General features: G+C 42.9%; 33 protein-coding genes and 5 tRNA genes (1 of these 38 only partly in view). 29 read left to right on the plus strand and 9 right to left on the minus strand.

Annotated features, from left to right (window positions below; translation table 11 throughout):
* The 3 genes in view from betA to betI are tightly spaced (at most 34 nt apart) and all read right to left on the minus strand, a layout consistent with a single transcriptional unit that may run on beyond the window.
* Positions 1 to 1,133, minus strand: the 5' portion of a protein-coding gene (gene betA / locus AACX38_RS18475) for a choline dehydrogenase (protein WP_228863239.1). It extends 559 nt beyond the left edge of the window; the window shows 1,133 of its 1,692 coding nt (coding positions 1-1,133); the start codon lies at positions 1,131 to 1,133; its stop codon lies off the left edge, out of view.
* 27 nt (positions 1,134 to 1,160) lie between these two features.
* Positions 1,161 to 2,639, minus strand: coding sequence for a betaine-aldehyde dehydrogenase (gene betB, locus AACX38_RS18480; protein WP_228863240.1), 1,479 nt, complete (start codon positions 2,637 to 2,639; stop codon positions 1,161 to 1,163).
* A gap of 34 nt (positions 2,640 to 2,673) precedes the next feature.
* Complete coding sequence (gene betI / locus AACX38_RS18485) at positions 2,674 to 3,255, minus strand: transcriptional regulator BetI (protein WP_228863241.1); 582 nt, start codon at positions 3,253 to 3,255, stop codon at positions 2,674 to 2,676.
* A gap of 209 nt (positions 3,256 to 3,464) precedes the next feature.
* On the opposite strand from betI, the gene AACX38_RS18490 reads away from it, so the two are divergent.
* Positions 3,465 to 5,507: a choline transporter gene (locus AACX38_RS18490; protein ID WP_228863242.1), complete on the plus strand. Its 2,043-nt coding sequence runs from the start codon at positions 3,465 to 3,467 to the stop codon at positions 5,505 to 5,507.
* Between the two features lie 43 nt (positions 5,508 to 5,550).
* Here AACX38_RS18490 and AACX38_RS18495 read toward each other — a convergent pair whose 3' ends face one another.
* Positions 5,551 to 6,795 carry an MFS transporter gene (locus tag AACX38_RS18495; RefSeq protein ID WP_228863243.1) on the minus strand — a complete coding sequence of 415 codons (1,245 nt, stop codon included), beginning with the start codon at positions 6,793 to 6,795 and terminating at the stop codon, positions 5,551 to 5,553.
* A gap of 397 nt (positions 6,796 to 7,192) precedes the next feature.
* Here AACX38_RS18495 and dinB point away from each other — a divergent pair, with 397 nt between their 5' ends.
* Entirely contained in the window at positions 7,193 to 8,248 is a 1,056-nt protein-coding gene (gene dinB / locus AACX38_RS18500; RefSeq protein ID WP_228863244.1) for a DNA polymerase IV, read from the plus strand.
* Positions 8,249 to 8,352: 104 nt separating this feature from the next.
* Here dinB and pepD read toward each other — a convergent pair whose 3' ends face one another.
* The gene (pepD, locus tag AACX38_RS18505) at positions 8,353 to 9,813 is read right to left on the minus strand and encodes a beta-Ala-His dipeptidase (RefSeq protein ID WP_228863245.1); all 1,461 of its coding nucleotides are present in this window, start codon (positions 9,811 to 9,813) and stop codon (positions 8,353 to 8,355) included.
* 258 nt (positions 9,814 to 10,071) lie between these two features.
* On the opposite strand from pepD, the gene gpt reads away from it, so the two are divergent.
* From gpt to luxS, 19 genes are all read left to right on the plus strand, one after another.
* The gene (gpt, locus tag AACX38_RS18510) at positions 10,072 to 10,530 is read left to right on the plus strand and encodes a xanthine phosphoribosyltransferase (protein WP_099119900.1); all 459 of its coding nucleotides are present in this window, start codon (positions 10,072 to 10,074) and stop codon (positions 10,528 to 10,530) included.
* 240 nt (positions 10,531 to 10,770) lie between these two features.
* Positions 10,771 to 12,018, plus strand: coding sequence for an esterase FrsA (gene frsA, locus AACX38_RS18515; protein ID WP_228863246.1), 1,248 nt, complete (start codon positions 10,771 to 10,773; stop codon positions 12,016 to 12,018).
* Between the two features lie 73 nt (positions 12,019 to 12,091).
* A complete protein-coding gene (crl, locus tag AACX38_RS18520) occupies positions 12,092 to 12,481 on the plus strand; it encodes a sigma factor-binding protein Crl (RefSeq protein WP_099119902.1) in 390 nt (129 codons plus the stop codon).
* 326 nt (positions 12,482 to 12,807) lie between these two features.
* Positions 12,808 to 13,911: a glutamate 5-kinase gene (gene proB, locus AACX38_RS18525; protein WP_099120189.1), complete on the plus strand. Its 1,104-nt coding sequence runs from the start codon at positions 12,808 to 12,810 to the stop codon at positions 13,909 to 13,911.
* Between the two features lie 10 nt (positions 13,912 to 13,921).
* Positions 13,922 to 15,175, plus strand: coding sequence for a glutamate-5-semialdehyde dehydrogenase (gene proA / locus AACX38_RS18530; protein WP_228863247.1), 1,254 nt, complete (start codon positions 13,922 to 13,924; stop codon positions 15,173 to 15,175).
* Positions 15,176 to 15,339: 164 nt separating this feature from the next.
* Complete coding sequence (gene aroL, locus AACX38_RS18535; protein WP_228863248.1) at positions 15,340 to 15,870, plus strand: shikimate kinase AroL; 531 nt, start codon at positions 15,340 to 15,342, stop codon at positions 15,868 to 15,870.
* 147 nt (positions 15,871 to 16,017) lie between these two features.
* The gene (gene aas, locus AACX38_RS18540) at positions 16,018 to 18,165 is read left to right on the plus strand and encodes a bifunctional acyl-ACP--phospholipid O-acyltransferase/long-chain-fatty-acid--ACP ligase (RefSeq protein WP_228863263.1); all 2,148 of its coding nucleotides are present in this window, start codon (positions 16,018 to 16,020) and stop codon (positions 18,163 to 18,165) included.
* A gap of 3 nt (positions 18,166 to 18,168) precedes the next feature.
* Positions 18,169 to 19,365: a lysophospholipid transporter LplT gene (lplT, locus tag AACX38_RS18545; protein WP_099119905.1), complete on the plus strand. Its 1,197-nt coding sequence runs from the start codon at positions 18,169 to 18,171 to the stop codon at positions 19,363 to 19,365.
* 25 nt (positions 19,366 to 19,390) lie between these two features.
* Positions 19,391 to 19,894: a nicotinamide-nucleotide amidase gene (pncC, locus tag AACX38_RS18550; protein WP_099119906.1), complete on the plus strand. Its 504-nt coding sequence runs from the start codon at positions 19,391 to 19,393 to the stop codon at positions 19,892 to 19,894.
* A 234-nt stretch (positions 19,895 to 20,128) separates the two neighbouring features.
* Positions 20,129 to 21,205, plus strand: coding sequence for a recombinase RecA (gene recA / locus AACX38_RS18555; protein ID WP_099110751.1), 1,077 nt, complete (start codon positions 20,129 to 20,131; stop codon positions 21,203 to 21,205).
* A 314-nt stretch (positions 21,206 to 21,519) separates the two neighbouring features.
* The gene (gene alaS, locus AACX38_RS18560) at positions 21,520 to 24,147 is read left to right on the plus strand and encodes an alanine--tRNA ligase (RefSeq protein ID WP_228863249.1); all 2,628 of its coding nucleotides are present in this window, start codon (positions 21,520 to 21,522) and stop codon (positions 24,145 to 24,147) included.
* A 248-nt stretch (positions 24,148 to 24,395) separates the two neighbouring features.
* Positions 24,396 to 24,581 carry a carbon storage regulator CsrA gene (csrA, locus tag AACX38_RS18565; protein WP_010845367.1) on the plus strand — a complete coding sequence of 62 codons (186 nt, stop codon included), beginning with the start codon at positions 24,396 to 24,398 and terminating at the stop codon, positions 24,579 to 24,581.
* Positions 24,582 to 25,025: 444 nt separating this feature from the next.
* Positions 25,026 to 25,118 (plus strand) — tRNA-Ser (locus AACX38_RS18570).
* Positions 25,119 to 25,205: 87 nt separating this feature from the next.
* Positions 25,206 to 25,282, plus strand: a tRNA-Arg gene (locus AACX38_RS18575).
* 87 nt (positions 25,283 to 25,369) lie between these two features.
* Positions 25,370 to 25,446, plus strand: a tRNA-Arg gene (locus AACX38_RS18580).
* Positions 25,447 to 25,533: 87 nt separating this feature from the next.
* Positions 25,534 to 25,610 (plus strand) — tRNA-Arg (locus AACX38_RS18585).
* Between the two features lie 87 nt (positions 25,611 to 25,697).
* A tRNA-Arg gene (locus AACX38_RS18590) sits at positions 25,698 to 25,774 on the plus strand.
* Positions 25,775 to 25,970: 196 nt separating this feature from the next.
* Positions 25,971 to 27,530, plus strand: a complete 1,560-nt coding sequence (gene gshA, locus AACX38_RS18595; RefSeq protein WP_228863250.1) for a glutamate--cysteine ligase — start codon at positions 25,971 to 25,973, stop codon at positions 27,528 to 27,530.
* Between the two features lie 175 nt (positions 27,531 to 27,705).
* A complete protein-coding gene (luxS, locus tag AACX38_RS18600; protein ID WP_228863251.1) occupies positions 27,706 to 28,221 on the plus strand; it encodes an S-ribosylhomocysteine lyase in 516 nt (171 codons plus the stop codon).
* A gap of 87 nt (positions 28,222 to 28,308) precedes the next feature.
* Here luxS and AACX38_RS18605 read toward each other — a convergent pair whose 3' ends face one another.
* Positions 28,309 to 29,604 carry an HlyC/CorC family transporter gene (locus tag AACX38_RS18605; RefSeq protein WP_153043624.1) on the minus strand — a complete coding sequence of 432 codons (1,296 nt, stop codon included), beginning with the start codon at positions 29,602 to 29,604 and terminating at the stop codon, positions 28,309 to 28,311.
* A gap of 42 nt (positions 29,605 to 29,646) precedes the next feature.
* Entirely contained in the window at positions 29,647 to 30,438 is a 792-nt protein-coding gene (locus AACX38_RS18610) for a cytochrome C assembly family protein (RefSeq protein WP_228863252.1), read from the minus strand.
* 188 nt (positions 30,439 to 30,626) lie between these two features.
* Here AACX38_RS18610 and ffh point away from each other — a divergent pair, with 188 nt between their 5' ends.
* The 6 genes from ffh (at position 30,627) to AACX38_RS18640 (ending at position 35,037) form a co-directional block, all read left to right on the plus strand.
* A complete protein-coding gene (ffh, locus tag AACX38_RS18615; protein WP_099119911.1) occupies positions 30,627 to 31,988 on the plus strand; it encodes a signal recognition particle protein in 1,362 nt (453 codons plus the stop codon).
* 136 nt (positions 31,989 to 32,124) lie between these two features.
* Positions 32,125 to 32,373, plus strand: a complete 249-nt coding sequence (gene rpsP, locus AACX38_RS18620) for a 30S ribosomal protein S16 (RefSeq protein WP_010845359.1) — start codon at positions 32,125 to 32,127, stop codon at positions 32,371 to 32,373.
* A gap of 18 nt (positions 32,374 to 32,391) precedes the next feature.
* On the plus strand, positions 32,392 to 32,940 hold the full coding sequence (gene rimM / locus AACX38_RS18625) for a ribosome maturation factor RimM (RefSeq protein ID WP_228863253.1): 549 nt from the start codon (positions 32,392 to 32,394) through the stop codon (positions 32,938 to 32,940).
* Between the two features lie 34 nt (positions 32,941 to 32,974).
* Complete coding sequence (gene trmD / locus AACX38_RS18630) at positions 32,975 to 33,727, plus strand: tRNA (guanosine(37)-N1)-methyltransferase TrmD (protein ID WP_099110744.1); 753 nt, start codon at positions 32,975 to 32,977, stop codon at positions 33,725 to 33,727.
* Positions 33,728 to 33,791: 64 nt separating this feature from the next.
* Complete coding sequence (gene rplS, locus AACX38_RS18635; protein WP_099110743.1) at positions 33,792 to 34,145, plus strand: 50S ribosomal protein L19; 354 nt, start codon at positions 33,792 to 33,794, stop codon at positions 34,143 to 34,145.
* A 202-nt stretch (positions 34,146 to 34,347) separates the two neighbouring features.
* The gene (locus AACX38_RS18640) at positions 34,348 to 35,037 is read left to right on the plus strand and encodes a hypothetical protein (protein ID WP_228863254.1); all 690 of its coding nucleotides are present in this window, start codon (positions 34,348 to 34,350) and stop codon (positions 35,035 to 35,037) included.
* Between the two features lie 78 nt (positions 35,038 to 35,115).
* Here AACX38_RS18640 and AACX38_RS18645 read toward each other — a convergent pair whose 3' ends face one another.
* Positions 35,116 to 36,459 (minus strand): anaerobic C4-dicarboxylate transporter, encoded by a 1,344-nt coding sequence (locus AACX38_RS18645; RefSeq protein WP_228863255.1) that lies wholly within the window; start codon positions 36,457 to 36,459, stop codon positions 35,116 to 35,118.
* Between the two features lie 494 nt (positions 36,460 to 36,953).
* Between AACX38_RS18645 and AACX38_RS18650 the strand changes: the two genes are divergently transcribed.
* Together AACX38_RS18650 and tyrA are read left to right on the plus strand one after the other, a co-directional pair.
* Positions 36,954 to 38,048, plus strand: a complete 1,095-nt coding sequence (locus AACX38_RS18650) for a 3-deoxy-7-phosphoheptulonate synthase (protein ID WP_099119915.1) — start codon at positions 36,954 to 36,956, stop codon at positions 38,046 to 38,048.
* Between the two features lie 5 nt (positions 38,049 to 38,053).
* Complete coding sequence (gene tyrA, locus AACX38_RS18655) at positions 38,054 to 39,175, plus strand: bifunctional chorismate mutase/prephenate dehydrogenase (protein WP_228863256.1); 1,122 nt, start codon at positions 38,054 to 38,056, stop codon at positions 39,173 to 39,175.
* 52 nt (positions 39,176 to 39,227) lie between these two features.
* Here the strand turns inward: tyrA and pheA are convergent, their stop codons facing one another.
* On the minus strand, positions 39,228 to 40,382 hold the full coding sequence (gene pheA, locus AACX38_RS18660; RefSeq protein WP_228863257.1) for a bifunctional chorismate mutase/prephenate dehydratase: 1,155 nt from the start codon (positions 40,380 to 40,382) through the stop codon (positions 39,228 to 39,230).
* Between the last annotated feature and the right edge of the window lie 342 nt (positions 40,383 to 40,724).

Genomic DNA, 40,724 nt, shown 5'->3' on the forward strand with positions numbered 1-40,724 from the left:
TTGACTGCGTTGCTGCCGTTGTAGTTAATGGCTACCGGCAGGAAATGAAACTGAATATTGGGCCAGTCAAATTTTTCACTGGTACGGATAAAACCACCAGCTTCAAACTGATTGCTGGCACCCACTCCCGTTCCCTTAAATAACCATTCTGCACCAATCATGGGCTGGTTGTACCATTTGAGGGAAGGATAGAGCGAAACAGGTTTGAGACATTCGTATTGCAGATACATCTCAAGGTGATCCTGAAGATTTTGCCCGACTCCCGGCAGGATATGCACCGCAGGAATCGATAATTCTTGCAGAACTTCCTCAGGGCCAATCCCTGAACGCTGTAAAATCTGTGGGGAAGCTATTGCGCCGGCACAAAGTAACACTTCTTTTTGTGCTGTGGCCTGCGTTAGTGTGGAATTATTACCCTGATAAAAAGTAACACCAACCGCGGTTTTACCTTCAAATGTGATTGTATCCGTTAAAGCATGAGTAATGATGGTCAGGTTAGCCCTCTGTCTGGCCTGATCCAGATAACCACGGGCAGTACTGGAACGACGGCCTTTGGGCGTAACAGTCCGATCCATTGGGCCAAAGCCTTCCTGCTGGTAACCATTCAGATCATCCGTAGCCGGATAACCGGCCTGAATACCCGCTTCCACCATTGCATGGAAAAGTTCATTATTACCGGCTTTTGGCGTTGTCACGCTGACGGGGCCATCTCCGCCATGATAATCGTTCTGACCGATATCCCGTGATTCAGCCTTGCGGAAATAAGGCAGGCAATCAAGGTATGACCAGTCTTCCAGTCCCGGCTGTTTTGCCCAGTGATCAAAATCCAGCGCATTACCACGGATATAACACATGCCGTTGATCAGTGATGAGCCTCCTAACCCTTTGCCTCGTCCACATTCCATACGACGGTTATTCATATAGGGTTCAGGATCGGTTTCATACGCCCAGTTATAACGGGTTCCCTGCAAGGGATATGCCAGCGCTGCTGGCATTTGAGTGCGAAAATCAAATCGATAATCAGGCCCGCCAGCTTCCAGCAGCAGGACAGTGATATTCGGATCTTCCGTTAAACGAGTTGCAAGCACATTACCCGCTGAACCAGCACCGATAATAATGTAGTCAAATACCATTGTTATCTCCTCTGTTTCAGTCATTGTTTAAAATAGTGATTCAAAATTACCCAGTTCAACCTGTACAGATTTAGTCTGTGTGTAATGTTGCAGTGTGACCAATCCGTTTTCACGACCGACACCGGAATGTTTATAGCCGCCGACAGGCATAACAGCCGGTGATTCCCCCCAAGTGTTGATCCAGCAGATCCCTGCTTCCAACTGGTGGATTACGCGATGGGCGCGGGAGAGATCGTTTGTCACCACTCCGGCGGCGAGGCCGTAATCTGTGTTGTTAGCACGGGTAATGACTTCATCTTCCGTTTCATAGGCCAGAATAGACATCACCGGGCCGAAAATTTCTTCCTGTGCAATAAGCATGTCATCTGTGCAGTCTGTGAAGACGGTTGGTGCAACAAATGCCCCTTTCGCCAGCTCACCGTCCATAAGGCGTTTACCGCCATACAGCAATCGTGCACCCGCATTTTTACCGCTTTCTATATAGCGCAGAACTGATTCCATATGGGGGAAACTCACCAGAGGGCCGAAATTGGTATTCAGATCGAGAGGTGAACCAATGCGGATACGTTTAACGCGTTCCATTATTTTATTTTCAAAATCAGGAAGCAGTGTTTTCGGGACAAAAACGCGTGTGCCGTTGGTACAGACCTGACCTGAGCTGAAATAGTTTGCCATCATGGCAATATCGGCAGCCCGATCCAGATTCGCATCGTCAAAAATAATCAGCGGAGATTTTCCACCCAGTTCCATCGTGACTTCTTTCAGTGTTGAACCGGATGCATTAGCCATCACTTTTTTACCGGTGGTTATTCCGCCGGTAAAAGACATTTTGGCAATTTTCGGATGGACAGCCAGATAATGTCCTGCTTCATGTCCCATGCCTGTCAGTACGTTAAATACACCATCAGGCAGACCCGCTTCGGTATAAATTTCAGCAAGTTTCAGGGCGGTGAGGGATGTCACTTCACTGGGTTTGAAAATCATGGCATTACCCGCTGCCAGTGCGGGAGCTGATTTCCACAGAGCAATCTGGATTGGGTAGTTCCACGCCCCAATGCCTGCGACGATACCCAGCGGTTCTCGCCGTGTATAGACAAAAGAGGATTCACGCAATGGCATTTGCTGGCCTTCGAGTGCCGGGATCAGACCTGCATAATATTCCAGAACATCGGCACCGGTAACGATGTCAACCTGTTGGGTTTCAGAGAGAGGTTTACCGGTATCCAGAGTTTCCAGTTCAGCCAGTTCATTATTGCGTTCACGCAGAATATCAACGGCTTTAAGCAGGATGCGGGAACGTTCTGTCGCCGTCATAGCTGCCCAGATTTTCTGCCCTTTTTGTGCACTTTCCACTGCTAGTTGAACATCTTGTTCAGTTGCAGATTGTAACTGTGCAATGATTTCACCATTAGCCGGATTGACAGCATCAAAAATATTTTTATCAGGATGGGTACTGTCAACATAAGCACCGTGAATATAAAGTTTCTGTAAACCAAAACGGGTCATGGGTTCTCCTTAGGTCAGAATTCAGGAAGAGTGGTCATCTGAGTTTCTGTTCGATGTAATCGAAAGTAATAGTGAATGCACTTTCTACGTCAAAAGGTTTGCTACTTAAGGCACTTCTCAGCCAGATGCCGTCAATCAGAGCTGCCAGCCCCTGTGCTGCAAGCTGTGCTTCTCTTCTGGGCAAAGCCCTGTTGAATTCGACACAGATATTGGAATATAGCCGACGTTCGTTGACTTGCTGTAAGCGGTATAAGCTGGGTTGATGCATACTGCTTGCCCAAAAAGCCAGCCAGGTTTTCATCGCTGCACTATTAATCTGACTGGTGTCAAAATTTCCTTCAATGATGGCTTTTAGCCTGTGAAGAGGGGTTGCGTTGTCGAGCAGCCTTAATCGTCGTGCCACCGCCATCTGGAGTTGATGCAATAAGTGCCGCATGGCCGCTTCAAGTAACTTATTCTTATCTTTGAAGTAATGGCTGATGATACCGTTAGAAACGCCCGCTTTTTTGGCTATTTGCGCAATACTTGCTTCCTGCATTCCAACTTCATTGATGACAGCTAATGTAGCATCAATAAGTTGCTGTTTTCTTATTGACTGTATTCCAACTTTGGGCATGACTTTACGCTCAGCAATCAATGATTCGATGGCTATTAAACTTTTTTTTGATTGAATGTTCAATCAAAATTAAATATGTTTTATTACAATATTTTTACAAAAATTAGTTGAGGTTATAGAAGATGTTTTAATTTTTATTATTTTATTCAACACATTATGGATATTACTCTTTTTTGTTTTTTCTTTTTCACTTACTTCAGGAACTGCCTATGAATACCGGAGACAGTCCAAAAAATACTCAGAAGGATTCACTAAACTCTGTCGTTTTTTTTACCTCAGCCGCATTAATTATTCTCTTTTCGCTTTTCACACTCTTTTTTACGGATGCAACAAGCATCTGGATAAAAAACACCCTTAACTGGGTTTCGAAAACATTTGGTTGGTACTACTTGTTGGCAGCCACGCTTTACATTGTCTTTGTCATTTTTGTGGCAGCTTCACGCTTTGGCGCTATTAAGCTGGGTCCGGAACAATCCAAACCTGAGTTCAGTCTGCTCAGTTGGGCGGCAATGTTGTTTGCGGCTGGCATAGGCATTGATTTGATGTTTTTCTCCGTGGCTGAGCCGATTACTCAATATATGCGTCCGCCAACGGGTGAAGGAGAAACAATTGAAGCAGCTCGTCAGGCGATGGTGTGGACACTGTTTCACTATGGCCTGACGGGCTGGTCTATGTATGCTTTGATGGGGATTGCACTGGGCTATTTCAGTTATCGTTACAATCTGCCGTTAACTATCCGTTCGGCGCTTTACCCTATTTTCGGGAATCGTATCAAAGGGCCGATTGGTCATACCGTGGATATTGCCGCAGTGATAGGGACGATTTTCGGCATCGCGACAACACTTGGGATCGGGGTTGTACAGTTAAACTACGGGCTAAAGGTGTTGTTTGGATTGCCGCAGGGGTTGGGAGTTCAGGGCGGGTTAATATTGCTGTCGGTTATCGTGGCAACAGTGTCTGTAACCTCTGGTGTCAACAAAGGTATTCGGTTTCTGTCTGAACTGAATGTACTGCTGGCGTTAGGATTAGTGCTGTTTATTCTGTTTGTAGGAGATACAGAGTTTTTGCTTAATGGGCTGGTACAGAATGTGGGTGATTACATCAGCCGGTTTATGGGCATGACTCTCAATAGCTTCGCGTTTGAGCGCCCGACGGAGTGGATGAATAGCTGGACGTTGTTCTTCTGGGCGTGGTGGGTTGCTTGGTCACCGTTTGTCGGATTATTTCTTGCCCGTATTTCCCGAGGCCGAACGATTCGCCAGTTTGTGATGGGCACATTGATTATTCCATTTGTGTTTACCCTGATTTGGCTGTCTGTTTTTGGCAATAGCGCGTTATATGAAATTCTTCACGGCAACCACGAATTAGCGGAAACGGTGTTAGTCCATCCTGAACGGGGGTTTTATAACCTGCTGGCACTTTATCCGGCTTTCACGTTCAGTGCTTCAGTTGCCACAATTACAGGGCTGTTGTTTTATGTTACTTCGGCAGATTCTGGCTCACTGGTTCTAGGCAATTTCACTTCTAATCTCAGTGACATTAATAACGATGCACCGAACTGGCTGAGGATATTCTGGTCTGTGGCGATTGGTGTACTGACGCTGGGTATTTTGATGACTGACGGCATCTCAGCGTTACAGAATATGACGGTAATTATGGGGCTGCCTTTTAGTTTTGTGATCTTTTTTATCATGGCGGGGTTGTATAAGTCGTTACGGGTTGAGGATTTTCGCAAAGCCAGCGCATTGCAGAATACATCTCCGACATTGGTGCATGATAATGGATCGCTGAACTGGAAACAGCGCCTGAGCCGTATGATGCATTTTCCGGGTACGAAAAGTACTCAGCGTATGCTGGATATGGTGTGTCGTCCTGCGATGCAGGAAGTTGCAAAAGAGCTGGAGTTACGTGGTGCAAGTGTGCAGTTTAATATGCTGCCGTCAGAAGAAGATAAACGTCTTACTCCAATTGAGTTGATTGTCGATCTGGGGGATGAGCAGAATTTTATCTATCAGATTTGGCCTCAGCGTTATTCTGTCCCGGGGTTTACTTACCGTGCAAGATTAGGCAAATCTTATTATTTCCGGCTGGAAACTTTCTTGATAGAAGGAACTCAGGGTAATGATTTGATGGGGTATACAAAAGAACAGATTATCAGTGATATTCTCGACCATTATGAGAAGCATCTGAATTTTATTCATCTGAATCGTGAATCTCCGGGGCAGACGTTAATTTTTCCTAACGGGGTGTAAATCAGAGGTGGCCTGCAATAATATTGCAGGCCAATTTAATGATTTATTTTTTAGTATAAAATGCCTCAGGATAGATTTTTTCGTAGTATCCATTTAATTGGCTTTCTGACATTTTTGATATCTCAATATATTTCGGTGAAGAGAGAATCAATAATGAGATTAATGCCATGAAGAAAGAAAATCCGAGTAATAATATTTTAATATCATAACTCTCAATAATATAAGTGGCTGTCAGCATACCCAGAGGAATGGATGCCATACAAATAGCAGTAAATTTAGACTCCATTGAATTACGATAATTTTCTGGTGTTGCAAGGCAACGAATGGAGGTGGTATTTATATTGTAAATTACTAACCCTATTCCACAGATCAACATGTAACAGCATAATTCAGTAAAAGAATCGGCATGAGATATACCAGCAATACAGAGCGCCATAGTCAATGCAGCAATAAAAGCAGTATGAGCCTTACAGAAAATTTTGTTTACCTGATTGATGATAACAAGGCTGCCTAGCATCATGCCAATCCCAAAGGTTGCCTCAGCAATGCCAACATGCAAGGCACTTAGTTTAAACTGATTCAAAATGATAATAGGCAGGATGTACATGATTAATGGTGTAATCGCAAAATTAAAAAAAGCCGCAACAAATGAGAGCCTTATCTCTGTTGAGTTTTTGGTAATGATTCTAATACTTTTTTGCCCGCGATGTCCGGCTTTCTCTGGCGTTTTTTCTGAGTTTGTTTTGATAAAATAAAACCCAATCAGTGGCAGTAATGACATTACGGCGATAAAAATCAATGAGCCATCAATATTAAAGTAATGAATAATTAATCCGGAAATTGCCGGGCCAAGCATGGTATTAATGGAGTTTACCAGACCTCGATATTTAAATGCCTTGTCTAGTTTTTTGTTATCCATTATTTCAGGGATAATACTTATTCCTATAGGCTGAATGATAGCCGTGGCGACTGATGTTGCAATATATATCAGGCCTAATGATAAATAAAAATTGCTGTCTAATAGGTTAGAGATGACAAAAAGAATAAAAGAAGGGATAGTACAGTACAGCACAACACTTCTCTTATTTATTTTGTCACCTATTTCTCCAAATTTAATTAAGAATAAAATCTGAAATAACCAACAAAAAAAGATAAACCAGCCGAGTTTTAATTCTAGCTTTAGTATTTCAATCATCCACCAGGAAAATAGCATACCAAATGCTCTTGTTGACGAAGTAAACAGAATATCAGATATCTGATATAAATAAAAAGAACGATTATTGCTCATCAGAGTCCTTACTTTGGAGTCAAATTTAACAGGGTTTGAGAATGTTAGGGTGATATTTGTGCAAGAGGTTTCTCATTTTGTGTGATTTGTAATAGTTTATTGTTTGCTGTTAGTTTTAGTTAAATCTGTCTGCCATGAATTGCACAAAACTGCAGTTTATTTTTTATGTTAATAAAAATAAATAATAAATTTTGATAGTTTTATTATTTTAAATGTTATTAGACTATTTAATAAATTATCGTGAAGTGATAATTTTTATCTTAACAAAGGTTAAATATTGTTCAGATAGTGAGAGACGATAGTAAAATGAAAGTTGCATAGTAACAGATTAAAAAAAGTAGCATATCATGAACTTATTCTGTATATTTATACAGTATTTTTGTCGTGGAGAGTTCAGATGCGCAAAATTATTCATATCGATATGGACTGCTTTTTTGCTGCCATTGAAATGCGGGATAATCCGTCACTCCGCGATATCCCGATAGCTGTTGGTGGTAGCGCTGATAGGCGGGGAGTCATCAGTACTGCAAATTATCCTGCCCGCCGTTACGGTGTACACAGTGCTATGTCTACCTCAATGGCAATGAAGTTGTGCCCCCAACTGAAAGTCCTTTCAGGGCGTATGGCCTACTATAAAGAAGTGTCTCAACATATCCGCCAGATTTTTGCCCGCTATACCGATCTGATCGAACCCTTGTCGCTGGATGAAGCCTATCTGGATGTTACCGATTGCCAGTATTGCCAAGGCTCAGCAACATTAATTGCCAAAGAAATTCGACAGGTGATTTTTGATGAATTGCAGCTAACGGCTTCAGCAGGAATTGCCCCTGTTAAATTTCTGGCAAAAATAGCTTCTGATATCAATAAACCCAACGGTCAGTATTTGATTTCACCCACACAGGTTGACGATTTTGTGCAATCTCTGCCATTACGTAAAATTCCCGGAGTGGGGAAAGTCACCGCCGGGCGCTTGTCTGATATGGGGTTAGTACTTTGTTCCGATGTACAAAACTATGACAAGTTAGAATTAATAAAAAAACTGGGTAAATTTGGACTTGTGCTCTGGCAGCGTTGTCATGGTATTGATGAGCGCCTGATAAAACCTGATCGTTTACGTAAGTCTGTTGGGGTAGAAAAAACGCTGGCAAAGGATATCCATGACTGGCGTGATTGTGTTGAGTTGATTGAACAGCTTTATCCCGAGCTGGAAAAACGACTGGGAAAGGTCAAACCAGATCTTCGCATTGCTCGTCAGGGTATTAAATTAAAATTTGATGATTTTCAGCTAACCACACAGGAGCATACGCATCCGTTACTGGATAAACAGGATCTGCTGAAGGTTGCCCAACAGGCTTGGGAGACACGTCGGGAAGGCAGAGGAGTTAGGTTAGTTGGCCTGCATGTGACATTACAAAGCCCACAACTGGAACGACAGCTATTGCTTGAGTTGTAATGTGGTTTGTTAGTGATCTTTTGTTTTACGAAAAAGATACTGTTAAATAGTGTGTGGAATATGAAGAAGGAATATTCCCCTGTCTGTAGACAGGGGAGACTGCATTATTCTTTCACTGGGATCGCTTTCAGGATAGCTGTCAGTAATTGCCAGTACTGGCCAACACTCTTAATGTGAACTCTTTCATCAGGTGAGTGGGCACCACGGATAGTTGGGCCAATGGAAACCATATCCATATCAGGGTAGGGTTTTTTAAATAATCCACATTCCAGACCTGCATGGATTACCATAATGTTTGGTGTGCTGTCGAACAGCTGGTGATAAGTTTCACGTACTAAGTGCATTACCGGGGAATCGGCATCTGGTTGCCAGCCAGGGTAGTCACCACTTGCTGTTGCTTCTGCGCCGGAAAGTTTGGCCAGAGAGTTGAGCATCCCGACAACATAAGCCTTGCCACTTTCAATCAGTGAACGGATAAGGCAGATAACCTCGACGTGGTCTTCTTCCATATTGACAACACCCACATTCAGGGATGTTTCTACAACACCTTTTGCAACATCACTCATGCGAATAACACCATTAGGCATTGTATTCAGCATAGCGATAAAGCGGGACTGACAATCTGCCGTTAATGCCTGTGATGAGGTTTTGACGTCATCCAACAAAAGAGTCAGGTTAGTTTCAGCGACCGCATATTCGTTCTTCAGTATTTCCAGATAATTATCTTTTACCTGATGTAGTTTTGGCAGTTGTTCTGTTGGGACGGCAATGATAGTAGAACCTTCACGAGGGATTGCATTACGCAGAGTACCACCCTGTAAATGGATCAGTTTCAGCTTCAGTTCATCACTGTATTCAGCAAGGAAACGGGCCAGTAATTTATTGGTATTACCTAATCCCAGATGGATATCACCACCGGAATGACCACCTTTTAATCCTTTAATGGTCAGTTGTAGTGTTTGATAGTTTGTAGGCAGGGGTTCGCGTGAAAGTGGCAGTGTTGAAACATAATCTACCCCACCGGCACAACCCATATAGATTTCGCCTTCTTCTTCTGAATCGGTGTTGATCAGAATATCAGCCTGTAACCAGCCCGGTTGAAGACCAAATGCGCCATCCATACCCGCTTCTTCAGTCATTGTCAGTAACACTTCCAGAGGGCCGTGCTTGACAGATTCATCGGCCAGTACTGCCAGCGCGGAAGCCATACCAATACCATTATCTGCGCCCAGTGTTGTACCTTCAGCGGTTATCCAGTCACCATCAATGTAAGGACGAATAGGATCTTTCGCGAAATCGTGCTGTGTATCATTGTTCTTTTGCGGAACCATATCAAGATGAGCCTGAAGTACGACCGTTTTACGGTCTTCCATGCCTTTTGTGGCCGGTTTTCTTATCAGGATATTACCGACTTCATCACGTTCAACATGGAGGTTTTTATCCTCAGCCCATTCAATGATGTGAGAAGCAAGCTCTTCCTCATGATAGGATGGATGTGGAATTGAGCAAATTTTAGCAAAAATATCCCATAATGGTTGGGGGGATAATGTTGATAATTCGGACACGGCGAATCTCCTGTAACTTCATCTTGATGAAATATAAGTGTAATGTTTGACATCTCGGGGGGCTTTATCATCTTGAGCTGCCCAGTGTCTATGTTATGCCTGAGAATACCATTTTCTGATTAGTAATGCGCTTTCAGGATCAGGATGTTCCTTGTTTTTGCTGGTTTTTGCGGGCTCAAATCACTATAATCCCGCGCAACCTTTATTCCGCAACAAACTCTTTTCTGAGAATATTCTTAGTTTCCAGGATCAAATTTTATGAGCGAAAAATATGTCGTAACGTGGGATATGTTGCAAATACATGCCCGTAAACTGGCGCAGCGTTTACTTCCTGTAGAGCAGTGGAAAGGCATTATTGCTGTAAGTCGTGGAGGCCTTGTGCCGGGTGCTTTGCTGGCCCGTGAGTTGGGTATCCGCCATGTTGATACAGTCTGTATTTCCAGCTATGACCACAATAATCAGCGTGAATTAACGGTACTCAAGAAAGCCGAAGGAGATGGAGAAGGCTTTATCGTTGTTGATGATTTGGTTGATACCGGCGGAACTGCTCAGGCAATTCGTGATATGTATCCAAAAGCGCATTTTGTGACGATCTTTGCCAAACCAGCAGGTCGTCCGTTAGTAGATGATTATGTGATTGATATCCCTCAGAATACATGGATTGAACAGCCGTGGGATATGGGCGTAGTGTTCGTGCCACCTATTTGCGATCAGTAATTATTCCCTTCATTTTTCCAGTTATTTCTTTGCTGATTGCTTTGCTTTACATAATTACGCCCCAGTCACATAGTTATCTATGCCACTGGGGATTTTAATGAGAGAGGCTCTTGTTTCTCTCCGGAGGCCAGCCTTTTGCTGAGTAAATACGTTCCGACGAATCTGGTACTCTTTTGTTATCGCAATGCAGCTCAGAACTTATTGGATATCTTGTAATAAGCAGTAATAAATTTCTTTGTCATGACTAAACAGAACCTTTCAGAATCACTGTTTAAACCGCAGGTTAAACAGCAGGAAACGTCTACATTGGTAAAATACGTTTTGCCATCATCAGCTTATGCTGATAATAAAATGCTCGGTGGAGAACATCAGGAACGCTGGTATCGCATGATTAACTGGCTCGCCTGGATCTGGAGGGGCATCGATCCGCTGGAGATTCAGGAGATCCTCAGCAGGATTGCTGTAACAGATGCTGAACGCAGTTATGATCATCTATTGGATACGGTAATTGGTTACCGCAAAGGGAACTGGGTATATGAATGGTCACAGCAGGCTATGCTCTGGCAACAGAAAGCACAACATGTTGAGCAGTCGTCTGAAGCCAGTCAGTGTTGGTTAAGAGCTTCAATGTTATACAGCATTGCCGCTTACCCTCATCTGCACGGTGATGAGCTGGCTGATCAGGCGGTTGTTCTGGCTAATAAAGCCTATGAAAATGCAGCACATTTCTCTGACTATCAACTGAAAAAACTGAAATTCCAGCTGGAAGATGGCAAAACTGTTACCGGTTTACTGCATATTCCTCCCGGAGTTCAGGAACCATGCCCAACAATACTGGTTTGCTCTGGTATTGATAGCCTGCAAAGTGATTGCTGGCGACTGTTTCGGGACCATTTTTCACCACAGGGTTTTGCGATGCTAACGGTGGATATGCCTTCCGTAGGTTATTCAGCGAGATTTACGCTGACACAGGATACCTGCGCTCTTCATCAGCAGGTATTGCAGCAATTGGATAGCATCCCGTGGATCGATCACACAAGAATAGGTATTTTTGGTTTCCGTTTCGGTGCCAATATTGCCGTTCGTCTTGCCTATCTGGAATCCAGTCTTATTAAGGGTGTGGCAGTGGTCAGCCCGGTTGTTCATGAATTGCTGCATAATGAGAGATTGCAGCAGAAAATTCCGTCAATGTATATCGATATACTCGCCAGTCGTTTGGGTATCTATCATGTGGATGAAGCAGTTTTGCGTTCAGAACTGAATTGTTATTCATTAAAAAATCAGGGATTACTGGGTCGTCGATGTTCTGTGCCCATGTTCTCAGTGTATTGGAAAGATGACATTTTTAGCCCGGCGGAAGATTCAAAACTGATTGCCAGATCTTCGCTGGATGGCTCTTTATTAGCTATTCCTGCTATGCCTGCTTATAGTGGTTTCAGTAAGGCATTACACGCAGCAAGTGTATGGTTGAAAGATAAAGTTAACTAAACTGAAATTTAATCATTGATATTTTTTAATCATTTGATACAACTGTTCTTCTGTTTATAAAGGAGACCTTTGTATGACTGTACCCGTAAATTATTCCAGAAATAAGTTGTTGAAGAGTTTTTCTGCATTAGGGCCTTATTTACGCGAATTAAAATGCCAAAATGACTATTTCTTCTTTGATTGTCTGGCGGTCTGCGTTAGTGCGAAAGCAGCGCCAGAAAAACGGGAGTTCTGGGGCTGGTGGTTAGAATTGGAACGACAGGAAAAAGGGTTCATTTATAATTATCAGATAGGTCTGTTTGATAAACATGGCGAATGGCTGCCTATGAATATCAAAAAAGAAGCAGATCTCAGGCAGCTTGAATTGACATTACAGGCATTTCATCAACGCCTGTCTGATTCTTTGGGTAACCTTAAACTCACGCTTAGCCCATCTGAAAATACCTTCACCCCACAAAATTAAGTCTATTAACCGGGTTTATTTTATCCCTGCCAGATTTTAAGTTGCAGCCTTACTGGCTGCGCTGTTTTTTTGGATAGCTACACCCCCGGCTAGAGAGTTGTCTGTGTTGCCGGGGTGTACTGATACTTTCCTGCCTATCACCAGAGGCCGGATTTTGGCTGTATCTTGAAATTAGCAGGGTATAAATCAACTTTTTTTGAATTTTGTGTTATGCCAGTTGGCATAATGCTTCTCTCCTGCTAAAACTGAGCACTGTTTTTTGAATGTGTTTTGAATTTATTGTTTTTTCAAATTAGCTTTTTCAAATTAATAATGGCAGAAATATGATGAATGGCCGACAAACATTGGTTGTGAAACTGGGAACGAGTGTACTGACAGGGGGTTCCCGCCGTTTGAATCGTGCTCACATAGTAGAGTTGGTTCGGCAATGTGCGCAGTTACACGAGAAAGGTCACCGTATTATTATTGTGACTTCCGGTGCAATTGCAGCAGGTCGGGAACACTTGGGTTATCCGGATCTTCCGGCAACCATTGCTTCAAAGCAATTGCTTGCAGCCGTAGGGCAAAGCCGCCTGATTCAGCTATGGGAGCAACTTTTCTCCATCTATGGCATCCATGTTGGGCAGATGTTACTGACTCGTGCCGATCTGGAAGATCGCGAACGTTTCCTGAATGCAAGGGATACGTTGCATGCACTGCTTGATAATCACATTATCCCGATTATCAATGAAAATGATGCGGTAGCAACGGCGGAAATTAAAGTCGGTGATAACGATAATCTTTCTGCACTGGCGGCAATTCTGGGCACTGCTGATAAGTTATTGCTCCTGACCGATATTGAAGGTCTGTATACTGCTGATCCCCGTAATAATCCTGATGCTAAACTTATCCGTGAAGTACACGATATTAGTGATGAACTCAAAATGATGGCCGGAGACAGTGTGTCAGGCCTCGGAACCGGGGGAATGGCAACAAAACTTCAGGCGGCAGGAATTGCTGGTCGTGCCGGCATTGATGTCATTATCGCTGCTGGTAACAGAGAGAATGTGATTGCTGATGTGATTGAAGAAAAATCAGTGGGAACACGTTTTCATGGTTTGACTAGCCCGATGGAAAATCGCAAACGCTGGATTTTTGGTGCTCCTTCTGCGGGTGAAATTATTGTCGATGATGGCGCAGAAGCGGCTATTCTCGCAAAAGGCAGCTCTTTACTGCCGAAAGGCATTAAAAGTATTACAGGCGACTTTTCCCGTGGTGAAGTGGTTCGCATCTGTAGTTTATCCGGTAAGAAACTGGCTCACGGCGTATGCCGTTACAACAGTGATGCTTTACGCCTGATTGCAGGCCGTCACTCACAGGAAATCAGCCAGATATTAGGTTATGAATATGGTGCAGTTGCTGTGCATCGTGATGATATGATCGTAAGTTAAGGATTCCACCATGCTAGAGCAGATGGGAAAAGCAGCCAAGGCCGCATCATGGCAACTGGCTCAATTAAGTACTAGTCAGAAAAATCAGGCCCTAAGTCACATCGCTGATTTACTTGAAAAAGAAGCAGAAGTGATCCTCACAGCCAATCAGCAGGATATGGAACAAGCCCGTAAACAGGGTATGAATGAAGCATTACTTGATCGCTTATTACTGACTCCGGAGCGTTTGAGTGCGATTGCTAATGACGTCCGTCAGGTTTGCCGTCTGGCTGATCCTGTCGGTCAAGTGATGGACGGACAATTGTTGGATAGCGGGCTGCAACTGAGTCGCCGCCGTGTTCCCCTTGGGGTAATTGGGGTGATTTATGAAGCCCGCCCCAACGTTACGATTGATGTCGCATCACTGTGCCTGAAAACAGGGAATGCAGTGATATTACGTGGTGGTAAGGAAACTCATCATACCAATCAGGCAATGGTTAAAGTTATTCAGCAGGCGCTGGAACAAAGTGGCTTGCCAGCCTCAGCAGTACAGGCAATTAATAAACCAGATCGTGAGCTGGTTGCCGAAATGCTGAAAATGGATCGCTATATCGATATGTTGATCCCGCGTGGTGGTGCCGGTTTGCATAAACTTTGCCGTGAGCAGTCCACTATTCCGGTAATCACCGGAGGAATTGGTGTTTGTCACACGTTTGTGGATGAGCATGTGAATTTTGAAAAGGCACTGGAAGTTATCACTAATGCTAAAATTCAGCGCCCAAGCGCATGTAATGCATTGGAAACTTTGCTAGTACATGAAAAAATAGCCGCTGATTTCCTGCCGGAACTGAGTGCCAGAATGAAAGAACAGGGCGTAACACTGCATGCGGGTGCGTCAGCAATGGCACTGTTGCAGAATGGCCCGGCAAAAGTGGTTGCCGTGACAGAAGAAGACTATTGTGATGAATGGCTTTCTTTGGATATGAATGTGGAAATTGTCAGCAATATTGATAAAGCGATTGAGCATATACGTCATTATGGTACAGCCCATTCGGATGCTATTCTGACGGAGTGTTTACAACATGCTGATTATTTTGTGCATCGTGTTGACTCTTCGGCGGTATATGTAAATGCAAGCACACGCTTTACTGATGGTGGTCAGTTTGGTTTAGGAGCTGAAGTTGCTGTCAGTACTCAGAAACTACACTCCAGAGGCCCAATGGGTCTGGATGCTCTGACGACTTACAAATGGATTGGTTACGGAGATTACCTTTCCCGTCGATAATGACAATATTCATTTTAAATAATATTTAATCAGAGTAAGTCACACTTAATGTAAAGTGTGGCTTTTTATATACAAGAACATATATTTTTTACATAGGTGTAAATGTTTAGTTACTATACTTTGTATTTAGGTTTAACAACACAAAACTTCAGGAAAGCAACGAAATGAAACAGACTCTATTTATCGTGGGTGCACGAGGTGCAGGGAAGACGACAATAGGTAATGTGTTGGCTGAAGTATTATCGTATCAATTTGTTGACACTGATGAAGATGTCCAGATTGCTTGTGGAATGACAATTGCGGAGCTTGTTGAGCAGCGTGGCTGGGATTATTTCAGAAAGCTGGAAAGCGACACACTGAAAGCGGTTAGTCAGCGAAACAGAGTTGTGTCTACCGGTGGTGGAATGGTGCTGGCAGCAGAAAATCGGCAGTATATGCGGCAAAACGGTATTGTAGTTTATTTGCAGGCACCCGCTTCTGTTTTGGTTGAGCGGCTCTCTCTTAATCCGGAGAATTCACAGCGTCCCAGCCTGACCGGAAAATCCATAACAGAAGAAATAACCGGAGTATTGGCAGAGAGGGAATCGCTTTATTGTGAATGTGCGCACCTCATCGTGGATGCTACCTTATCGATAGAAAATATCGTTCTTGAAATTCAAAGCTATATATTAAGTCAATATAAACAGATAATTTGATATATTTTTTTATTTTTACGCTTATTTATTATAAGACTAATAAATCCTGTATCTCAGATCATTTATACCTCTTATAGTATCATTCTACTCACTCACTTTAATTTTATTTAATTATTTATATTGAGATATATGGATTGAGATATGGATATACTCTTAAAGGTTCTGAGGTTACTTGTACGTGTACTCTTCAGAGTGACAGTCGAAGGTGACGATAAGCATTTAAAACACCCTAAATGTATTATTACACCCAATCATATTTCCTTTCTTGATGGGCTCCTGATAGGGCTTTTCCTGCCGGGAAAACCAGTATTTGCCATTTATTCCAATATTGCGACAAAGGGCTTTCTCAAATTTATTAAACCTTTTGCTGATGTTGTGCCTTTGGATCCAAACAATCCGATGGCAATCAGGACGCTGGTTAAGGAAATTGACAAAGGTCGCCCGATAGTGATTTTTCCTGAAGGCCGGATCACGGTAACGGGCTCCCTGATGAAAATCTACGATGGTGCAGCATTTATTGCGGCGAAGTCAGACGCAAAAATTGTGCCTATCCGTATTGATGGGGCGGAACAAAGCGTGTTTGGGCGGTTAAGAGGCGTCATGAAGCAGCATTGGTTCCCTAAAGTCACTATCCGGATTTTACCTGCAATGGATTTCCCAATGCCAGACGCGCCGGATTCTAACAGTCGCCGCCGTCTGGCTGGAGAGAAACTGCATGCTGTTATGATGGATGTGAGGATGCAGACTCGTCCGAAAGAAACGTTATTCAGTGCGTATCTCGCAGCCCAAAAGCGTTTCGGGCGTTTTAAACCCTGTATTGAAGATATTGCACTGAAAGAAGATAGCTACCATACATTTCTGAAAAAGATATTGGGCTTTAGCCGGATTTTAGAGCGCTTTACTCAGGAAGGTGAAAGAGTCGGGCTTTTATTACCTAATGCTACAGCTATGGCGACCACAATATATGGTACGTCACTGAGAGGACGAGTACCTGCTTTGCTGAACTACACGGCAGGCAGCAATGGCATTAAAAATGCGATACGAGCAGCAACTATCAAAACAATCATCACTTCCCGCCAGTTTCTTGAGAAAAGTCAGCTGACGCACCTACCAGATCAGGTAACAGAAGCAAATTGGGTATATCTTGAAGATTTGAAAGAGACTATTACGTGGGAAGATAAATTGTGGGTGCTTTGGCATCTGATTTTTCCCGCAAAAGCGGCTTTACCTTCACAGAAACCAGAGGATGATGCACTCATCCTGTTCACTTCTGGGTCTGAAGGGGCACCGAAAGGCGTTGTTCACAGCCATGCCAGCTTACTGGCAAATGTTGAGCAAATTAAAACGATAGCTGATTTTACTCCACAGGATCGTTTTATGTCGTCTTTACCTTTGTTCCATGCATTTGGGCTGACCGTTGGGTTATTCACTCCTCTGATGTCAGGGAGCCGTGTATTCCTGTACCCGAACCCGCTGCATTATCGTGTTGTTCCTGAAGTTGTTTATGATCAGAACTGTACTGTTCTGTTCGGAACCTCAACTTTTCTGGGTAATTATGCCCGCTATGCTCATCCTTATGACTTCTCCCGCTTGCGCTATGTCGTTGCTGGTGCAGAAAAACTGTCGGAAGAAACTAAGCGTGTCTGGCAGGATAAATTTGGTATCAGGATCCTGGAAGGCTATGGCGTAACTGAATGTGCTCCTGTTGTCGCCATCAATGTCCCAATGGCAGCCAAAGTAGGCACAGTCGGCAGAATTTTGCCGGGTATGGAAACACGTTTATTGCCTGTACCGGGTATTGAAGTGGGCGGACGTCTGCAAGTACGTGGGCCAAATCTGATGAAAGGCTATTTGCGGGTTGAAGCTCCGGATCGTCTGGAACCGCCGACGGCAGAAGATGCGGAAGGCAATATCCAGATTGGTTGGTATGACACAGGTGATATTGTATCCATTGATGAAGAAGGTTTCTGTACGATCAAAGGACGGGTAAAGCGTTTTGCCAAACTGGCAGGTGAAATGGTTTCTCTTGAGGCCGTAGAGCAAATAGCTTCACGTGTTTCGCCTGAAGCTCTGCATGCAGTAACAGCAAAAGGTGACCGTAGCAAGGGAGAGGCATTGGTGTTGTTTACAACAGATACCGTTTTGAACAGAAGTGTGATGTTGCTTACCGCCCGTCAAATTGGGTTACCTGAACTGGCAGTTCCACGTGATATTCGTTATGTGAAGCAATTACCTTTACTGGGCAGTGGCAAACCTGATTTTGTCACATTAAGAAAAATGGCAGAACAGGAGTAAAAAATGAATGGTACTGTGGAAACACAACCATTGCTAAACCGGGGAATGAAGGCTGTTTTACTATCCCAGTTTCTCTCCGCTTTTGCCGACAATGCCTTATTCTTTGCGATATTGGCTCAATTGAAAGCTGAATCTTATCCGGGATGGAGCCTGCCGGCTCTGCAAATGGTTTTTGTGCTGACCTATATCGTATGTGCCCCTTTTGTGGGGCAAATTGCTGATCGGTTCCCGAAGGGCAGGGTTATGCTCTTTTCCAATGGCATCAAATTGCTGGGAGCCATAAGCATCTGTATTGATATGAACCCTTTCCTGGGATATACCCTCGTGGGGATCGGGGCGGCAGCCTATTCTCCGGCCAAGTATGGTATTTTAGGGGAATTGACAGACGGCAGTCATCTGGTTAAAGCCAATGGTTTGATGGAAGCTTCGACGATTGCAGCCATTCTGATTGGTTCTGTGGTGGGTGGTTTTCTTTCTGATATAAACCTGTTTCTTGCATTAGGAATATGTGCCCTGATGTATAGCGCGGCAGTAATAGCCAATTTGTATATACCCCGTTTAGCGGCAGCCCGGCTGGGAAAAGGCTGGGATCTTAAAGCAATGCTACAGGATTTTATTTCGGTAATTTCTTCCCTTTGGAATAACTCAGAAACCCGTTTTTCTTTGGTTGGAACCAGCCTGTTTTGGGGAGCGGGTGTAACTCTGCGCTTTTTGCTGGTTGCGTGGGTTCCTGTTGTTCTGGGCGTTGAGGGGAATACAACGCCAACCTTGATGAACGCCGTAGTCGCTATCGGCATTATTGCGGGGGCGGGATTAGCAGCACGGTTTATTACACTGAGTACGGTGCGCCGCTGTATGCCAGCCGGAATACTTATTGGTGTGATTGTTATCATGTTTGTCTTGCAACACTCAATATGGCATTCGTACCTATTCCTGATTACGATTGGTTTGTGTGGTGGTCTTTTTGTTGTGCCATTAAATGCGCTGTTACAGGAACATGGGAAGCATGAAATGGGCGCTGGTAAAGCTGTTGCAGTACAGAATTTTGGTGAAAACAGCGCAATGTTGATCATGCTGGGGTTATACTTAATTTCCACCATGCTACAAATATCCGTTATTACTATAGGTATTGGCTTTGGGATACTATTCTCTTTAGCAATCGGTGGATTATGGATTTGGGATCTGCTTCGGAAAAATTAATTTCTTATAGAGTTAAAGGCGTACTATGGATGAAAAAATCCTGAATCAGCTTAGTATTGAACTAGGGAAAAGGTTACGCCAGAAAAATCTGTCTATTACCTGTGCAGAATCCTGCACAGGAGGATGGATTGCCAAGGTGATCACAGATGTTGCGGGAAGCTCTGCCTATTTTGATCGTGGCTTCGTGACTTACAGTAATGATTCAAAATGTGAAATGCTCGGTGTTTCACCGATATCATTAGTCGAGTCAGGAGCCGTCAGCGAGCAGGTTGTGAAAGAAATGGCTTTGGGAGCATTAGATGCCGCTAAGGCTGATTTTGCGGTTTCAGTCAGTGGTATCGCCGGGCCGGATGGTGGCAGCAAAGAGAAACCCGTTGGCACTGTTTGCTTTGGATTTGCTGTCCGTGATGGCACAAAGAGATATACAAAATCATATCGCCGACTTTTCACTGGTGACCGTAATGCTGTTCGTCTCCAGTCTGTTATTTTTTCTTTAAAAACATTGCTGGAAGAAATCATAAAAAATTAACTTGATGCTGTATGATTATACAGTATAATTAGTTCCAGTATTTTGGTCGTATAAACCATATTGATCTTATAAAGCACATCGGCTTTATAAAGTGATTTACGAAACGTGGACTTATAAACATTGTTTTTTAAATAAATTTTTATTAAACAACGAGTCTTATTAGACATAGCATCAGAAACGGTTTATCAGCAGTGGGGCAGCCCCCTTCACTTCATTGCTTACGAGGGAGTAAACATGGCTAACGATGAAAACAAACAAAAGGCACTAGCAGCGGCACTGGGCCAGATTGAAAAACAATTTGGTAAAGGTTCAATTATGCGTTTGGGCGAAAACCGCTCAATGGATGTTGAAACCATTTCCACTGGCTCACTGTCTCTCGATATTGCTTTGGGGGCAGGTGGTTTGCCAATGGGGCGTATTGTTGAGATATACGGACCTGAGTCTTCCGGTAAGACAACGCTGACTCTTCAGGTTATTGCTGCTGCTCAGCGCGAAGGCAGAACATGTGCTTTTATCGATGCTGAACACGCCCTCGATCCGGTTTATGCTAAAAAACTGGGTGTAGATATTGATAACTTACTGTGTTCTCAGCCTGATACCGGTGAACAGGCACTGGAAATCTGTGATGCCTTGTCACGTTCTGGGGCGGTTGATGTTATTGTTGTTGACTCCGTTGCTGCATTGACACCAAAAGCAGAAATCGAAGGTGAAATCGGTGATTCACATATGGGGCTGGCAGCTCGTATGATGAGTCAGGCAATGCGTAAGCTGGCAGGAAACCTGAAAAACTCGAATACTCTGCTTATCTTTATCAACCAGATCCGTATGAAAATTGGGGTTATGTTTGGTAACCCAGAAACGACGACTGGTGGTAATGCACTGAAATTCTATGCATCTGTTCGTTTGGACATCCGCCGTACCGGTTCAGTGAAAAACAGTGATGAAGTTGTTGGCAGCGAAACCCGAGTGAAGGTAGTCAAAAACAAAGTTGCAGCACCATTTAAACAAGCTGAATTCCAGATTTTGTATGGAGAAGGCATCAATACTTATGGTGAGCTTATCGACCTGGGTGTTAAACACAAAATGGTGGAAAAAGCAGGTGCATGGTACAGCTATAACGGCGATAAAATCGGTCAGGGTAAAGCCAATGCGACAAATTACCTGAAAGAGCACCCGGAAATCGCATCTGAGCTGGATAAAAAACTGCGCGAGTTATTGCTGAATAATGCTGGTGGGTTCAGTAGCGCGGCTGAAGATTATGTCACTGATTATGAAGACAATGCTGAAGAAGTAAATAACGAAGAGTTTTGATTGTTATTTCTTCTGTGCCGCAGTCTTGTGGTCACAAAGAGTTCTGAAAAAACCACATCCTTTAAGGGTGTGGTTTTTTCTTTTATGGAGAGAATAAATACCTGTGTAATAGGTGCGTCGGAACTGGTCTGACAAACAGACTTTCAGAAAATGCTCAGACGAATTACAATGCTGAAAAGCGAATAGATTTATATGGAATTTTACTTCTTATGGAAGAGACTCTATCTTAACCCTGTTCGTGAGTTGAAATAGTGATAAAACTTGTCACTTCAACCATCCATGATTCTGTTTTTCAGCTTGATTTCGGGACAATTATGAGCAAAAGCACCGCTGAGATCCGTCAAGCGTTTCTTGACTTTTTTCAAACTAAAGGGCACCAGATAGTACCAAGCAGTTCATTGGTGCCGACTAATGATCCAACATTGTTGTTCACCAACGCAGGAATGAACCAGTTCAAAGATGTTTTCCTTGGATTGGATAAAAGGCCTTATACCCGAGCAACAACGGCTCAGCGCTGTGTTCGTGCTGGTGGTAAGCATAACGATTTAGAAAATGTTGGTTACACAGCCCGCCATCATACTTTCTTTGAAATGTTGGGTAATTTCAGTTTTGGCGATTACTTTAAACAGGATGCAATTAATTATGCATGGGAATTGCTGACTGGGGCTGAGTGGTTCAACCTGCCAAAAGAAAAACTGTGGGTAACTGTCTATGAGACAGATGATGAAGCCTACGAGCTCTGGAGCAAAGAGGTCGGCGTTCCTACAGAAAGAATTATTCGCATTGGTGATAATAAAGGTGCCCCTTACGCGTCAGATAATTTCTGGCAAATGGGAGACACAGGCCCTTGCGGTCCTTGTACCGAAATCTTCTATGACCACGGTGAACATATTTGGGGTGGTCCTCCGGGTAGCCCGGAAGAAGACGGTGACAGGTATATTGAAATCTGGAATATCGTTTTCATGCAGTTTAACCGCCATGCTGATGGCACAATGGAGCCACTGCCAAAACCTTCCGTTGATACAGGAATGGGATTGGAACGTCTCGCTGCGGTACTGCAACATGTAAATTCCAACTATGAAATTGATGCATTCCGTGATCTGATTGCCTCAGTAGCAGAAGTCACAGGTGCTACTGACCTCACTAACAAATCTCTGCGTGTTATTGCCGACCATATTCGCTCATGCTCATTTTTGATTTGCGATGGTGTTATCCCATCGAATGAGAACCGGGGTTATGTGCTCCGTCGTATCATTCGTCGCGCTATTCGTCATGGGAATATGCTGGGCGCTAAAGAAACATTCTTCTATAAGCTGGTTGCTCCGTTGATCAAAATTATGGGAGCCGCAGGCGAGGAACTTCAGCGCCAGCAAGCATTGGTTGAGCAGGTACTGAAAACAGAGGAAGAGCAGTTTGCCCGTACTTTGGAGAGGGGTCTGCAATTACTGGATGAAGAGCTGGCCAAACTGTCCGGTAATACTTTAGATGGCGAAACCGCTTTCCGTCTTTATGATACCTATGGATTCCCTCTTGATCTGACTGCTGACGTCTGTCGTGAGCGTGATATCAAAGTTGATGAAAAAGGTTTTGAGTCTGCGATGGAGAATCAACGCCGTCGTGCTCGCGAATCCAGTGGATTTGGTACTGACTATAATGACGTTATTAAAGTTGATGGGCAAAGCGAATTTTCTGGTTATGACCATGATTCTCAGCAAGCCTCTGTAACTGCCATTTTCCGCAATGGAGAGGAAGTCGATCACCTGAATGCAGGTGATGAAGCGATCATTATTCTTGATAAAACTGCTTTTTACGCTGAATCCGGTGGACAAGTCGGTGATATAGGCAAATTGTCCGGTACTGAAGGTGTATTTGAAGTTACTGATACACAAAAATACGGTCAGGCAATTGGTCATATTGGTAAATTGATAAGTGGCAGCCTGACTGTAAATACAGCAGTTAACGCTGAAGTTGATGTGGCACGCAGAAATAACATTCGTCTGAATCACTCAGCAACTCACCTGCTACATTCAGCACTGCGCCAAATTCTTGGAGAACATGTCTCTCAGAAAGGCTCTCTGGTCAATGACAAATATTTGCGCTTTGACTTCTCCCATTTTGAAGCAATGAAGCCAGAGCAAATTCGTCTGGTAGAAAATTTGGTGAATGAAGAAGTCCGTAAAAACTCATCAATTATTACAGATGTAATGGATTTGGAAGAGGCGAAGACCAAGGGTGCTATGGCACTATTTGGCGAAAAGTACGATGAGAAAGTGCGTGTATTGAGCATGGGAGAGTTCTCCACTGAGCTATGTGGTGGTACTCATGCAAGCCATACCGGCGATATCGGATTATTCCGTATAACCAGTGAATCAGGTACAGCAGCAGGTATCCGCCGTATTGAAGCTGTAACAGGGCAAACCGCACTTAATTCTATTTATCAGCAGACTGATTTATTGCAAGATATAGCTTATTTGGTGAAGAGCGATATCAATAGCCTGAACGAGAAAGTTAAAGCCACGCTGGATAGAACGAAGCAGCTGGAAAAAGAACTGCAACAGCTGAAATCTCAGCAGGCAGCTCAGGAAAGCACTTCTTTGGCTAATAAGGCAAAAGATATTCAGGGTGTACGCCTGCTGGTAACTCAGTTGGGTGATGTGGAACCAAAAATGCTCAGAACAATGGTTGATGATCTGAAAAATCAACTAGGATCAGCAATTATTGTGCTTTCTACTGTGACTGGTGATAAAGTCACCCTAATTGTTGGTATAACGAAGGATTTGACTGCTAGAATAAAAGCGGGCGATTTAATCTCTTTCGTTGCCCAACAAGTTGGAGGTAAAGGAGGAGGTCGTCCTGATCTTGCTCAGGCTGGCGGGACAGATGTAGCAGCTCTTCCTTCCGCATTGGACAGTGTAGAAGAGTGGGTCACATTGCGGTTGTAGTTGGTATTGCAGTGATAGTAGTGGCACCATGGAAGCAATCTTTTTATGGTGCCAAATGTTTTTCGTTGTGAAATTGTTGAAATGTTGTGCACATACTTATATTTTAGCTATCCTATAGATATAGGAAATGTGTTCAAAACTGCTTATACTTTAAGTAGATATCATAGCTTTACGTTTTCACGGTGTTTGATGGATAATAGCGGGGAAACCTAGAGACCCGACTCTTTTAAATTTTCAAGGAGCAAAGAATGCTTATTCTGACTCGTCGAGTTGGTGAAACGCTCATGATAGGCGATGAGGTAACAGTTACAGTACTGGGAGTTAAAGGCAACCAAGTTCGTATTGGTGTAAATGCGCCCAAGGAAGTTTCTGTTCACCGTGAAGAAATTTATCAACGGATTCAGGCAGAGAAGTCTCAGCCTACAACTTTTTAATTCAAGAATGGCGTCCATGCTTTTTTAAAACTTGGGCGCTACTCTACTTCCCTTCTTTATAAACCACGTCGATTTATCTCTCTTTGTTACCTTAATTCTATTCTCTCACGTCTTTTCATTTTCTATCTGTCGAAAAGGCCTCATTCATGATGTCATAGCGATGAATAATTTTTTCGATAAATCTTCATATGGATTCGGTGATTTTGCTGTTGATAAAACAGCCTTTTAGACGTTAAACCAAACGTTTTGTGCGCAAAGTATTCAAACGGAAAAAAGTTGTGAGAAATTGTTTGACTTATCAGGCTGGGAAAGTAATATGTGCGCCATCGCAACGACGAACGGCTTTAAGAAAAGCTTCTGAGTGAGTCTCAGAGGTGAAGCTTAAAAGAGTTATTAAGTGAAAGCTTAAAAACGAAAACCCAAGTCAAGAGTTTTAAAGCGTATGGTGAGGTGGCCGAGAGGCTGAAGGCGCTCCCCTGCTAAGGGAGTATGTGGTTAAGAGCTGCATCGAGGGTTCGAATCCCTCCCTCACCGCCATTTTAAAAGCCGCGATTTACTAGGTATCTCAATTCTGAACAGTTAGGCAATCAACAGCGCCTGAACAGAACACTGAAAACCGACAATGCATCCGTAGCTCAGCTGGATAGAGTACTCGGCTACGAACCGAGCGGTCGGAGGTTCGAATCCTCCCGGATGCACCATATTAAATATATCTGATTTATCGGGTATTCAATTCTGGAAAATCGGGTAAGCGACAGCACCTGAACAGAACATAGAAAATTGAAGATGCATCCGTAGCTCAGCTGGATAGAGTACTCGGCTACGAACCGAGCGGTCGGAGGTTCGAATCCTCCCGGATGCACCATATTAAATATATCTGATTTATCAGGTATTCAATTCTGGAAAATCGGGTAAGCAACAGCACCTGAACAGAACATAAAAAATTGACGATGCATCCGTAGCTCAGCTGGATAGAGTACTCGGCTACGAACCGAGCGGTCGGAGGTTCGAATCCTCCCGGATGCACCATATTAAATATATTCGATTTATCAGGTATTCAATTCTGAAAAATCGGGTAAGCGACAGCACTCGAACAGAACATAATAAATTGACAATGCATCCGTAGCTCAGCTGGATAGAGTACTCGGCTACGAACCGAGCGGTCGGAGGTTCGAATCCTCCCGGATGCACCATATTAGATAAACCCCTGCCTTAATAGGCGGGGGTTTTTCGTTTTGTTTTTTATACATTATATTTATTTTACCATTTAGTATTTGTGTTTTGTTCAATAACATATTTTCATCGCTATGTAGTCAGCGACAATTTGGCTTGTTTGATATAAAGTAAGTGCTCAATAATCATCTTATTAAAACTCCACGGGAGGTCAAATTGATCCCGGATGTATCAAAAGCATTGTCATGGTTAGAGGCAAATCCGGCCGTGTTAGATGGCATTTGTCGCGGTATTGAACGTGAAACATTGCGTGTTACTCCAGACGGTCATTTAGCTATGACAAAGCATCCAGAATCGTTAGGTGCTTCTTTAACACATAAATGGATTACAACTGATTTTGCTGAATCTTTGTTGGAGTTTATCACCCCTGTTGATAGTGATATAAAAAGAACTATAGATTTTCTTAAAGACTTACACCGATACACTGCTAAGAATCTGGTTAATGAAAAAAACTGGCCTTTAAGTATGCCATGCTTCATTGGTAAGGAAGATGACATTACGCTGGCACAGTATGGCCAATCCAATATCGGGCGTTTTAAGACCCTGTATAGGGAGGGGCTGAAAAATCGTTATGGCGCATTGATGCAGACTATCTCTGGCGTGCACTATAATTTTTCACTACCAATCAGCTTCTGGCAGGCATGGTTAGGTGTAAAAGATGCAGAAAGTGGTAAAGAACAAATTTCAGCAGGATATTTTAAACTGATCCGCAATTACTATCGGTTCGGTTGGGTAATCCCATACCTGTTTGGTGCATCACCGGCAATTTGTTCCTCGTTTTTACGCGGGAGAGATACTGCGTTATCCTTTGAGCAGACTGAAAAAGGAACTTGTTATTTACCTTATGCGACTTCTTTGAGAATGAGTGACTTAGGGTATACCAACAAATCGCAGAGTGATCTGAATATTACTTTTAATAGCCTTCATACATATGTAGAAGGTCTTAAAAAAGCAATTCACAAGCCGTCGGATGAGTTCGCAGCACTGGGAATTAAAAAAGACGGTAAGTATCTACAGCTGAATACGAACGTTCTTCAGATAGAAAATGAACTATATGCACCTATACGTCCTAAACGAGTTGCTGAAGAAGGAGAAACGCCTTCTGATGCTTTACTTCGTGGAGGGGTGGAATATATTGAAGTTCGTTCTCTAGATATCAATCCATTCACATCGATCGGCGTCGATGAAACTCAGATCCGTTTTCTGGATTTATTTCTGATATGGTGTGCAGTGGCTGATTCGCCTGAAATGAGCAGTGAAGAATTGGATTGTTGCCGTAAAAACTGGAATAAAGTGATCCTTGAAGGGCGTAGACCGGATCTTCATGTTGGTATTGGTCATGGAATTGAACTGCAACCGCTCAAGGTAGTCGGTCTGGAATTATTTGCAGATCTGGAACGTGTTGCTGAGGTCTTGGATAGTTGCTCCGGGTCACAATATCAGTCAGTCTGTAAGGAACTGGTTGGTATGTTTGAAGATCCATCGCTGACATTTTCTGCCCGTGTATTAGAACGGATGAAAACTCAGGGGATTGATGGTTTTGGGCTGGAACTGGCTAATAAATATTATCTGGAACTAGTCAATGAGCCGTATAGTATACTCAATGATGACCATTTTTCTACGGAACGTGAAGCTTCAGTAGAACGACAACGTAATTTGGAACAGCAAGACAACATGAGTTTTGATGATTATCTAAAATTACATGCAGGGTCTTAAAAAATAAAAATGGCCACCGAGTGGTGGCCGAATTAAAAAAAGTCTCTTAGAAAAATAAGGATGATAACAATTTTGCGCGTCTTCATTAATTAAGACCTGCTGTAATTAAAAAGGTTTCATTTATCTGAAAAATTTTTTTCGTAAAAAAAATCTGATGTCTGAGGAGATTAAGATCATGCCTTTATTGGACAGTTTTACCGTTGACCATACGCGTATGTCTGCACCAGCCGTTAGAGTTGCCAAGATGATGAAAACACCTCACGGTGATACTATCACAGTATTTGACCTACGTTTTTGTATTCCTAACAAAGAAGTCATGCCAGAAAAAGGCATTCACACACTTGAACACTTGTTTGCTGGTTTTATGCGCAACCACCTGAATGGCGCTGGAGTTGAAATTATCGATATTTCTCCAATGGGGTGTCGTACCGGTTTTTACATGAGCTTAATTGGTGCACCAGATGAATCCAGAGTTGCTGAAGCATGGAAAGGTGCGATGGCCGATGTACTGAAAGTCCAGGATCAGAAACAAATTCCTGAATTGAATGTTTACCAGTGTGGTACTTATGAAATGCATTCTTTGCAGGAAGCACAGGATATTGCCCGCCACATTCTGGATGCAGATGTTCGTGTTAATAAAAATGATGAACTGGCTTTACCGGAAGAAAAACTGGTTGAACTGCAAGTGTAGTATGAGTTGAATTAAACTGAATATTGTAAGACTTGCTATTCTGGCCGTAAAGACACTGTTCTACGGCCAGATTTGTTATGTTATCAATCAGCTGCTGGCTTTAGTATTTTTGGCAGCTCCCTGCTTCATCGGTGTTACACGTACTTTTTTGATAACATTGTCATTGACAGAAAGAATTTCAAAATTGTAATCGTTGATCTGCACCTGAACATTCAACTCTGGAATTTCGCCTAACTCTTCCAGAATCATACCGTTCATTGTGCGTGGCCCATCAGCCGGCAGTGTCCAGTCAAATGCTTTATTTAATTCACGGATATTGGCTGTACCGTCAACCAGAACTGTACCATCACTTTGAGGCAAGACTTCTTCTGCCAGAGAAGGAGACATCGAAGTGGTAAAATCGCCAACGATTTCTTCCAGAATGTCTTCTACAGTTACTAGCCCCTGAATGTCCCCATACTCATCAACAGCCAGACTCGCTTTTTGCTTATTACGCTGGAAGTTAACCAACTGAGCATTTAATGGTGTACTGACAGGAATGAAATAAATTTTATCCGCAGCTCTGATCAGATTTTTTTTCGTAAATTCTTTTTTCTCCATCATAAGACGGTAGGCTTCACGCACACGCAGCATGCCAATGGCATCATCCAGTGAATTCCGGTACAACACAATTCTGCCATGCGGTGAATGCGTCAACTGACGTATAACGGATTTCCAGTCATCATTAATATCAATACCAACAATTTCATTACGGGGAACCATAATGTCACCAACAGTGACTTTCTCAAGATCCAGTATCGAGATCAGCATATCCTGATTACGGCGTGAGAGGTTGGTGTTTGATTCATTAACAATCGTTCTCAGTTCATCTTTACTGACTGAATCATTGCGGATGCCAGAAACTTTGATCCCCAGACAGCGCATAAACAGTAAAGTAATTTTATTAAATGCCCACACAATCGGCAGCATGATTTTCTGTAGTGGGCGCAGTAATAAACTGCTTGGAAAGGCAACTTTTTCCGGGTATAGCGCTGCGATAGTTTTGGGCATAACTTCCGCGAAAACCAGAATCACAAAAGTCAGTATCCCGGTTGCGATCGCAACTCCGGCATCACCATAAAGACGCATACCCACAATGGTAGCCAGTGAGGATGCCAGAATGTTGACAAGGTTATTACCGATCAGGATCAGGCTGATGAGCCTGTCAGGGTGGCGGAGCAGCGATTCCACTCTCCGTGCAGGATTACTACCTTGTTTAGCTAAATGACGTAAGCGATAACGGTTTATTGTCATCATGCCAGTTTCTGAGGCAGAAAAGTAGGCAGAAATGATAACCATGATGACAAGAACAATAATTAATGTGCCTGTTGAGACATGCTCCAAAGCAGAGTTCCTTCCTAATGTTTATATAAGCTGGCAGCGGGTTTAATAAGTCATGAATTGTTGCAATAACCTGCTACCAAAAAAAGCAAGTGTCAGGATGAATGCACCAATCAAATTAAACCAAATAACACGTTTACCGCGCCATCCTTCACGATAATGTCCCCAAAGCAACATGATATAGATAAACCATGCGAGGAGGGACAAAACCGATTTATGGATATTTTCTTTATTGAAAACATTATCCATATACATGATGCCTGTACATAACGTCAATGTTAGTAAAACTACGCCAACCTGGATAATGTGAAACATTTTGCGTTCAATAGTCATTAATGGGGGCATTCCCGGCGAGAAAGTGAGCTTTTTCTTTTTCAGCCGATTATCCAGCCAGCTAATCTGTAGCGCATAAAGTGCTGCAATCAGTAACGTGGCATACCCCAGTAATGCCAGCCCAATGTGTATAAATAGGCCGATACTTCCTTCAAGATGGGTAATGAATTCACCGGGTACCATGCTTGTCAGTATCAAATTTATCACGGCAAAGCTGTAAACAATCGGGAGTAAAAACCAGGCACGGCCACGAAAGGCCACGATCGTCATGATGATACAGACGAGTAAGCTGACCATAGAACCTAAGTTCAGCAAGGTCAGATTTTGGCCGCTACTGACATGAAACACCTGATATTTTAGGGATATCCCATGATTGAAGAGTGCGACAATTGCGAAAAGCAGAGCCAGCTTTTGATAACTGTTTTGTTGCCGCAATAAGCCCGGCACAATGAGCGTCAGGCTAATGAGATAAGCAAGTGAGGCAATGATTGAAAATACTGGCATAAAGTTTTTCGTTTTCGCAATAGTATTAGAGTTAACTTAAAATTTAAGTATACCGTCAGCGAGGATAGCCTCCAACCGTTGTTAATCATACTTGGGAATCTCTTTGCAGAGATTACATAATCATCGTGTTATAATTCACTAAATTTGCCTTACAGGTAGACCCACTTGTAGATATCTGAGCTGAGACAATGTTTGATAATTTAACTGACAGACTATCGCGCACATTGCGCAATATCAGCGGTCGCGGACGGCTGACTGAAGACAATATTAAAGATACGCTGCGCGAAGTTCGCATGGCTTTACTTGAAGCTGATGTTGCGTTACCTGTAGTGCGTGATTTCATTTCAAGAGTCAAAGAAAGCGCGGTAGGACATGAAGTTAACAAAAGTCTAACCCCCGGGCAGGAATTCGTCAAAATTGTTCAAAATGAACTGGTAAAGGCGATGGGAGAGGTGAACAGCGAATTGAATCTTGCTGTTCAGCCCCCGGCAGTCATTCTGATGGCGGGTTTGCAGGGTGCCGGTAAGACAACCAGCGTTGCAAAACTGGGTAAACTGCTGAAAGAAAAAAGTAAGAAAAAAGTACTGGTTGTTTCTGCTGACGTATATCGCCCGGCAGCGATCAAGCAGCTGGAAACGTTGTCAGAAACTGTTGGAATTGATTTTTTCCCGTCAGACCCACAAGAAAAACCGGTTGATATTGTTAATAAAGCCACCCAGCATGCCAAACTGAAATTTTATGATGTGCTTTTGGTCGATACAGCAGGGCGTCTGCATGTCGATGAAGCAATGATGGATGAAATTAAAGACGTTCATGCGGCAATCAAACCTATTGAAACCCTGTTCGTTGTCGATGCAATGACGGGGCAGGATGCTGCAAACACGGCCAAAGCATTTAATGAAGCGTTACCACTGACAGGGGTTGTACTGACTAAAGTCGATGGTGATGCTCGTGGCGGTGCTGCACTTTCTATCCGGCATATTACGGGTAAGCCAATTAAATTCCTTGGTGTTGGCGAGAAGACGGATGCTCTGGAACCTTTCCATCCTGACCGAATTGCATCGCGGATTTTAGGTATGGGGGATATGCTTTCTTTAATCGAAGAGATTGAAAGCAAAGTTGACCGGAGTCAGGCAGAAAAACTGGCATCAAAACTGAAAAAAGGTGATGGGTTTGATTTAACTGATTTTCTTGATCAGCTTAAGCAAATGCGCAACATGGGCGGTATGGCGAGTATGTTGAGCAAGATGCCGGGCATGTCTCAGGTTCCTGATGCTGTCAAATCTCAAATGGATGACAAGGTTCTGGTTAAGATGGAAGCCATCATCAATTCAATGACCCGCAAGGAACGTGAAAAGCCAGAAATTATTAAAGGATCGCGCAAACGCCGTATTGCAATGGGTTCCGGTACCCAGGTGCAGGATGTTAACCGTTTACTGAAACAGTTTGATGAAATGCAGCGCATGATGAAAAAAATGAAGAAGGGTGGAATGGCAAAAATGATGCGGAGCATGAAAGGCATGCTGCCACCTGGTTTCATGGGTCGATAATCAACAAATTTCGAAAGAAAATGCTCTTTGGATTGCTTTTTGCGCCAAAGTGAGTAAAATTTTCGGGCTTTTTCATGGACAGCCGGACTCCGTTCCTCGATGGAGTCTGGTTGTTTTGATAACTAATGAGGATGTTATGGTAACAATTCGTTTAGCTCGTGGTGGCGCTAAAAAGCGTCCGTTTTATCAAGTAGTAGTGACCGACAGCCGCAATGCGCGTGATGGTCGCTTCATTGAGCGCGTTGGTTTCTTCAACCCTATCGCATCAGGGAATGCTGAAGCTCTGCGTTTAGATCTGGACCGTATCGAACATTGGGTTGGTCTGGGTGCATCTGTGTCTGATCGTGTTGCGGCACTGATCAAAGACGCTAAAAAAGCAGCTTAATCTGTCGCGGTGGTAACAATGAGCAAACAATCTGGCCTGGAGCACCCTGTTGATCCAATCGTGTTGGGGAAATTAGGGTCAGCGTACGGCATACGTGGTTGGCTCAGAGTTTTTTCCTCCACCGAACAAGCCGAAGACATCTTTGAATATCAGCCGTGGTTTATTCAGCGTTCCGGTCAGTGGCAACACGTTGAGCTGGAAACATGGAAATATCACAATCAGGATTTGATCATCAAAATTAAAGGTGTTGATGATCGGGATGCCGCTAATCTGTTCACCAACAGTGAAATAGTGGTGGATTCATCCCAATTACCAGAACTGGAAGACGGTGATTATTACTGGAAAGACCTCACAGGTTGCCAGGTAATCAATACGGCGGGTTATAACCTTGGCATTGTCCAGGATATGATGGAAACCGGGTCTAACGATGTGATGGTAATCAAGGCAAACCTGAAAGATGCATTCGGTATCAAGGAGCGGTTGATTCCGTTTCTTGATGGGCAGGTTATCAAGAAAGTTGATCTCGCTACCAACACTATTGAAGTAGATTGGGATCCTAGTTTTTAATCTCCGGTAAACCGGTTGAGAAGTGGGACGCTATATGTGGATTGGGGTAATTAGCCTGTTTCCTGAAATGTTCCGCGCAATAACCGATTACGGGGTAACTGGTCGGGCAGTGAAAAATGGCCTGCTCAGTATCGATTGCTGGAGTCCGCGGGATTTTACCTACGACAGGCATCGTACTGTGGATGACCGCCCTTATGGTGGTGGTCCTGGCATGCTGATGATGGTGCAACCATTACGGGAAGCCATTCAGGCAGCTAAAGCAGCGGCTGGTGTTGGTGCAAAGGTGATATATCTTTCACCTCAGGGACGTAAACTCGACCAACAGGGAGTTTGCGAACTGGCAGCAAATGAGAAATTAATTCTGGTTTGCGGTCGTTATGAAGGTATTGATGAGCGCGTTATCCAAACCGAAATTGACGAAGAATGGTCTATCGGGGATTACGTTCTCAGCGGGGGAGAACTTCCTGCTATGACAATGATTGATTCCATATCCCGGTTTATTCCAGGGGTGTTGGGGCGTCAGGCATCGGCAGAAGAGGACTCGTTTGCTGACGGGCTGTTGGATTGCCCGCATTATACCCGCCCTGAAGTGTTGGATGGGATGGAAGTCCCGGCAGTTTTACTGTCAGGAAATCATGCCCAAATTGATCGCTGGCGCTTGAAACAATCACTGGGTCGTACTTGGCTAAGAAGGCCCGAACTTCTAGAAAGCCTAGCTCTGACTGACGAGCAAAGGATGTTGCTGGCTGAATTCCAACAGGAATATCAGGATCAGGCAACGAATTAATCTAGACATGTCCAATAAAGGAATGTCTCTGATATATCAGTTTACCTAGGGTAAGAGAGTTATTATGAGCAACATTATTAAACAACTTGAACAAGAGCAGATGAAGCAAGACGTACCTTCATTCCGTCCGGGTGACACCGTGGAAGTTAAGGTATGGGTCGTTGAAGGTTCTAAAAAGCGTCTGCAGACATTCGAGGGCGTGGTTATCGCGATTCGTAACCGCGGTCTGCACTCTGCATTCACTGTTCGTAAGATTTCTAACGGCGAAGGCGTTGAGCGTGTATTCCAGACTCACTCCCCAGTCGTAGACAGCATCCATGTTAAACGTCGTGGTGCTGTTCGCAGAGCTAAACTGTACTACCTGCGTGAGCGTTCTGGTAAGGCAGCTCGTATTAAAGAGCGTCTGGGCGCTAAATAATACGCTTTTGCTACATCCGAAAGTTATAGGCCAGCAATTTGCTGGCCTTTTTAATAATATACTTATATTACGTAACGTTAATCGCCATCCAGCCCAAAAATCACCATATCATAACCATTCTTCATACTCTTCCTTCTCCAGCTTAATTCACTGAATACTGTTACGAACAATTGTGTGTTTTTTAATTCATTAAAAATTGTTAATGAATATCATTGATACATTTATTGTAAATGGAGAAAAGAAAATGGAGTCAGGAGTACCCAGCGAAAATATTCAAAATAATAATGAGCCCGTGAGGCCTGTAAGTAACTGGCCTGTATGGGGTATTGTGGCTTTGCCTATCGTGGGTTCGATAGTAGAAGTATTGGCTGATACAGAATTTGATTGGTGGATATATGCAGGGTTTAATATTTCTCTTTGGCTTGCAGATGATATTTTACTGAAGAGTCAAAATCGGAAAATACCAAAAGGTTTTTTATATTTTATTCTTTTAACGCCATTATATTTATGGAAAAGAGCAACATTTCTAAAGACCGATAAAGGTTATTTTATTGGATGGTTACTCACATTTGTATTATCAATCATTATTTCTTTCAAACATGTTTCTAGCCAAATGGTGGCTGAAGCGGCATGTTCTGTTGTCACTGATATTTATAGCCAAGAGTATAATAATAATGCGATGCAGTTACATTTGTATAATATGCTTCGTGAACCGAATAACTTTCATTACATGAATAATGTCAATAACATTAAATGTCAAAATGTTAATATTGATGAGAAACTATCTGATGGAGTTTATAATGCGCACGCAATGCTCAATAATGGAGATTCAGTAAATATACATATCGAAGTAAAATCTGATGAAGTTCATGTAAAGATTTTGGATAAGTAGAAAAGGTTAAGAATTTTATCAAAAATAACACCGTCTACTGCTAAATATTTTTAGTAAACGGTGTTACTTGTTGTGAAATCACATAAAAGTGCTGACCAAGACATACCCTACTGTACAGGCACTGCTGACGCCAATCAGACCCGGTATAAGGAAGCTATGGTTGATGATAAATTTCCCGATTTTTGTTGTACCTGAGCGGTCAAAACCGATACAGGCCAAATCACTTGGATAGGTAGGCAAAACAAAATAACCATAAGCCGCTGGGAAGAAGGCAATCAAAAGCTTAGGGTCAACACCAAGCTGTAATCCCATTGGAGCAATTGCGGTCAAAGCGGCGGCCTGGCTGTTAACCAATTTTGACACCAGAAACAGCACTAATGCATAAGTCCAGGGTTTTGCCTGAACAATATCTTCCAATACCAGTTTCAAATCGCCTAAATGTGCATGAAAGAAGGTATCACTCATCCATGCAACACCAAAAACAGAAAAGATAGCAACCATTCCGGCTTTGAATACGGCACTATTAGCTATTTCGCTGGTTTTGACTTTACAGGTCATCAAAATGATTGAACCCGCGATCAGCATCATCATCTGGATAACCAGATTCATAGAGAGTGGCTTTAATTCCCCTTTTACTTCAAAAACAGGCCGTAGTTCAGTGCATGCACCGAACATCACCACGACTGCAATGGCAGCGAAAAAGATCCAGGTGGCTCTGTATGCTTGTTTAGGAAAGACCTGATCTAACAGCGTTTCTGAATTACCGTAGATAAATTCTCGTTGTTTAGGATCTTTAATTTTTTCCTGAAATTCTTCGTCTTTATCTAAGTCCTTGCCTCGACGTAAACTCCATAATGCAGCAAGTACAACCCCGGTCAGTGATGCAGGAATTGAAATGGTCAGGATTTCTAAGATCCCGTAGGCATGGCCGATACCATGACTGGCCGCGATAATTGATACTAAAGAAACGACGGCAACGGAAACGGGAGAGGCTGTAATTGCCATTTGTGAGGCAACAGATGCGACAGCCATCGGACGTTCAGGGCGAATGCCTTTTTTTAAGGCGATATCACCGATGATAGGGAACATGGTATAAACCACATGGCCTGTGCCACAAAGGAAAGTTAACATCCATGTAGTGAGTGGCGCTAAAATAGTAATGTGTTGTGGATGGCGGCGTAGAAGGCGTTCAGCACACTGCATCATCACATTCAGGCCACCTGCAGTTTGTAAAACAGATGCGCAGCCGATCACTGCAAGAATAGTTAGCATTACATCAACTGGTGGCTTACCTGGCTCTAATCCAAAAATAAATGTCAGTATAAAAAGCCCGATGCCACTGATCAGCCCCAATCCCATGCCCGCATAACGCGTACCTATCAATAAGCATATAATTATTATGGCAAATTGCAGCGTTATCATATCTATCCTTAATGAATGAGTAAAAAATGAACGTTGATAACCCACTTCTTTTAGGCAGAGTTATTCAACTATTCTTCATAAATGTTTTTTTATAGTTTCGAATTAACATTAAAAACACATGTTAATATTATTAAAATAAAAATATAAAAACGGGATTAAGATCTTGTTTTTATCAACTGATTTTTAAAGGTAATTAACTTTTTTATAAATAATTAATCAATGGTTAATAAAATATTGCTATTGGAGGTTTAATTGTTAAATATATTATTCAGTCATTAACGTTCAGTCTGTTTAATATATTTCTATTGATAATTAGAATATATGTGAATTATTTATGCATTGATTAATATCAATTACCAGGAAGGTTTGATGTAAAGTAAAATTTACACTTTCGTAAAAAAATATAAACAATCGGATTGTATTCTTTACGGAGCATGGTATGTTATCCGGCAGATGCTAAAAACTTAAACAGACAAATAAAGCAGGTATGAAAAATGATCATGCAAAAAGATGCGCTTAATAACATTCACATTCTCGATGAACAAGTTCTGATTACACCGGAAGAGCTGAAACTAAAATATCCATTGAGTAGCAGTGACTTGAATGCGATTACAAACGCGCGTAATACTATTGCAGATATCATCCATCATGATGATCCCCGTTTGTTGGTAGTATGTGGTCCATGTTCTATTCATGATGTGGATGCCGCTCTTGATTATGCCCAACGCCTGAAATCACTTTCTGCCGAACTGAGCGATTGTCTGTATATTGTTATGCGTGTCTATTTCGAAAAACCTCGTACTACTGTTGGCTGGAAAGGCTTGATCAGTGATCCTTATATGGATGGGTCGTTTGATATGGATGGCGGATTACATATTGCCCGTCGTTTATTACTGAATCTGGTAGAAATGGGTTTGCCACTGGCAAATGAAGCACTTGACCCTAACAACCCTCAATATTTGGGCGATCTTTTTAGTTGGTCAGCGATTGGAGCAAGAACGACTGAGTCTCAGACTCACCGTGAGATGGCTTCAGGCTTATCAGTATCAGTTGGTTTTAAAAATGGTACGGATGGTAATCTAAATACAGCGATTAATGCGATGAAAGCTGCCTCAATGCCACATCGCTTTATGGGAATAAATCAGTCTGGTCAGGTGTGCCTGCTGCAAACCCGGGGTAATCCAAACGGCCATATAATATTACGTGGTGGAGCTGAGCCTAATTATAGTGCTGAGCATGTGCGTGACTGTGAAAATCAGATGGTTAAGGCAGGTTTAGTCCCATCACTGATGATTGATTGTAGTCACGGTAACTCTAATAAAGATTTTCGCCGTCAAAGTGTTGTTGTGGATTCTGTCGCTGAGCAAATTATGCAAGGGAATCAATCCATCATTGGTATTATGTTAGAAAGTCATATTAATGAAGGAAACCAGTCTTCCGAGCTAACCCGTTCTGAAATGCAATATGGTGTTTCTGTCACTGATGCTTGTATTAGCTGGGAAACGACGGAGCAGGTATTAAGAAAATTACATCAGCAAATTAAGCCGCACTTATCAAAACGAAACATAACGATGAAACAGGCAGGGTAATTGACATGGCAGCAGAATTATCGCAATTGCGGGAAAAAATTGATGAGGTAGACAAAGCTTTGCTCAATTTACTTTCCAGACGGATGGATTTGGTTGCTGAAGTCGGTGAGGTTAAGAGTCAGCTTGGTTTACCGATTTATGCACCCGAAAGGGAGGCCAGTATGCTGGCTTCTCGCCGCCAGGAGGCAGAAATACTGGGGATTTCCCCGGATTTAATTGAAGATATTCTGCGCCGTATTATGCGTGAGTCTTATGCCAGTGAAAATGATAAAGGCTTCAAAAAGCTCAATGCTGATATAGGACCTATTGTTATTGTTGGTGGTTCTGGAAAAATGGGCCGGTTATTTAGCAGATTGTTGACTTTATCAGATTACGAAGTCAGGGTCCTTGAGGCGAATGACTGGGAACAGGCTGAAACTATTTTAGCTGGTGCTGGTATGGTCATTATCAGCGTACCTATCCATTTGACTGAAGATATTATCCACCGTTTACCCCCTTTGCCTGAAGAGTGCATTCTGGTGGATTTGGCTTCCATCAAACAAAAGCCACTTCAGGCTATGCTTGATGTACACAAAGGGCCTGTTTTGGGATTACACCCGATGTTTGGGCCGGACGTGGGAAGTTTTGCTAAGCAAGTGGTTGTTTTTTGTGATGGACGACAGCCCGAATCATACCAGTGGTTTCTGGAACAAATATCAGTCTGGGGCGCTCAACTACATAAAATCGATGCAGATCAGCATGATAAAAATATGAGTTTTATTCAGGCACTACGTCATTTCACCACTTTTTCTTATGGACGGCATCTGTTAAAAGAAGATATCGACCTACAGCAACTATTAGCGCTGTCTTCACCCATTTATCGTCTGGAACTGGCTATGGTTGGCCGATTATTTGCTCAGGATCCACAATTGTATGCAGATATTATTATGTCCAGTCCTGAAAATCTCGAACTGATTCGTCGTTATCATCAGAGCTTCGGTCAGGCTTTGGCGCTTTTGGAAAATCAGGATAAAAAAGCATTTATTGCAAGCTTTAATCAAGTGAGCGAATGGTTTGGTGATGAGGCAAACCGGTTTATGAAAGAGAGCCGGGCACTCTTACAGCAGGCTAATGATAATCGAGTATAAGTGAATCGGTTGCTATGAAGGAAAAGCCGGATGTTGCCATCCGGTTTACTATTCAGAATGGATCGGCCGAGGGGACATTTTCTGAGGGATAACATCCTAATATTTTCAAAAAGTGGGTGATTCCAGACAATTCCTTAAGAGCCTGTTGCATTTTCATGGAACGAATATTGGCCTGAACATCAATATAAAACATCTCTTCCCATGGCTTACCGTTTATCGGGCGTGATTCCAGTTTGCTCATAATAATATTGTGCTTTTTTAAGATAATGAGTGCGTCAACCAGAGCGCCGGCCTGCTGTCCCGTGGACATAATAAAAGTCGTTTTTGCCGGAACCTGATCTGATACTTCAATCGGTTTCTGGGCGACAACAATAAAACGGGTGCTATTATTTTGTTGGTTTGCCAGATTATTTTCTAAAACCTTCAGTCCATAAAGTGCGCCTCCGGCTTCACTTCCTAATACCGCCACATCCGGTGAATCTATTTCAGTTACCTTTTGCATGGCAACGGCAGTACTTTCACAATAGATGATATTCCAGTGCGGGAACTGGTTAAGATATTGGCTGCATTGCTGGAATGGCTGAGGGTGACTGTAGACTGTTTTTATCTTAGAAATATCACTCTCTTTGCTAACCAATAAGCAGTGATTGATCGGCAGAGTAATTTCTCCTACCAAAGATAATGGAGTGTGCTGCAACAGGTCATAAACATCATTTATTGCTCCGGAACTGGTATTTTCCAGTGGCAGGATACCGTAATCAGCCTGACCAATCTCCACTAATGAAAAGATATCAGGAAATTTATGACAGCTACATTCAATTAACTGATTGAAATGTCGTGCCGAAAACTGGCGGGCTGCAAGATGAGAATAAGAACCTTTTGGGCCAAGAAAGGCAATTCGTGCCGTATCATAAGGTGTCTGGTTCAGATGTTGCTGTAGCAGGGCTTGCTGTGTCAGTACTGAATCTTCAATGATCATTTGGAACAGGCGGGTAATGTAAAACCCATCCAACCCACGAGATTTACCTTTATCAATTAACACATCCAGTAATTCTCGTTCCCGATTTTTATCCCGTATCGGGCGATTATCATGAAGTTTTGTCTGTGCAACATCACAGGCTAATTGCCGGCGTTGTGCTAGAAGATCCAGTAAATCAGCATCAATGTTGCTGATTTTTTTACGAATGTTAATTAAATCTCGTTCCATAGTACATTCCTGACATTTTTATTATAAAAGTAATTTGTATCTTTTAAATTGCAACCCGTAATCTAGCTGGGCTATACACTTCGTCTTTCAAGTTGCCTCTTTGTTGGCTGCGCTCACTCACCCCAGTCACCGTTTTTATAAACATAAGGTTATCTATGCTCCTGAGGATGAACTCTCTTGCCGCCGTGACGCATCTTGAAATCCATTGTGTATATAAATTATGGTCTGTAAAATAAGTATCCCCCGGCATAGCCGGGGGTTTTTCATATGCGCCTATAAGGCTCTCTTACCTGCCGCGCCCTAACAGGCGCATCGCAATCTGACATTTGCATTCTAGTGATT

Source organism: Xenorhabdus sp. PB30.3 (genome assembly GCF_963895965.1).
Lineage (GTDB): Bacteria > Pseudomonadota > Gammaproteobacteria > Enterobacterales > Enterobacteriaceae > Xenorhabdus > Xenorhabdus stockiae.

Bases quoted from the DNA above. Each gene is read 5' to 3' on its own strand.
- pncC (WP_099119906.1), top strand. From the start codon at position 19,391: ATGGATGAAAAAATCCTGAATCAGCTTAGTATTGAACTAGGGAAAAGG.
- betI (WP_228863241.1), bottom strand. From the start codon at position 3,255: ATGCCCAAAGTTGGAATACAGTCAATAAGAAAACAGCAACTTATTGAT.
- tyrA (WP_228863256.1), top strand. From the start codon at position 38,054: ATGGCAGCAGAATTATCGCAATTGCGGGAAAAAATTGATGAGGTAGAC.
- frsA (WP_228863246.1), top strand. From the start codon at position 10,771: ATGACTAAACAGAACCTTTCAGAATCACTGTTTAAACCGCAGGTTAAA.
- AACX38_RS18610 (WP_228863252.1), bottom strand. From the start codon at position 30,438: ATGCCAGTATTTTCAATCATTGCCTCACTTGCTTATCTCATTAGCCTG.
- rpsP (WP_010845359.1), top strand. From the start codon at position 32,125: ATGGTAACAATTCGTTTAGCTCGTGGTGGCGCTAAAAAGCGTCCGTTT.
- alaS (WP_228863249.1), top strand. From the start codon at position 21,520: ATGAGCAAAAGCACCGCTGAGATCCGTCAAGCGTTTCTTGACTTTTTT.
- pheA (WP_228863257.1), bottom strand. From the start codon at position 40,382: ATGGAACGAGATTTAATTAACATTCGTAAAAAAATCAGCAACATTGAT.
- proA (WP_228863247.1), top strand. From the start codon at position 13,922: ATGCTAGAGCAGATGGGAAAAGCAGCCAAGGCCGCATCATGGCAACTG.
- AACX38_RS18645 (WP_228863255.1), bottom strand. From the start codon at position 36,459: ATGATAACGCTGCAATTTGCCATAATAATTATATGCTTATTGATAGGT.
- rimM (WP_228863253.1), top strand. From the start codon at position 32,392: ATGAGCAAACAATCTGGCCTGGAGCACCCTGTTGATCCAATCGTGTTG.
- gpt (WP_099119900.1), top strand. From the start codon at position 10,072: ATGAGCGAAAAATATGTCGTAACGTGGGATATGTTGCAAATACATGCC.
- dinB (WP_228863244.1), top strand. From the start codon at position 7,193: ATGCGCAAAATTATTCATATCGATATGGACTGCTTTTTTGCTGCCATT.
- rplS (WP_099110743.1), top strand. From the start codon at position 33,792: ATGAGCAACATTATTAAACAACTTGAACAAGAGCAGATGAAGCAAGAC.
- luxS (WP_228863251.1), top strand. From the start codon at position 27,706: ATGCCTTTATTGGACAGTTTTACCGTTGACCATACGCGTATGTCTGCA.
- aroL (WP_228863248.1), top strand. From the start codon at position 15,340: ATGAAACAGACTCTATTTATCGTGGGTGCACGAGGTGCAGGGAAGACG.
- ffh (WP_099119911.1), top strand. From the start codon at position 30,627: ATGTTTGATAATTTAACTGACAGACTATCGCGCACATTGCGCAATATC.
- trmD (WP_099110744.1), top strand. From the start codon at position 32,975: ATGTGGATTGGGGTAATTAGCCTGTTTCCTGAAATGTTCCGCGCAATA.
- crl (WP_099119902.1), top strand. From the start codon at position 12,092: ATGACTGTACCCGTAAATTATTCCAGAAATAAGTTGTTGAAGAGTTTT.
- AACX38_RS18640 (WP_228863254.1), top strand. From the start codon at position 34,348: ATGAATATCATTGATACATTTATTGTAAATGGAGAAAAGAAAATGGAG.
- proB (WP_099120189.1), top strand. From the start codon at position 12,808: ATGAATGGCCGACAAACATTGGTTGTGAAACTGGGAACGAGTGTACTG.
- lplT (WP_099119905.1), top strand. From the start codon at position 18,169: ATGAATGGTACTGTGGAAACACAACCATTGCTAAACCGGGGAATGAAG.
- recA (WP_099110751.1), top strand. From the start codon at position 20,129: ATGGCTAACGATGAAAACAAACAAAAGGCACTAGCAGCGGCACTGGGC.
- betB (WP_228863240.1), bottom strand. From the start codon at position 2,639: ATGACCCGTTTTGGTTTACAGAAACTTTATATTCACGGTGCTTATGTT.
- AACX38_RS18495 (WP_228863243.1), bottom strand. From the start codon at position 6,795: ATGAGCAATAATCGTTCTTTTTATTTATATCAGATATCTGATATTCTG.
- AACX38_RS18490 (WP_228863242.1), top strand. From the start codon at position 3,465: ATGAATACCGGAGACAGTCCAAAAAATACTCAGAAGGATTCACTAAAC.
- AACX38_RS18650 (WP_099119915.1), top strand. From the start codon at position 36,954: ATGATCATGCAAAAAGATGCGCTTAATAACATTCACATTCTCGATGAA.
- csrA (WP_010845367.1), top strand. From the start codon at position 24,396: ATGCTTATTCTGACTCGTCGAGTTGGTGAAACGCTCATGATAGGCGAT.